This window comes from Thioalkalivibrio sp. ARh3 (assembly GCF_000377265.1).
Classification (GTDB): domain Bacteria; phylum Pseudomonadota; class Gammaproteobacteria; order Ectothiorhodospirales; family Ectothiorhodospiraceae; genus Thioalkalivibrio; species Thioalkalivibrio thiocyanoxidans.
In genome coordinates, this window is sequence record NZ_KB897947.1 from 227,492 (window position 1) to 284,672 (window position 57,181).

Below are 57,181 nucleotides of genomic sequence, written 5' to 3' on the forward strand. Positions count from 1 at the left end.
TGGCGTTCTTCGTCTACGTCGGATACTTCATCCTGCACGGCATGCACGAACAGGACGACAAGACGAAGTAACAAAGCCGAGTTTGCTGTACACCATAAAGAAACGGGCCAGGATTCTGGCCCGTTTCTGGTTGCGTGTTCGTTTCCCAGCCTCCCGGCGATTCACCGGCAATATGCCGGACAACCGCGGGTAGCTGGTCGGCATTACGAGCCGGATCCCCCGGGGGTATCCCCAAGCTCCCAGCGACGGGCGTCGGTCGGGTCGGTGGCCGGCGCAACCGCGGCTCGGCCACGAGCGGGCTCGGCCAGGGAGTTGGTGCAGGTCTGAGCACCGTGGTACAGGCGCACGACGTGCTTGGCCTCGGCGAAAAACAGCCAGCGTTCCATGCCGATGCCAATCAGGCTCGAGACCGCCGCCAGCCAGGCGATGCCCGCCGGGGCACCCGACAGGATCGACGCGAACACCAGGACCGGGGCCACAAAACCGAGCAGGAATACACCCATCTTCACGTTGTCGATGGTGTCCTTGCGCGGGTCGTAGCCAAACTCGTCGGTCAGGAAGGTGCCGGCGGTGTGGCCGGTATCCAACAGACGCACGGTCGCCCGGTTGAAGGTCGTCGCGGTATTGATCGTCGGGCCGTTCACGCGCGAGATCCAGAAATAGTAGATCCCCTTGAGCACGGCGGCGGCGACCAGCGCGACCATCGCGACACCCGCGTGCAGCGTCGTGGCATTGCCGAACACGGTGGCAATGGCCGCGAACAGCGTGGCACCGGTCGCGATGCCCAACATGATGTAGTTGGCCGGGGTCAGCGCGGTGTTCCACTGGCGGATGGTCTTCAGACAGCCGTAGATCATGCCGGTGGAGAACAGGGTGATCACCGCCAGCACGGCGGCGATCACGCCGGCCAGCGCCGGCAGCGGCCCAATGGCCGCGCCCTGCAGCAGGACGCCCAGGCCGTAGATCCCGGCGAAGGGATAGAACAGCACTGCGAACACGGCCTCGCGCGACAGCCAGGAGGTCTTGAAGCGCATGAACGACCGCCAGGCGTTTTTCTTGTTCGCCAGGTGGCCCGTCGAGAAGACCAGGCCCAGGGTGATCAGGCCCAGTGACGCCACGCCGTGCGCCAGCAGCTCGCCGTGGCTCATGGCCGGGCCGATGCCCGCGAGGTGGAAAGCCGCCAGCAGGATGAACAGGCCGTAGCCCGCACCGGAGATGACGGTAAACAGGATGACGGAAAATGCCGGATGCATATGAATTCTCCCGATCGGGCCGCGCCTAGCGCGCGACCATCTTGTTGACCCAGTCCTTCACCGAGCTGACCACGCGGTTGGCCCGCACGTCGTCGATGGGGATGGGACGGGTGATACGCGGGGGCAGATAGGTGTTGACCGGCTTGTAGCCCAGCTCCGGCATCTGCTTCACGCCGCCGCGCTCGCGCACCAGGCGGCTGACCTCGGAGTTGTCGTCGTCGAAGTCACCGAAGAACCGGGCATGGGCCGGGCAGGTGATCACGCAGGCCGGCTGGCGCTCTTCCGGCGGCAGGGCCTCGTCGTAGATGCGGTCCACGCACAACGTGCACTTCTTCATCACGCCGTCTTCGCGGTCCAGCTCGCGGGCACCGTAGGGGCAGGCCCAGGCGCAGTAGTTGCACCCCATGCACTTGTCCTGGTCGACCAGCACGATGCCGTCTTCCGGGCGCTTGTAGGAGGCGCCGGTCGGGCAGACATTCACGCAGTCGGCATGCTGGCAGTGCATGCAGGACATCGGGATGTTCACGGTCTTGTTGTTGGGGTAGTCCCCGACCTCGTAGTGGCGCACACGGTTGAACCAGACGCCGCTCGGATCCTCGCCGTACGGGCGATAGTCGGTCAGCGCACCGGTGGTGCCACTGGTGTTCCACTGCTTGCAGGCCACCGCACAGGCGTGGCAGCCCACGCAGGTGTCCATGTCGATTACGAGTCCAAGTCGCATACAACTACTCCTCAAATTTCCTCGGGCCGCCGGCCGGGGCCGGCGGCATGGCCCGGATCCGTGATGCCTAGCGGTCTTCGTCCAGCGAACCGCGGGTCAGCACGTCACGGATGGAACGATTCAGGTGCACCGGCTTGTGCGCGGCGTAGCGCAGCTGGTCCGGGGCCTCGGACATGCCGGGGGCCGGCTTGACCGTGTCGAAGTCGGGCCAGGTGCTGGCCTCTTCCGGATCGGCCGGGGTGATCTTGACCTTCAGGTCGTACCACGCGGCCTGGCCGGTGACCGGGTCGGAGTTGGTGATGTTGTCCACCGGATCGCCCTTCTTCGGCAGCAGCTCGCTGATCAGGTGGTTCATCAGGAAGCCCTTGTTGGACTCGTTCGCCTCCGGCTTCAGGCCCCAGGCGCCCTTCTGCTTGCCGATCGCGTTCCAGGTCCAGACGGTGCTCGGCTCGCAGCCCTCGATCAGCTTGACCTGCACGCGGACACGGCCGTTGTGCGATTCCATCCACACCCAGGACAGGTCCTCGATGCCCATGGACTCGGCCTTGCCGCGGTTCATGTACAGGTAGTTCTGGGCGCAGATCTGGCGCAGCCAGGCGTTCTGCGAATCCCAGGAGTGGTACATGAACATCGGGCGCTGGTTGACCGCGTAGAACGGGTACTCGTCCTCGTCGATACGGGTCTGTTCCAGCGGCTTGTGCCAGATCGGCAGCGGATCGAAGAACTGGGTCAGGCGATCCTTGTGCTCCTGCTTGGTCGGCTGCGGGCCGTCATACAGGCCCTGGCCGGCCAGCTTGAAGCGCTGCTGGGTCTCGGAGTAGAGCTCGATCGTGATCGGATCGGTCTTGCCCACCCAGCCGGCGTGTTTGGCCAGCTCCAGGTACTCCTTGTTCGCGAAGCGGTAAAACTGCTGGTTCGGCGCCAGGTGATGCACGAAGAACCCCTGGTTCTCGATGTACGCCTCCCACTGCTTCGGGTTCGGCTCGCCACGCAGGTGGCTCTTGCCATCCTTGCCGCGGTAGCCGGACAGGAAGCCGATGCCCGGCTCCTTCTCGAAGTTGACGATGAAGTCCTTGTAGTCCTCGAACTTGCGGCTACCGTCGTCGTTGGTGAACGCTGGGAACTTCAGGCGACCGGCCAGCTCGACCATGACCTCCTGCCAAGGACGCACGTCGCGATCGACCTCGAGGATCGGGTGGCGGATGGAGTCCGCTGCCGCGGCCGGCTCGGAGATCGGGCGGTCCAGCATGGAGATGGTGTCGTAGCGCTCCAGATAGGTCGTATCCGGGAGCACCAGATCGGCAAAGTTGACCGTCTCCGAGTGGAAGGCGTCCGCGACCACCAGGAACGGGATCTTGTACTCGCCGCTGTCGTCCTTCGCCCGCAGCATGTCCATCACCTCGGCGGTATTCATCGAGGAGTTCCAGGACATGTTCGCCATGAAGAAGATCAGCGTGTCGATCGGGTAGGGATCGCCGTTGACCGCGTTGGTCACCACCATGTGCATCAGGCCATGGTTGGAGATCGGGGCATCCCAGGAGAAGGCCTTGTCGATGCGCAACGGGTTGCCGTCGTCATCGATGACCAGGTCCTCCGGCGCGGTCGGGAAGCCGAGCGGCGGGCTCTTCAGCGGGGTGTTCGGCGCGCATTCCTTGGCCGGCTTGATGCCCGGCGGGACGTGCTTGGGGTACGGCGGCTTGGCCAGGTGACCACCAGGGCAGTCCACCGAGCCCAGCATGATCTGCAGCAGATGGATCGCGCGGCAGGTCTGGAAGCCGTTGGAGTGCGCGGAGATGCCGCGCATCGCGTGCATGGACACCGGACGGCCGAACACCTTGTCGTGCTTGCGGCCCCAGGAGTCGGTCCACTCGATGTCGAGCTCGATCGTCTCCTTGAACGCGACGTGGGCCATCTCCAGCGCCAGGCGCTCGGTCTGGTCGGCCGGCACGCCGGTGATCTTGGCGGTGTTTTCCGGGGCGTATTCCTCGGACAGGTAACGCTCGGCCAGCAGCGTCATCACGGTCTTGACCGGGCGGCCGTCGGGCGCGGTGTACTCGCCGAACAGCGCCGGCTTGATATCGACCTGGGTGCCGTCGACGAACGCTTCCTGCTCCAGTTCCCAGACCAGCGGGTTGCCGGCCTCGTCACGCAGGATCAGGCCATCACCCTTCTGCCCCGGGGTCTGCACCACCAGCTGGGTGGCGTTGGTGTAGCGCACCAGGAAATCCCAGTCGAACTGATCGTTCTTCAGCAGCACGTGCAGCATCGACAGCGCGAACAGGCCGTCGGTACCGGGCTTGATGCCCACCCACTCGTCGGCGATCGCCTGGTAGCCGGTGCGCACCGGGTTGATCGCAACGAACTTGCCGCCGCGGCGCTTGAGCTTCTCCAGCCCGATCTTGATCGGGTTGGAGGCATGGTCTTCCGCCACGCCCCAGAGCATGTGGTACTTGGTGCGGTCCCAGTCGGGGTCGCCGAACTCCCAGAACGCGAAACCGGTGGTGTACAGACCGCCGGTGGCCATGTTGACCGAGCAGAAGCCGCCGTGGGCCGCCCAATTGTAGGTACCGAACTGGGTCGCCCAGAGACCGGTCAGGGCCTGCATCTGGTCACGGCCGGTAAAGAACGCCAGCTTGCGCGGGTCAGTCTCGCGGATCTTCTGCAGACGCGTGGACAGCATGTCCAGGGCCTCGTCCCAGGAGATCGGCTCGAACTCGCCGGCGCCACGCTCGGTGCCGGGCTTGCGGCGCATCGGCTGGTGCAGGCGCGCCGGGGACTGCTGCTTCATGATGCCGGCGTTGCCCTTGGCACACAGCACACCCTTGTTGATCGGGTGGTGCCGGTTGCCCTGGATATAGCGGACCTTGTTGTTCTGGACCGTAACCTTGATGCCGCAGCGGCAGGCACACATGTAGCAGGTGGTGTACTTGATCTCCTGCTCGCTGTGGTTCTCGAACTCGGGTAAGGCACTCATTCAGGCGACCCCATAGATTATGGTTTGCTTATTCACGCTGGGCATATTGGCCATAAAGAAGCCTTTTGGCCAACGAAAAGTTCTTATCTATGAATAAGCAGAAATAATCTGCGAGAGAATTTATTTATTGCCGCATCGAATTTGGGGCCTTGTTGTGGCAATCGCGGAAAAGTGGTCTACGATGTGTACCATGAAACATATCGCCCCCAGCGGCAGGACGGGACACCGTATGCAACACGCCCTCAAGGACGAGAACGCCCTGGTCGACGCCTTCGGCCGCCGCATCGAATATGTCCGTCTCTCGGTTACCGACCGCTGCGACCTGCGCTGCTTCTACTGCATGCCCAAGGGCTTTCGTGACTTCGAGGAGCCGGAGCACTGGCTGAGCTTCGAGGAGATCGAGCGCGTGATGGGGGCCTTCGGGCGCCTCGGCACCCGCCGCGTGCGCCTGACCGGCGGCGAGCCGCTGGTACGCAAGAACCTCCCGGACCTGGCCGCACGCCTGAACGCCCTGCCCGGCATCGACGACATCTCGCTGTCCACCAATGCCACGCGCATGGGGCGCCATGCCCAGGAACTGAAGGATGCCGGGGTCGCCCGCATCAACGTCAGCCTCGACTCGCTCAAGCCCGAGGTCTTCAAGGAGATCACCGGCGGCAAGCTGGAGAAGGTGCTGGACGGCCTGATGGCCTCCAAGGCCGCCGGCCTGAACCCGATCAAGATCAACATGGTGGTGATGGGCGGGATCAACGAGCCGGAGGTCGAGGACATGGTCGACTTCTGCATCGAGCACGGCTTCACCCTGCGCTTCATCGAGACCATGCCGATGGGCGACACCGGCCGCGAGGCGAAAGAGGGGCACTATGTGAACCTGCAGGACGTGCGCGCCCGCCTGGAGCAGCGCTACAACCTGGTCCCCGGAGTGATGCCCGGCGGCGGCCCGGCGCGCTACATGCAGATCCCGGATACCGACGTGCGCATCGGCTTCATCACCCCGATCTCGCAGCACTTCTGCGACACCTGCAACCGCGTGCGCCTGTCGGTGGACGGCACCATCTACACCTGCCTGGGCAACGACCACAGCCTGAACCTGCGCCCCTACCTGCGTGAAGGCTGCAGCGACTCGGAACTGGAAGACCTGGTGATCCAGGCGATCAACCTGAAGCCGGAACGCCACGAGTTCTCGGAACGTCCGGAGAAGGTCATGCGCTTCATGTCCATGACCGGCGGCTGACACCGCCACAAGGCTTCCCAAAAGAAAGGCCCGTCTCGCTGGACGGGCCTTTCTTTTTTGGCATCCGCGCCGGGCACTGACGCCGCCAGGGGAAACGCTGACTAGCCGAGCAACCCGCGCAGAATGAAGAAGAACACGATGGCCAGGATCGCCCCGGCCGGCAGGGTCACGATCCAGGACATGAAGATCATGCGCACCAGGCGCAGGTCGATCGCGGCGATCCCGCGCGCCATGCCGACACCCAGGATCGCCCCCACCAGCGTATGGGTGGTGGAGATTGGCAGGCCAGTACCGGAGGCCAGTACGACGGTCGCAGCCGCCGCCGCGGTGGCCGCGTAACCGCGACTCGGGGTGAGCTGGGTGATGCCGGTGCCGACCGTCGCGATCACCTTGTGGCCATAGGTGAACAGCCCGAACACGATCCCGAAGCCGCCCAGCAGCAGGACCCACATCGGCACCACGGTCTCCGGGTCCACCTCGCCAGTCTGGATCACGTCCACCACCGCGGCCAGCGGCCCGACCGCGTTCGCGACATCGTTGGAGCCCAGCGCGAAGGCCATCGCGCAGCCGGTAACGACCATCATCACGCCGAAGACCTTCTCGACATCACTGAAGTGCGAGCCATGGGCCTGCGGGGAGGCCTCCTCGAAACGCAGGCGCCGGATCGCGAAGAGCCCGGCCGCCACCACCGCCAGGCTGATCAGCACGGCGAGGCCGTAGGCCTGCCCGCTGGTCAGGTCCAGCCCGACATGCGTCAGGCCCTTGAACATCGTGACCAGCGCGGTCACGAGGGCCGTCAGGAAGATATACAGCGGAGCCCAGCGCTTGGCGTTTTTCAGCGGGTCGACGGTATCCAGGATCAGCAGCTGGATGCTGCGAAACAGCGCGAAGGCGATCACCCCGCCGATCATCGGGGACAGCACCCAGGAGATCGCGATGGTCCCGACGCGCTCCCAGCGCACCACCTCGAACCCGAGGCCCACCACCGCAAACCCGATGATCGCGCCAATGATGGAGTGCGTGGTGGAGACGGGCCAGCCGAAATAGGAGGCGGTCAATAGCCAGGTGCCCGCCGCGGCCAGTGCCGCGAGCATCCCGTAGACGAGAAGCGAGGGGCTGTCCGCGAGCAAGGCCGAGTCCACCATCCCGCTGCGGATGGTCTGCGTGACCTCGCCGCCGGCCAGCCAGGCCCCGGCAAACACGAACACCGCGGCCACAAAGACCGCCTGGCGAATATTGAGGGCCCGCGAGCCGACCGAGGTACCCATTGCGTTGGCGACATCGTTGGCGCCGATGCCCCAGGCCATGAAGAGCCCGAAGATGACTGCAAGGCCGAGCAACAGGGTGCCGTATTCCATGCGGTCTGCGTCCGTTGGTGGCGGTGTTTACTTGGCCAGCATCAGCTGCAGGCGGCTGCCCACGCGCTGGGCCAGATCGGCCAGTTCGCCTATGGAGTCAATCACGCGGTACATGAAGATCACGTTCACCGGGGGCAACTCCGCCTCCTGGGCGAACAGGATCTCGCGCACCTCGCGCTGGGCCTCGTCGGATTCGTGCTCGATCTGGTCCAGCTCGGTCAGGATGTCGTTGACCACCTCGACCTCGTGCCCGCGAAAGCCCGCCTCGACCAGCTCGTCCAGCTCGTTGACCGCGCGCCCGGCCTGATTCACCGCATCCACACTGCGGTCCAGAAAGCGCTGCAACGGCTCCTGCATATTGGCCGGGAACTGCATCTGTCGGCCCAGCATCAGCCCTGCGATGTCCTTCGCCATATTCGCGATGCGGTCCTGGATCAGCAGGGTGTCGAGCACGTCGCGGCGCGACATCGCCAGCATCATCCCCTTGGGCAGGTGCAGGCGCAGATCCTTCTTCAGGCGGTCGGCCTCGTGCTCGAGCTTGACGATCTTCCTCTGCTGTACGCGCGCGGTGTCCCAGTCGTCCCGGGCCATCGCCTCGATGAACGGCGGGAGCTCGGCGATGCAGGCGCGCACCTTCTCCATGTGCGCCTGCAGGGGGCGCACCGGCGAACGGCCAAACAGTTCGAAGACGAAGTTCTTGGGGCTCATGGCGGCGCGAAGAATGTCACAAAGGCCTAATGTACCGCAAAACAACCCTCAATACCCTGTCACCTGCAGGCGAATCTGCGCCGCGTGCGCTACAATCGTCGCCCAGAGCTGGGGGTGCCCGTACCACATGTCGGGCTGAGAGAGTCCCCTAGGGAAACACGGACCAATGTACACGCTCGCGTTGGTGCCCCAGGTTTTCCGAGACAAGGCGCGCCGTGCAGCGGGTAGTGGTGGTTCTACCCGCAAGCGGTGCAACGCAGGATCGGGGAACCTGGGGTACCAACCCCAAGGGGCTCGGCCGCTTTTGCGCGCGCACTGCGTTGCGGCTCCCTTGTGCAGAATGACTGCACGGCAGTCACCGCGCCTTGTTCGCACGCAAAAGCGACTCGAGCGCGAGCGTGTACATTGGTCCGTGTTTCCCCGCACCTGAACCGGTTAACACCGGCGGAGGGAAGCTCGGTCAACGGTCTGCTGTACCCGGGGTCCCTGCCCCGCGATCGCCCTGCCCGCGCCCCCTTCGCCTCACGCGACAGCAGCAGAGGTCCGATCATGAGCGCCATCCCCGAGTCGTTTGCCCGCAAGACCGCCGAGGTCTCCGCAGAGGTCACCCGCCCGTTCCCGAACTCCGAGAAGCGTTACGTCGAGGGTTCGCGCGCGGACATCCGCGTGCCGTATCGCGAGGTCGCGCAGACGCCGACGATGACCTCCGGCACGCCCGAAGAAAACCCGCCGATCCCGGTCTACGACACCTCCGGGCCCTACACCGACCCCGAGGCGACCATCGACCTGCACCGCGGTCTGGCGGATCTGCGCGGTGGCTGGATCGACGAACGCGGCGACACCGAGTGGCTGGACGGCCCGAGCTCGGAGTACGGTCGTGCCCGCGCCGCCGATCCGGAACTGGCTAGCCTGCGCTTCGAGCATATCCGCCCGCCACGCCGCGCGCAGGCCGGCGCGAACGTCTCGCAGATGCACTACGCCCGCCAGGGCATCATCACCCCGGAGATGGAGTACGTCGCGATCCGCGAGAACAACCGCCTGCAGGAGCTGCGCGCCGACCCGCGCTACCGAAAGCTGCTGCGGCAGCACGCGGGCGAGTCCTTCGGCGCCTCCATCCCGGATGAAATCACCCCCGAGTTCGTGCGCGAGGAGATCGCCCGCGGCCGCGCGATCATCCCCGCCAACATCAACCACCCCGAGCTCGAGCCGATGATCATCGGCCGCAACTTCCGGGTGAAGGTGAACACCAACATCGGCAACTCCGCGGTCACCTCCTCGATCGAGGAGGAGGTGGAGAAGCTCGTGTGGTCCGCACGCTGGGGTGGCGACACCCTGATGGACCTGTCCACCGGCAAGAACATCCACGAGACCCGCGAGTGGATCCTGCGGAACTCGCCGGTGCCGATCGGCACCGTGCCGATCTACCAGGCGCTGGAGAAGGTCGACGGCAAGCCCGAGGATCTGACCTGGGAGCTGTTCCGCGACACCCTGATCGAGCAGGCCGAGCAGGGCGTGGACTACTTCACCATCCACGCCGGGGTGCGCCTGCAGTACGTGCCGCTGACCGCCGACCGGGTGACCGGCATCGTCTCCCGCGGCGGCTCGATCATGGCCAAGTGGTGCCTGGCGCATCACCAGGAGAACTTCCTCTACACCCACTTCGACGAGATCTGCGAGATCATGAAGGCGTTCGACGTCTCCTTCTCGCTGGGGGACGGCCTGCGCCCCGGCTGCCTGGCCGACGCCAACGACGCCGCCCAGTTCGGCGAGCTGGAGACCCTGGGCGAGCTGACGCAGAAGGCCTGGGCGCACGACGTGCAGGTGATGATCGAGGGCCCCGGCCACGTCCCGCTGCAGAAGGTGAAGGAGAACGTCGACAAGGAGCTGGAGGACTGCTTCGAGGCCCCGTTCTACACCCTCGGCCCGCTGGTGACCGACATCGCCCCGGCCTACGACCACATCACCTCCGGCATCGGCGCGGCCAACATCGGCTGGTACGGCACCGCGATGCTCTGCTACGTGACGCCCAAGGAACACCTGGGCCTGCCCAACAAGCAGGACGTGCGCGACGGCATCATCACCTACAAGATCGCCGCCCACGCCGCCGACCTGGCCAAGGGCTTCCCCGGCGCGCAGCTGCAGGACAACGCCTTGTCCAAGGCGCGCTTCGAGTTCCGCTGGGAGGACCAGTTCAACCTGGCGCTGGACCCGGAGCGCGCGCGCGAATTCCACGACGAGACCCTGCCGAAGGAGGCGCACAAGGTCGCCCACTTCTGTTCCATGTGCGGCCCGAACTTCTGCTCGATGAAGATCACCCAGGACGTGCGCGACTACGCCGCGGCCCAGGGCATCTCCGAACAGGAGGCGCTGGACAAGGGGCTTGAGGAGAAGGCCATCGAGTTTCGGGAGACCGGAGCGGAGATCTACCGGAAGGCTTGACGGCCAGGCAACGAGATCTGGCTGACCAGACAGGTCAGCCGGATTCGAGAGCGGATGCAAGGAAACGCTACCGAACGGCTGTTACGAGCAACCGATCACTGGCTCCAGGCAGGCGGGGCATCTACCCTTTCTGTACTGCGCCCCGCACCAACCTGTTGCCGGGAGGATTACGGCATGGCGACTACCCGCTGCTGTTGTGGCGCCAGCGCCCTTGCCGCAGTGCTGGCCGTCTGCCAGGCCGGGACGGCCGCGGCCGAGGAAGACGGGATGGCCCAGCAGTGGGCGGAGACCTCGGTCTTCGCCTATGGCGCACGCTGGACCGACACCCGCTTCGTCGAGATCCTCCGGTTCCAGACCGAGATGCAGGACTCGCACCTGGCGGCCGTCGGCCTCTCCCGTCGCCTGCACCGCTTCGGTGACCATCTGCATCTCGAAGGCGAGATCAATGTCGCCCGCCACTGGGGTCAGCAGGATCACCTCGAACTGAACGCGGCCGCCAACCTGCGCTGGACACGCTTTCCCTGGGACCACCTGGTGGACACCTCGGCTGCCTGGGGCATTGGCCCCTCGCGTGCCTTCGGCGAGCCGGTCATCGAGGATAGTCGCCCCAGCCGCACCCAAGCGTTCATGATGGCGGAAATCGCCTTCGCGCCACCGGCGTCGCGGGACAGTTCCTGGGAAGCCTTCCTGCGCATCCATCACCGTTCCGGCGTCTTTGGTGTGGTCAGCGATGCCAGCGGCTCGAATTTCATCGCCACCGGGCTGCGCTTCCACTTCGGGCCCCGGTAACGCACGACCCGGCCCTCCAGTCCTCGTCTGGTCCGACTCAACGCGGCTTGCAAGCGCTCTCGGCAGCGGGAGCGCGGCCCCGGTGTTCGCCCTGATGGCCCCACCGCGAGGCATGCTCGCATCCAGGGCCCGGCGCTCCTGTGTACGACTCTCCTTGATCAGCGTACCTCTATGCGGTTGCGGCCGTTCTTCTTGGCCGCGTACAGGGCCCGGTCGGCCCGATCAAAGGTGTCGACCATACGTTCGCCCGGACGGTATTCGGTCACGCCGAAGCTTGCCGTCCGCCGGCCTGCCGTGTCGAAGTCGAAGGCATTGATCCGGGCCTGGAGGTCGCGGGCCGCCGCTTGCGCCTGCGCGACATCGGTTTGCGGCAGCAGCACGAAGAACTCCTCGCCACCAATCCGGCCAATGGCATCCACCTTGCGCAGATTCTGGCGCAGCAGCTCGGCAAACTGTCGCAGCACCGTATCACCAGTACTGTGGCCCCAGGTATCGTTCACGGCCTTGAAGTGGTCGACGTCGATCAGGATCACCGAGAACGGCTGGCCATAGCGCTCGTTACGTGCACGCTCCTCCTCGAACAGCTGCTCGATATGTGCACGGTTCCACAGGGAGGTCAGTTCGTCGGTCTGCGCAGAGCGGGCCAGCTGACGTTGTTGCAGGAAGGTGTGCTTGTATGCCTTTTCCAGGACAAAGGCACTCAGACAGCCGAACGAGAAGGCGGCCAGCACCCAGAACAGATGCAGCTGCTGCAGGCCTGGCTCCAGGGGCGCGTATGACGCAGCCACGATCACTAGCGCGACGATGGCGGTGGCCGCGATGACGGCCTGACGCAGGGCCAGCCCGGAGATCGCAAAGGTCCACATGATGCTCAGATAAATCTCGGGAGCGAAGACCAGGAACTGGGGCGATCCCGCATTCAACCCCAGGTTGGCGGCATTCGCGACCACTGGTGCCACGGTCAACAGGGCCCACATCGGCGGCTGGAACCGCGTACGAAAACTCATGGCCGCCACGGACAGCAACAGGCCGGGCACCAGTACTGCGTGGGCCAGCAGCCGCAGACTCGACGAATCGGCAGCGACTGCCTGCTCGATGACGGCATACAGCAGATACAGTGCAGCCGTCAGAAACGCGATATAGCGGACCTGCGGAATACGTGTCGTGCGCAGCCAGCTCGTAAACGCTTGCCGTGTCTCCTCGCACTCCCCGTACAGCGGATCCGCCCGCATCCGCAGTCGCCTTGCTATATCCAAGATTGTGTTCCTTGCTGCCGGGGCCGACCGCCGCGGCGCCGGTTCGCGTACAGCGTTCCGGCGGGGAGGTGCCCCCGGTATTACTGCACGTGTTCGGCCATGCCGCCGACCCCCATCATCCCGACGCCGATGCCGAACAGCATGCCGACGACCATCAGGATCAGGTAGATCAGCAGCAGCACGCCAAAGATGGTGAAGTAGATGCGCAGCCGGCTCAGCGCATACTTGATCTCCAGCGGGTCGGCGCTGTCGAAGGCGCGCTGCGAGGCACCCGCCGCCTGCATCAGCACCACGCCGGCCCAGATCGGGATCCAGGCGATCAGGATGCCGACAATGGACAGGGCGGTGAGCACGCCCGAGATGATCAGCATCACACCGATCAGCTGCATCCAGAACTTGCCGCGAACCAGTGGCTCGATCAGCTCGCGAAGCTGCGGGTTGCCTGTCGATTCTGCTTCCATGCGGTCCTCCTGTCCGTTGGGTTGCAACGGTCTCGAGCATAGCAGGCTGACCAGCGCGCCGCGCATTGTTCGCCATCGGGGCGGAGGGCATACTCGGGCGGTACACCGCAGCTGCGCAATGGAGGCCGCATGAGCGATCAGGGACGAGACAGTGAACGCGAGCGCAGTGGCCCGCAGGGGACCATGCTGTTCCAGGGCGCGGCCTTGCCCGAGACCGAAGCCGCTGGCGAACACTCGCATACGCCGCCTGGTGGACATCCCGTGCTGGTGGGCGTGGCCGAACCCTTCCGCCAGCAACGCCTGACCCTCAAACCCGGAAAGCAGTCTGTCGGCCGACAGGGCGACAATGACATCGTGCTGCAGGAAGGCAGTGTCTCGTCGCAGCACGCCTGGCTGGTCAACGACGGCGGGGCCTGTCGGGTGGTCAACCTGCTCTCGACCAACGGCACCTGGGTCAACGACCACAAGGTCCACGAGGCCACGCTGAATGACGGCGACCATGTCCGCTTCGGGCGCGCAGAGTTCATCTTCCGGCGCCGGGACGACGGCTCGGAGGCGGTGCCCGCGCGTGGCGTGCGGCGGTCTTCGTGGCGCTGGATCGGCGTGGCGGTCGCGATCCTGGTACTCGCCGCGGTCGCTCGCATCCTGCTCGAAAGCACCTGAACGGGCCGCCCGGCGTGCAGCGGATCGGTCGCTACGACGCAGGCGAGGAAATCGGTCGCGGGGCCATGGCCGTGATCTATCGCGGCTTCGACCCGGAGATTCGCCGCGAGCTGGCGATCAAGTGCCTGCAGGATGACTACGCCCGGCGGCCCGAGTACCGCCGCCGGTTTGTGGCCGAGGCGCGCGCGGCCGGCACGCTGACCCACCCGGGGATCGTGACCATCTTCGATGTCGGCGAGTCCGATGATCGCCCGTTCATCGCGATGGAGCTGCTGGACGGGATCACGCTCGCTGCATTTGCCGAGCAGTTCCGCCCGCTGCTGCTGCGCAACGTGCTGAAGATCGCGATCCAGCTGACCGAGGCACTGGATTACGCCCATCGCAATGGCGTGGTTCATCGCGACATCAAGCCGGAGAACATCATCGTCACCAGCGCCACGGTGAACATCAAGGTGATGGACTTCGGCATTGCCCAGACCCTGAATGACCCGGCCTGGCGGGCCGACTCCGATGGCTACGTCGCCGGCTCGCCCCACTACATGGCGCCCGAGCAGGTGCAAGGCCTGCCCACCGACGCCCGTGCGGACCTCTACTCGGTGGGCGTAGTGCTGTATGAGCTGCTCACGGGCTCGACACCGTTTCGCGGGCACGAGGTCGAAGGGCTGCTGACCCGAGTCGTGCGCGACCCGGCACCGCCCTTGCGCCCCATTGTGGGGGATTGTCCGCCCGAGCTGATCGAGCTGGTCGAACGCCTGCTGGAGAAGCAGCCGGAGAAGCGCTACCAGTCAGCCGGGGAGCTGCTGGTGGACCTGCAACGCCTCGACGAAGAGCGCGTGGAACGCGAACGGGCCGGCGCCGGGAGTCGGGTCATCCCGCTGCGGTGGCGCTGGCCGGCAATCCTCGGAGCGACGGTGGCCATCACCCTGACGATCGCCGGAGCCCTGGTACAACACAAGCAGAACGAGGTCATCACGGATCTCGCCTTCGACTACGGGTCCACACTGGCGCAGATCATCGCGGTGGAGAGCGCGGAGGACCTGCTGCTGGAAGACACCATTGCCGTACAGGGGCGGCTGCAGGACATGCAGGACAATCGCGAGATCGCGCTGCTGAGCGTGGCGGATCACCGGGGACGCGTGGTGGCGAGCAGCGACGACGCCTCGCTCGGCAATTCGTTTGAGCCCCTCCCGGACGAACAGTTACTGGCTCGCCGCGGAGGGCAGGCGATCTGGTCCAGAGAGGACCCGGAGGGGCGCGAGATGATCGTGTTCGAGTCGCCGGTGCGGTTTCAGGAGATGGAGATCGGGCGGCTGCAGGTAGGGCTCTCGACCCGCTCCCTGCGGGCCGCCAATCAGACGACGTGGCTGGCCCTGACGCTGCTCGCACTGGTCACGCTGCTCGCGGTATCGCTGGGCGCCTACGTACTCGCGCGCCGCTTGCAGGCACCACTCGACACCCTGCGCGGCGCCCTGGAACAGACTGGACAGGGCCGGCTGGACACGCGCATCCGCGCCCGGCGGCGCGATGACTTCGAGCGGGTTTACGCCGCCTACAACGCGATGGCGGACTCGCTGGAGGCGCGCATGAAGCAGCGGCCGACAGCCCGACAGGACCCGTCGGCGCAATCCGACAGCGAACGCACGCTGGTACTGGAGGAGGAGACAGAACCGCCGCGCTCGGAGCGCACGCCACCCGCCTGAGCGAGCGCGGTCCGGTCTACAGGAGCTCGGTGTCGTCGTGCGAATAGGGCGGCGAGCAACTGCACAGGATGTGCAGCGGTTCTTCCCCGGTGTTGCGGATGTTGTGCGGGGTACCAGGATGGATACAGACGGTATCCCCGACCGTCACCTCGAAGGTCTCCGCCCCGAGCCGCATCTCCCCCCGTCCGCGGGTGATGTGGTAGAGCTCCTCGGTCTTCGCGTGGCGATGCAGGTGCGTGGTCGCACCCGGTTCCACGATCGCTTCGGCCAGACTCTGGGCCGCATTGCCGTGGCTGTCCGGATGCATCAGCTCGCGGATCTCGGAGCCGTCCTTGGTGTCATAGGCCGGGATGTCGGCGTAGCGCGTATGCATCGTCGGCCTCAGGCGGGCTCCGGAACTTCCTCGAGCAACAGGCTGGCCCCACCCATCGCAGCGGGCTTGGGCACGCCCATCAGCTCCAGCACGGTCGGCGCCACGTCGGCCAGACCACCACCGGTGCGCAGACGCCAGCGCTGCGAGTCGGTGATCATGCACATCACCGGGTAGATCGTGTGCTGGGTATGCGGATCGCCGGTCACCGGGTCGACGTACTCGTCGCAGTTACCGTGGTCAGCCGTCACGATCGCGGAATACCCGGCCTCCTTCGCCGCATCCAGCACACGCCCCACCTCGCGGTCGAGAGCCTCTACCGCCTGGATCAACGCCTCGCGCTTGGCCGTGTGGCCCACCATGTCGCCATTGGCAAAGTTGACCAGGATAAAGCCGTAGCGCCCGCTCTCCATCGCCTGGATGGTCTCGTCGGCCACTTCGACCGCGCTCATTTCCGGCTGCTCGTCGTAGGTATCCACGGACGGCGAGGGCACCATCACGCGCTGTTCACCAGCGTAGGGCTCCTCCTTGCCGCCATTGAAGAAGAACGTGACGTGGGCGTACTTCTCGGTCTCCGCACAGTGGAACTGCGGGATGCCGGCAGAGGCGATGGTACTCCCCAGGGTGGTCGAGGGGCGCTCCGGCGGAAAGGCGATCGGCGACAGAAAGCGCGGGTCGTATTCGGTCAGACAGATCTCTGCGACCGGGCGGAAGTCACCACGGTCGAAACCATCGAAGTCGTCCAGACCCAGCGCGGCGGTCAGCTGGCGCGGCCGATCGTTGCGGAAGTTGAACAACACACAGACCGCATCCTGGCCGAGCGGGGCCCCGCCATTGATGATCCTTGGCTTGATGAACTCGTCATCCTCGCCAGCGGCATAGGCGGCCTCGATCGCCTCGCGCGCCGAACCGGCGGGTTCACCCTCGGCAAAGGCGATTGCCCGGAAGGCCATTTCGGTGCGATTCCAGCGCTTGTCGCGATCCATCGCGTAATAGCGGCCGCAAACGGTGGCGATGGCACCACCGGCGCTCGCCAGTTCCTCTTCCAGCGGATCGAGGTAATTGAGCGCGGAGCGCGGGGGCGTATCACGACCGTCGGTGATCATGTGCACCATCGGACGCGCGCCCTCGTGCTGGCAGATCTCGACCAGCGCCCGCAGATGGCGGATATGCGAATGCACACCGCCGTCGGAGACGAGCCCGATCAGGTGGAGCGGCAGGTCATTGTTGGCGGCCGCACGCGCGGCACTGACCAGGGCATCATTCTCGTAGAAGGAGCCATCGGCGATGGAGTCGTCGATGCGCACGAGATCCTGGTTGATCACAGTACCGGCACCGAGCGTCAGGTGCCCCACCTCCGAGTTGCCCATTTGCCCATCCGGCAGGCCAACGGCACGACCACAGGCATCCAGCGTGGTGTGGGCATGTGTGGACAGGTACTCGTCGAGACGGGGGGTGTTGGCCTCGGCATAGGCATTGTTCACCTTCGAGGGGTTTACACCCACCCCGTCCATGATGAGGAGCAGAACAGGGCGGCGGGGAGTCGGACGCGGGTCGGCCATCGCGGGTTCATTTCCTGGGTCAATGGGTTATCGGGGCATTTTAGCAAGTTCCGATGCGCGTATGGACGCCACAGGGATCCCGTCACATTAATCCGCTAGCGATAACGGCCCTCGTCATAGTCCTCCTGCGACGGCCCATCCTCATCCGGGACATCGTCACTGGCTGGCTCTTGCGGCTCGCCACCCTTCGTCGTACCCGTCTCGGGAGCTTCATCGGTCGGCGCCTGCGCGGACTTGCGGGCATCCCTCTGACGCTGGAGTTCGGCCTGCTCCGCCTCGATACGGTCCAGCTCGGCGTCCATCTCGTCGTCGGTCATTGGGGTATACCCGGCGCGCGCAGAGGCCGGGGTTTCCCGGGCACCAGCACTGGAGGCTGCCGCGCCCCCCGTGGCCGCAGCCGCCGAGCCCTGGCGGTCGGGGGCGCCGGTCGCACCCTTGCCACCGCCACCGGGACCGCCGCCCGGGTCGTCGGGGCCATCGCCCGAATCGTCGCTCAAGTCGTCGGGCTCATCACCCCCCCGTTCGCGGCGCTCGCGGGCTTTCTTGCGCTCCATGATGCGCGAGAGAACGAGACCGATCTCGAACAGCAACCACATCGGCAGTGCCAGCAGTGTCTGCGAGATGATATCTGGCGGGGTGAGCACCATTCCGACCAGGAATACCCCCACGATCACGTAGGGACGCTTCTTGGCGAGCTTTTCGGGTGTTGTCGCGCCCAGCGAGACCAGCAGAATCGTCGCCACCGGCATCTCGAACGCAATCCCGAACGCGATAAACAGCATGATCACGAAGGCGAGATAGCGGGAGATATCGGTCATCACCGCTACGCCCTCGGGCGCCGTCGCCGTAAAGAAGGCGAAGATCAGCGGGAAGACCACAAAGTAGGCGAAGGCCATGCCGAGGTAAAACAGGATGGTGGATGATGCCACCAGCGGCAGGGCCAGGTTCTTCTCGTGGCTGTACAGCCCCGGAGCGACAAACGACCAGACCTGGTAGAGCAGATACGGGATGCTGATCACCACCGCCAGCAGCAGGACCAGCTTGAACGGGATCAGGAATGGCGCAGCCACATCGATCGCGATCATGCTGGTGCCTTCCGGCAGGTGCTGCATCAGCGGATCCGCCAGCCAGGTGTAGATCGGGTTGGCGAACGGGAACAGCACCAGGAACACCACCAGAATGGCGATGAACATCCTGAGGATGCGGTCACGCAGCTCGATCAGGTGCGTGAGCAGGGTTTCGGTGGCCTCCGGACTCGGTTCGACCTCCGGCTTGGTCTTGCTCATGAGTGCTTGTCGGGGGCCTGGTCGTCGTGGGTGGAATCGCCGGTCTGATCCGGGCCGGCATCCGGACGGTCTGCACCGTCATGCGGGTCACGCCCCGAGTCGGTGACCGGGGTAGCGTCCGCCTTGTCGGTCCGCCGGGGGCGAACCGCCGGCTTCTTGCGTTTCGGTCGCTCACCGTCCGCGGCACGCGCCTTGCGTTCGGCCGCCAGCGCCGGGTCATCGGTCATCAGGTTGCCGTCCATGCCCGAGCGGGTTGGTACCCGGCGTACCTCGGGCTGCTCGGGCTCGGGCTCGCCCGTCGCGTCATCGGCATCCTCCGTGCGGCGCGGACGCACAGCCGGCTTCTTCGCCTTCGTTTCCGCCGCCGTGCGCCGGTCGTCCAGGGCACGCAGGTGGTCCTGCGTCAGCCCCTTGCCCTTGGCGGGTTTCCCTTCGATATCCTCGCGCAGGTCCTTTTCGGTTTCCTCGAGGTCCTCGCGGAGATCCTTCTCGGTCTCCTCCATCGTGCCCTTGAGCTGACGGATCTCGCGTTCCTGGCTCTTGAGCATCTTGCGCAGCTCTTCGGTCTGCAGCTCCTGCTCGAAGTCCGAGCGCACGCTGTGCACGAAACGCCGGGTCTTGCCGACCCAGCGCCCGATCTCGCGCGCAAGGCCGGGCAGCCGCTCCGGCCCCACGACCAGCAGCGCGACCAGCACGATGATGATGATCTCCCAGAAACCGATGTCGAACATGCGCTAGCGCCGCCCGAGTCCGGCCATTCCGCGCACGGCGCGGATCAGGATTTCTTGTCCGACTGCGAGGTCTCGGTCTCCTGCTCCGAGCTCTTCTTCGCCTCGCCGTCGACTACACGCCCCTTGTCACCGGTCTGATCCTCGACCTCGGGGGCCTCGCCATCCTGGCCTTCCGCGTTTTCATCCTGCTTGTTCTCGCCATCCGGGTCCTTGACCGCCTGCCGGAAGTTCTTCAGTGCGGAACCGACGTCGCCGCCCATATTGCGCAGCTTCTTCGTGCCGAACAGCAGCACGACGATGAGCAGGATAATAAGAAGTTGCCAGATGCTGATGCCACCAATACCCATGGACTCTCTCCAAGATCATTCAACTTTGAGATCAAGCCTGAACGGCGTCAGGCCCATAATCAATACGCAGCGTTTTATTTATCGTTTTTATCGGAGCGCTGCCCGCTGGCCCGTCGCGCGGCCTTTTCCGCGACGCCTGACAGCCCGAAGCGCCGCGCCAGCTCGTCGAGGACGTCATCGGGGTGTCGGCCCCGGGCCGCGAGGACGACCAGGCTATGAAACCACAGGTCAGCCATCTCCGACACTAGCGCATCGCTGTCCTCGTTCTTGCCAGCGATAATCGTCTCCGCCGACTCCTCGCCCAGCTTTTTCAGCATTTCGTCGAGCCCCCGGGCATGGAGCTTCGCCACATAGGACTGCTCCGGGTCGGCCTGGCGACGCTGCTCGATCACTTCGGCCAGTTTGCTCAGGAGCTCGTCACCTGCCGGGGCCTGTGCCGCACGCCCGGCCATCAGGCGGCCACTCCGGCGTCATTGGGCCGCACGGGCACGCCCGCCGCGGCCATCGCGTCCTTGGCCTCGCCCACCGTGTGCTGCCCGAAATGGAAGATGCTCGCCGCCAGCACCGCATCGGCATGCCCCTCGGTCACGCCCTCGACCAGGTGCTGCAGCTCGCCCACGCCACCGGAGGCGATCACCGGTATGCCTACCGCGTCGCTGACCGCCCGGGTCAGCTCCAGATCGAACCCGATCCGGGTGCCATCTCGATCCATGCTGGTCAGCAGGATCTCGCCGGCCCCGAGAGACTCCATCCGCTGCGACCACTCGACGACTTCCAGACCGGTCTCCCGGCGCCCGCCGTGGGTAAATACCTCCCAGCGGGGGGGCTCGCCTTCCGCGCTGACGCGCTTGGCGTCGATCGCGACCACGATGCACTGGCTACCGACCCAGTCGGCCGCCTCGCGCACCAGTTCCGGGCGGTGCACGGCAGCAGTATTGATCGAGACCTTGTCGGCCCCGGCATTGAGCAGGCGGCGGATGTCCTCGACCGCGCGTACGCCACCGCCGACAGTCAGCGGGATGAAGACCTCGCGTGCGACAGCCTCGACCACATGCAGGATGGTGTCGCGATCGTCACTCGAGGCCGTGATGTCGAGGAAGGTGATTTCGTCCGCGCCCTGCGCGTTGTAGCGCCGCGCGATCTCGACCGGGTCGCCGGCGTCGCGGATGCCCACAAAGTTCACGCCCTTGACGACGCGGCCGGCATCGACGTCCAGGCAGGGGATGATGCGCTTGGCCAGCATCTCAGCCTCCGGAGGCCGCCTTGCGTGCCTCTTCAAGCGTAAACGCACCCTCGTACAGCGCACGCCCGACGATCGCACCGGTGATGCCCTCCTCCTCGTTCTCGGCGAGCTTGCGCAGGTCGTCCAGCGAGCTGATCCCGCCGGAGGCAATCACCGGTACACGCACGTTACTCGCAAGGCGAGCGGTGGCCTCCACATTGGGCCCCTTCATCATCCCGTCGCGGGCGATATCGGTATAGACGAAGGCCACCACTCCATCCGCCTCGAAATGCTGGGCCAGGTCGATCACATCGTGGTGCGACAGCTTCGACCAGCCATCCACCGCCAGCTTGCCGTCCTTCGCGTCCAGCCCCACGATGATGCGCCCGGGAAACTCCAGGCACAGATCATTGACGAAGTGCGGCGCGCTCACCGCCCGGGTGCCGATGATCACGAACTCCACCCCGGCGTCCAGGTAGGCCTGCACGGTATCCTCGTCGCGAACCCCGCCACCGATCTGGATCGGCAGATCGGGGAAGGCCTCGGCGATCGCGTGCACGGCCTCGGCGTTACGCGGATGGCCGGCGAAGGCGCCATCCAGGTCGACGATGTGCAGGCGCTCGGCCCCGGCATCCACCCAGCGCCGGGCCATCTCCACCGGGTCTTCGCCGAACACAGTGGAATCCTCCATCTTGCCCTGGCGCAGGCGCACGCACTTGCCTTCCTTCAGATCGATTGCGGGTATGACCAGCATCTTCGACTCCTCACACGGCCCCGGGACCCTCACCGTCCCAGCGCAGAAAGTTGTGCAACAGGCGCAGCCCGCAGGCGGCGCTCTTCTCCGGGTGGCACTGCATGGTAAACAGCGAACCCCGTGCCAGTGCCGAGGCAAAGGTCTCGCCATAATCGGTGCGCCCGGCGACATCCGCCTCGTTCTCCGGCAACACGCGATAGCTGTGTACAAAATAGAACCACGGGGTCTCGGGCAAGCCGTGCCACAAAGGATGATCGCCGGCCGGCAGGACCCGGTTCCACCCCATGTGCGGGATCTTCAGAGGGCGGCCCTCCGGGCCCTTGCGTTCCGGAAAGCGCGCGACGCGCCCCGGCAGTATGCCCAGAAGATCGACACCCCCGCTCTCCTCGCTGTGCTGCATGAGAATCTGCTGCCCCAGGCAAAGACCGAGAAACGGTCGATCCGCGGTCAGCGCGGGCAACAGACGGTCGAGTCCGCGGCTGCCGAGCGCCTGCATCGCATCACCGGCCGCCCCCTGCCCCGGAAAGACCAGGCGGTCGGCCTCGCGCAGGGTGTCGGGGTCGTCCGTCAGCAGCACGCGCTGGCCGATATCGGCCTCGTGCTCGAGCGCGCGAACCACCGAGTGCAAATTACCCATGCCGTAGTCAATGACGGCAATTGTTTCCATGGTGGAGGAATCCCTTCAGTGATTCGCGTTAGAGGCTGCCCTTGGTCGATGGAGTGATTCCCTCCGCGCGCGGGTCACCCTCGGCCGCCATGCGCAGGGCACGCCCGAAGGCCTTGAAGATGGTCTCGGCCACGTGGTGCGCGTTGTCCCCGCGAATGCTGTCGATGTGCAGCGTCATCCAGGCGTGGTTGACCAGCCCCTGGAAAAACTCGTGGAAGAGATCGACATCGAACTCGCCGATGTGCGAGCGCCGGAAATCGGCGTGCATCTCCAGCCCCGGGCGTCCGGAAAAATCGATCACCACCCGTGCCAGGGCCTCGTCCAGGGGCACGTAGGCATGGCCGTAGCGACGAATGCCCTTCTTGTCTCCCAGGGCCTTCGCCAGCGCCTGCCCGAGCGTGATGCCGACATCCTCGACCGTGTGATGCGCGTCAATGTGCAGGTCGCCCTGCGCACGCACGGACAGATCGACCATGCCATGGCGTGCTACCTGGTCAAGCATGTGATCGAGGAAAGGGACACCCGTTTCCAGTTGGCTCGTGCCCGTGCCGTCGAGATTGATTTCGACGGCGATCTGGGTCTCCAGGGTGTCGCGGCGGACGCTAGCGGTACGTTCAGTCATGATCCCGATTCAAGGCGGCAAAGTCCCAGTGTAGCAAGGCTGGCCGCGCCCCGGTACGCACGGCGAACCGCAAGCTCCGTTCACCATGCGCTGGGTAAAAAAAAGCCGGGACCCGAGGGCCCCGGCTGGACTTCAGGAAGCAGGGCTTCCTTAGCCGACTTCGACTTCGGTCGAATCGGATTCACCCTTGTTGTCCGTCCAGGAGACGGACACGGTGTCACCGGCAGACCCGTCAAACTCGCACTGCAGGAACGGGTTGCGGGAGACGGTGAAGTTCCAGTAGGCGGTAATGGCATCTTCGCCGTTACGCTTGATTTCCACGGTCTCGATGAAGTGCGGGCCACCGTCATCATCCGGGACCAGCATGTCGTGGCTCATCAGAGCGCGGACATTGATAACGCCGTTACTTTCCTGGGCGCGAACTCGAATAGACATATCTTATTCCTCCAATAGGGTTCGATCAGCGATAGGGGCGCGCGGCTTAACCGCCGCAGCCACCGACCGTGACCTTCACTTCGCGGACCGTCTTGTACCAGTTGTCGCCGGACTTCACGGCCGCCACGACATTCGAGGACTCGCCCAGACGGATACGGCCGGAGATTTTCGGCTTGGTGCCGGACGCCAGCATGTAATGGGCGGTCGCGGAGAAGTCGTTTTCTTCGGCAAAGATGGCGATCTCGCTGACATCGTCCATCGTGGTTTCGACAGAAACCGGGACCACGGCGCCGTTTTCGGCGATTTCCGGGGCGCTCAGATCGATGTCATCGCTGTCCGGGATATCGGTGGAGCCGAGCGCGGCTTCCATCGCAGCGTCCAGGCCCTCGGCCTCGAACGTGGAGGACGGCCAGGCGGCCAGCAGCTTGCTCGGAGCCAGCAGGCCAGCCCCAACAGCCACGCCGACAGTGCCGGCGGCGAGAGTGCCTTTCAGGAAGACACGACGCTTGGTGCTAATCATGGAGATCTCCTCTCATCTTTTTGGGTCAATTCCGGATTATCCGGCGGCGTTTTGGCGGTTACCCGCGCTAACGCCTGTTGCTTTGGACGGCGACCCCGGGGGTTCTATTCCGCGGGGCCGGGCTCCATCGCTGACCAGCCACAGTGGTCTTTCGCTGGTCTGGCAGGTTCATCCTCCCAAAGTTCGCTGAATCGATGATGAACGGATCACCAAGGGTTCAAAATCGGGTGAATGGCAACGGATGGACCTGAAGCCAGCGCCGTATCAATGGCACACTATCGGCCCTCATTGCAACGACACCCCGGAACGAACATGCGCTCATGCAAGGCCCAGTGGCTCCTGATTGCGGTCGTGGTCGTGCTTGGCACGATGCAGATGCTCGCCTCCTGCGGACAGAAGGGCGACCTCTACCTGCCCGATGATGACGACCCCGCCGAGGAGCGCCGCTGAATGGACTATTTCGACTACCACGGCGACACCCTGCACTGCGAAGGCGTCGCCCTCGACGGCCTCGCCGAACTGGTGGGCACGCCCGCCTACGTTTATTCCCGCGCCACGCTGGAGCGGCATTATCGCGCGTTCAGCGAGGCCCTGATCGGCACCCCGCACCAGGTCTGCTTCGCGGTGAAGGCGAACTCCGCGCTGGGGGTGCTGAACGTGCTCGCGCGCCTGGGCGCCGGCTTCGACATCGTCTCCGGGGGCGAACTGGAGCGCGTGCTGCGCGCCGGCGGCGACCCGGCCAAGATCGTGTTCTCCGGCGTCGGCAAGACCGCGGCCGAGATGCGCCGGGCGCTGCAGGTCGGCATCCACTGCTTCAACGTCGAGTCCACCCCGGAGCTGGAGCGGCTGGAGTCCGTTGCGGCCGAGCTGGGCGTGACCGCGCCGGTCTCGATCCGGGTCAATCCGGATGTCGATGCCGAGACCCATCCTTACATCGCCACCGGCCTGCGCGAGAACAAGTTCGGCGTCGCCATCGAGGAGGCGCCGGCGCTGTATGCCCGGGTGCGCGACAGCCAGCACCTGGAGGCCACCGGCGTCGATTTCCACATCGGCTCGCAGCTGACCCGGATCGACCCGTTCACCGATGCCCTGAAACGCGTGCTGGCGCTGGTCGACCAGCTGGCCGCGGACGGCATCGAACTCGAACATATCGATGTCGGCGGCGGGCTGGGCGTGCGCTACCGTGACGAGACCCCGCCGGAGCCGGACGCCTGGGCCAGCGCCCTGCGCGAAGTAATGGGCGAGCGCCCGCTGAAGGTGCTGCTGGAGCCGGGGCGCGCGATCGCGGCGAACGCCGGTGTGTTCCTGACCCGGGTGGAGTACCTGAAGCACACCGAGGCCCACGACTTCGCGATCGTCGACGGCGCGATGAACGACCTGCTCCGCCCGGCCCTGTACGGTGCCTGGCAGGAGATCGTCCCGGTTGTGCAGCGCAAGGACACCGAGCCCCGCACCTACGACATCGTCGGCCCGGTCTGCGAGACCGGCGACTTCCTCGGCCGCGAGCGCGAACTGGCGCTGGCCGCAGGCGACCTGCTGGCCGTGCGCTCGGCCGGGGCCTACGGCTATGTAATGGCGGGCAACTACAACTCGCGTCCGCGCCCACCGGAGATCATGGTCGACGGCGACCACTTCCAGATCATCAACCGCCGCGAGCAGGTCGATCACCTGATGATGCGCGAAAGCATGCTGCCCCAGGACCCGGACGACGAAAACCCGCCCGGGAGCGTGGACCCGTGATCCCGCGCCGCCCGGAACCGGAGCTGATGCTGGAGCCGGAGCAGGCCCGCGCCTATGCCGAGGCCGACTTCGCCACCCCGCACGAGGGCTTCGTGGACGCCTTCGCCGAGGCCTTCCCGGGCCCGGTCACCGGCCCCGTGCTCGACCTCGGCTGCGGTCCGGGCGATGCCTCGCTGCGCTTCGCGGCGCGCTACCCGGCCTGCGAGGTCGATGGCCTCGACGGCGCACCCGCGATGTTGGCCGCCGGTGACGTACTAATGGCCGGTCACCCGGCCGCGCCGCGCGTGCACCTGGCCGAGGGCTGCCTGCCCAAGGCGCGCGGCCCGCGCGCCCCGTATGCCACGATTATCAGCAATTCCCTGCTGCATCATCTGCATGAGCCCTCGGTACTGTGGCAGGCCATCCGCCGCGATGGGGCGCCCGGCGCAGCCGTGTTCGTCATGGACCTGCGACGGCCCGACTCGGAAGAAGCGGTCAAGGCCCTGGTCGCGCAGTACGCAGCCGAGGACCCGGACGTGCTGCGGCGCGACTTCGAACACTCCCTGCACGCGGCCTTCACGCCCGACGAGGTCCGCGAACAGCTGGCCGCCGCCGGACTCGACGGCTTCACCGTGCGCGCCACCTCGGACCGGCACATGATCATCTTCGGGCATCTACCGGAGGCCGCCTGATGCGCCTGGAATTCACCAAGATGCACGGGCTGGGCAATGACTTCGTCGTCATCGACGGCACGCGTCAGGACGTCCACCTGGACGAGGCAGCGCTGCGCCACCTGGCGGATCGCCACTTCGGCATCGGCTGCGACCAGATCCTGCTGGTGGAGCCCCCGGGCGACCCGGCGCAGGCCCTGTTCCGCTACCGCATCTTCAATGCCGATGGCTCCGAGGTGGAGCAGTGCGGCAACGGTGCGCGCTGCTTCGCCCGCTTCGTGCGCGAGCAGGGCCTGACCGAGGCCCGCGAGATCCCGGTCGAGACCCTGGGCGGGCGGATCGTGCTGCATGTCGAGGGCGACGAGCGCGTGCGGGTCAACATGGGGCGGCCAGTGTTCGCGCCCGAACAGATCCCGCTGGTCGCCGAACACGAGGCCGACGCCTACACCCTGGACGTACAGGGCCACGCGATCACGCTGGGCGCGGTGTCCATGGGTAACCCCCATGCGGTGCTGCTGGTGGACGACGTCGCAAGCGCCCCCGTGACCGAGGTCGGGCCACTGATCGAACGGCATGAGTGCTTCCCGCGCCGCGTGAATGTCGGCTTCGCCGCACTGCGCGATCGCGGCCATGTGGACCTGCGGGTCTTCGAGCGCGGGGTCGGAGAGACGCTGGCCTGCGGCAGCGGCGCGGCCGCCGCGATGGCCATCCTGCGCCGGCGCGACCTGGTCGACGACGAGGTTGAAGTCTCGCTGCCGGGCGGTACCCTTGTGCTAAGCTGGAACGCACAGGCCGAGGCCCCGGTTTGGCTAACCGGACCGGCCACCACGGTTTTCAACGGCTGGATCGATCTATGACTGGGCAATCCTCCAACGCCTCTGCTGCCAAGAAGGCCCCCAAGACGCAGGCGACGGACGACAAGAACAACCAAACGATCAACGCGGCCGACGTCGAGGCCTATCTGCGCGATCACCCGGATTTCTTCCAGGACCACCTGCCGCTGCTGGACATCCTGCGCCTGCCGCATCCGGCCGGCGGGGCGGTGTCGCTGCTGGAGCGCCAGGTAGCCCTGCTGCGCGAGAAACACCGCGCGATGGAGCAGCACATGGGCGAGCTGGTCGAACGCGCCCGTGACAACGAGCGCATGGGCCAGCACCTCCACGAACTGGCCAAGACCCTGATGCGCGCCGAGAACCTGGATGCCGTGCTGGCACTGACCCAGGACGCCCTGCGCAACGAACTGGGTGCCGAGCGCGTCAGCATCCGCCTGGCCGACCGCGAGGTGGACGACCTGCACGCCCTGGAGTCCGGCGAGCTGAGCACGTTCGACCCGCTGTTCGCGCGCGGCAAGGCCCAGTGCGGCCGTGTGCCGGGCGAGATGCTGGACGTGCTGTTCGATTCGGCCGACGGCATCGGCTCCGCGATCCTGATGCCCCTGGGCGACGAGTCCGACCGCATCGGGGTACTGGGCCTGGCCAGCGACTCCGTGGATCGCTTCCAGCCCGACATGGGCACCTACTTCGTCACCCATATCGGCGACCTGCTGGCCGAATCGATCCGCTGCCATGTCGAGCGGACGCACGCCGCCGCCTGAGGCGGCGACCGATTCCGACCCGCCACAGGATGCGGACATCGCGGCCTTTCTCGGCCACTTACGCGATGTTCGCGGCCATTCGCCGCATACCGTCAATGCCTACCGGCGCGACCTGAATCGCCTGCGCAGCCTGCACACGGGCCCGTGGGCCGACCTCAAGGCCGCGGATATGCGCCGCATCGCCGGACAGCTCGCCCGCCAGGGCCGCCACCCGCGCTCCATCCAGCGCTTCCTGTCCGCCGCCCGTGGCTTCTTCGCCTATCAGGTCGAACACCGCCGCATGCCGGCCAACCCGGCCGCCGGCCTGCGCGGACCGCGCGCGGGGCGCGCCTTGCCGCGCGATCTCGACGTCGACCAGACCCAGCAGGCCCTGACCCCGGCCGAGGACCTCGACCCGATCCTGGCCGCCCGCGACCAGGCCATGCTGGAGCTGCTGTATTCCTCCGGGCTACGCCTGTCGGAACTGACCGGGCTGGACCTGACGGATCTCGACCTCGATACCGGGCTGGTGCGGGTACTCGGCAAGGGCCGGCGCGAACGCAGCGTCCCGGTAGGACGGGTAGCCCGTGACGCGATCCGCACGTGGCTTGAGCGCCGTGGCGACTGGGCCGCGCCCGGCGAACGTGCCCTGTTCGTGACCCGGCGCGGCGCCCGCATCGGCAACCGCGCAGTGCAGCGCCGCGTGGCCGAGGCCGGCCGGCGCGCCGGGCTGGACGTCCGCCTGCATCCGCACCGGCTGCGCCATGCCTTCGCCAGCCACCTGCTGGAATCGAGCGGTGATTTGCGAGCCATTCAGGAACTTCTTGGTCACGCCAACCTTGAAACCACCCAGATCTATACCCATCTCGACTACCAGCACCTGGCACAGGTGTATGATGCCGCCCACCCGCGTGCCCGGAGAGACCGTTCGCCAGGCAAACGCTGAGTCCAGCTTTCTCCGGGCGGGGAACCAACAGCAACGACCGGGACCCAACCGCTTCCGGACCGCAAAAACCCCGGGCGTCGCCAGAGCCTGACTCCCTCGTGTTTGCGAGCAGCCCCTGGCGGCCTCGCAGAGCAACGAGGCAGGCGGCCGGCCCCGACCGCAGCACAAAGGAGAGCGCCCGTGGAACAGTTTCGCGGCACCACCATCGTCTGCGTCCGCAAGGACGGCGCCGTCACCCTCGGGGGCGACGGCCAGGTATCGCTTGGCAACACCGTGATGAAGGGCAACGCGCGCAAGGTGCGCCGTGTCTACCACGACCGCATCCTGGCCGGCTTTGCCGGCGGCACGGCCGATGCCTTCACCCTGTTCGAGCGCTTCGAGGGCATGCTGGAGAAACACTCCGGCAACCTCACCCGCTCGGCGGTCGAGCTGGCCAAGGACTGGCGCACCGACCGCGCCCTGCGCCGGCTGGAGGCCCTGCTGGCCGTGTCCGACCGCGAGAACTCCTTCGTGATCTCCGGCAACGGCGACGTGATCGAGCCGGAAAACGCGCTGATCGCGATCGGCTCCGGCGGTCCGTACGCCCAGGCCTCCGCCCAGGCCCTGCTGCAGAACACCGACCTGTCGGCCCGCGACATCGTGGAGAAGTCGCTGAACATCGCCGCCGACATCTGCGTGTACACCAACCACAACCTCACGCTGGAGAGCCTGGACGCGGAATAACGCGCCCGGCCCCACACGAACGATTCGACCAAGGCCCCTTTGCCATGACCGACATGACCCCCCGCGAGATCGTCCAGGAACTGGACCGCTACATCATCGGCCAGGACGAGGCCAAGCGCTCCGTCGCCATTGCCCTGCGCAACCGCTGGCGCCGCCGCCAGCTGCCGCCGGAGCTGCAGCCCGAGGTCACGCCGAAGAACATCCTGATGATCGGCCCGACCGGTGTCGGCAAGACCGAGATCGCCCGGCGCCTGGCCAAGCTGGCCCGCGCGCCGTTCATCAAGATCGAGGCGACCAAGTTCACCGAGGTCGGCTATGTCGGCCGCGATGTCGAATCGATCATCCGCGACCTCGCCGAGGCCGCGGTCAAGCAGCTGCGCGACGAGGCCATCAAGGAGAACCGCGTCAAGGCCGAAGACGCGGCGGAGGAGCGCATCCTCGATGCCCTGCTGCCGCGCCCGCGCAACGCCGGCTTCACCGAATCCGCGCAGGACGACTCCAACAGCGACACCCGCCAGAAGCTGCGCAAGCGCCTGCGCGAGGGCGACCTGGACGAGCGCGAGATCGACATCGAGGTGCAGCAAAACCCGCACGGCGTGGAGATCATGACCCCGCCGGGCATGGAAGAGATGGCCAGCCAGCTGCAGTCGATGTTCCAGAACATTGGCGGCCAGAAGACCCGCTCGCGCCGGCTGAAGATCGCCGAGGCACGCAAGCTGCTGATCGAGGAAGAGGCCGCGCGCCTGATCAACGAAGAAGAGCTGAAGCTGCAGGCGATCGACCGCGTCGAACAAAGCGGCATCGTCTTTCTCGACGAGATCGACAAGGTCGCCAAGGGCAGCGACAAGGGCAGCAGCGGCGAGGTCTCGCGCGAGGGCGTGCAGCGCGACCTGCTGCCGCTGATCGAGGGCACCACCGTCTCCACCAAGCTGGGCATGGTGCGCACCGACCACATCCTGTTCATCGCCTCCGGCGCCTTCCACCTGTCCAAGCCGTCCGACCTGGTGCCGGAGCTGCAAGGCCGGCTCCCGATCCGCGTCGAACTGGGCCCGCTGTCGGTGGACGCCTTCGTGCGCATCCTGACCGAGCCGACCGCCTCGCTGACCGAGCAGTACACCGAACTGATGAAGACCGAAGGCGTGGAACTGCGCTTCGAGGAAGACGGCGTGCGCCGCCTGGCCGAGATCGCCCATGACGTGAACGCGCGCACCGAGAACATCGGGGCCCGCCGCCTGCACACCGTGCTGGAACGCCTGCTGCAGGACGTCGCCTACCGCGCCCCGGACGTCGACGGCGCCGTCGTGGTCGACCGCACCTTCGTCGACGAACGCCTCGGCGACCTGGTCGAAAACGAGGACCTCTCCCGCTACATCCTTTGAAGCCCGGCCCTGCCACGCGCGACTCCGCCCCCCGCCCCCGACCGAGGTCGCGACGCGGAGTAGCCCGGCTTCAATCCGCGCCAGGGCCTCGAGCTGAGGCCCTCACACGCGGACCAGCTGCATGAGTGACTCGAAACGGTAGACGGCCGAACGCCGGCCGGCAGCCTCGCGTACCGGTTGCAGAAGGCCTTCTTCAAGTAGCACGCGGGTGAACCGAGCGGCCGTCTGCCGGGGAATCCCGGCGCTTCGCGTGAAGTGACTGTTGCGAAAGACCGGCCAGGTGAACAGATAGTCCAGGGCGAGGACGGAATACCGCGAGCCGAGCACCTCGGCAAAACGCACCTTCATCGCCTCGTAGTGATCACGGATGGAACGGGCCACGTCCGTGTTGTTTCGGGCCTGTTCGCGCACGGCGTCCAAGAAGAAACAGCACCAGCCCTCCCAGTTGCCATTGGCCGAAATCTCCCTCAGCCGGGCCACGTACTCATCCTTGTGCTCTTCGAAATAACGGCTGACATAGAAATGTGGTGCGGATATGGCGCCCCCGTGCCACAGCATTAGTGGGATCAGCATCCGCCCTACTCGGCCGTTCCCATCCTTGAACGGATGGAGGGCTTCGAACTCCGCATGCGCCACAGCGGTACGAAGCAACAAGGGCACGTCTTCGGAGGCCATGAACTCGAACAGTGCCTGCATGCCATCGAGGAGCTGTTCCGGCGTAGCGGGGACAAAGCTTGCCTCCCGGCTGCCGCGTTCGCCGACATAATTCTGCTCCGTCTTGTATTCACCGGGCGATTTGTCAGCCCCCCGCCCAAATGAGAGCAGTTGCTGGTGAATGCTCCGGAGCAGACCTTCAGAGAGGGGATATCCCTCTTCGAGCTGCGCCTGTGCCACGTTGAGGGCTCGCCGATAGAGAGCGGTTTCCACGACGTCCGAGCGGTACAGAGCGGTAGCGCCGGTGTCGTCCTCGCCCTGCTGTGCTTCCAGCTCCAGGATCTCGTCCAACGTGCTTATGGTTCCTTCCATTCGCGAGGAAATCACCGCCTCCTGACTACGCAACGGGGCCAGGAAAATTTCGCTGTTGTGGATGTTCTGCAGGGTCTGGTCGTAGCGCGCCAGCGCATCGGTTGCGGCCAGCAACGGCGACATGAGCCGGCTGAAGTCGACGTTATGTGGCGGGAAGCCGCCCGTGTGGTATCGCACGGCGCGAGTGCAGTCGATATTCATCCTGCAAGCCTAATTTGTAGTTAATGTTTGAAGACTTATTATCACCAAAGGACCTTGGCGTCAACGAATTGGCCCAAAAAGCACTTGTATCCAAGAAATCCCTTCAGATTGACAGCAAGGGAGTTTGCAAACGTTCCGTTAACATCAACCCAGGTTGTTTCCCATTCACCCGGAACTACGGGTAACAAGCAGCGCTGGCCTCAGCGCTCGTTCATGCTTTCGCGTGCGGCGCGCAACAGCGGCGCCAGGAAATACTCGATGATCCGGCGGTAGCCGGTCTTGATCTCGACGGTCGCCATCATGCCCGGGGCGATGCGGACATCCTCGCCGTGAACGTCCACGGTGTCCTTTTCCAGACGCACACGCACCACGAACACGAGGCCCTGGTGCTCATCCTGTACCGCGTCCTGCGATACGTCCGTGACCACGCCATCGATCGTGCCGTAGCGGGTGTAGGGGAAGGTCTGCAGTTTCACCTCGGCCTCTTGGCCGGCCCGTACGAACCCGATGTCCTTGTTGGGCAGGGTAGCCTCGACTTCCACCGCGCCATCCTCGGGGACCACGACCATGAGCGGACTGGCGGGCTCCACGACGCCGCCCACCGTGTACACGGCCAGTTGTTCCACCGTTCCATCCACGGGGGCGCGCAAGCGTGTCAGGTCATCCAGACGGCGGGCCTTGATCAGTTCCTGGCGCAGGGATTCGGCATCGGAGCGCGCCCGGTGCAGGGTATCCAGCGCCTCGCGACGACTCTCCGCCTGCAGGGCCTTACGCTGCTCCCGGACCTCATGCAGTGCCGCTTCGGCCTCGGCGAGACGGGCCCGCTGCGCCGTCAACTGGTGCGTCGCCTCAATGTAGTTCTGTTCCAGCTCCAGCTGTTCGTGCGCGGCGGCCATGCCCTGGTCGGACAACTGCCGCAGATCCTCGCTGCGGCGCCGGATAATCGGGATGGTGTTTTCCAGGCTGATCAGCATCGCCCGCGTGGCGGCCATCTCCTGTTCGCGGCGTGCGGTTTCCGCATTCAGTTGCTGGATGCGCGCCCGGTAGTGATGGACATGCCCGACCAGCACGCGCTCCTCGATCTGCCGGGCATCTTCCGGGACGGGGTGGTCGGTGTTCAGGAGCGGGATGCCCGCGTCGTTCTCGAGGGCCTCCAGAAAGGCCTCCGACCGGGCGGCCGCCAGACGCGCGGACCGATATTCCACACCCAGGCGTTCCAGGTCGGCGCCGGGCAAGGTCGGGTCCAATTCGACGAGAATTTCTCCCACCTGTACGCGTTGCCCGTCGCGGACGTGGATGGCATGCACGCTGGCGGTTTCGGTCGCCTGGATGGTCTGGGTGCGGCCATCGGGCACCACACGGCCCTCCGCGACCGCAACGATGTCCATCTGCCCGAGCGTGGCCCAGATCACCGTGAGTACGGCCAGCAGCACGATCACACCCATGATCACCCGCGGTAGCGGGTGGATCGGCGTTTCCTGCAGCGACATCGCCGCGGGCAGGAACTCCTGCTCGTAGGGCTGTCGCCGGGGCGGATCCATTTCCCGGCGACGGGCCCACGCACGCGCGACCACCCGCCGGTAGCGGCCGCCGATGTCACCCCAGGCCTGGCGCAGCATCCCCATGGGTCACCTCACTCGCGCTGCAGACTCAGCAGGCCGGCATAGATCCCGCCCGGCCGCTGGGCCAGTTCGTCGTGCGAACCCGATTCGACAATCTGCCCATGATCCATCGCGATGATGCGGTCGGCTCTGCGAACGGCGCTCAGGCGATGGGCAATGATGATGACCGTCCGCCCGCGGGCGATCCGCTCCATGTTCTGCTGGATGACCCGTTCCGACTCGTAGTCCAGTGCGCTGGTGGCCTCGTCGAAGATCAGGATGCGCGGGTCATTCATCAGCGCACGGGCAATCGCGATACGCTGGCGCTGTCCGCCGGAGAGGCTCGAGCCGTGCTCGCCAACCGTTGTGTCGTATCCCTCCGGTGTTTCCAGAATGAAGTCATGTGCGCCTGCCAGCCGAGCGGCGGTCATCACCTGCTCCAGCGGGGCGCCGGGGCTGGCCAGGGCGATGTTTTCGCGAATACTGCGATTGAACAGCATGTTCTCCTGCTGCACGACCCCGATCTGCCGGCGCAGCGAACTGATCTCGGCGACCGCGAGATCGGTGCCATCGACCAGAACACGCCCGCGCTCCGGGACATACATGCGGGCAATCAGCTTCGCCAGCGTGCTCTTGCCGGAACCCGAGCGGCCCACCACACCAATCACCTGGCCAGGGGGAATCTCCAGGCTCACACCGCGCAGGACCTCGGGCCCGTCGGGGCGATAGCGGAAATGCACCTGATCGAACTCGATCCTTCCCTCCAGCCGCGGCAGGCTGCTGCGGTTGGCAAAGGAGGACTCCGTGGGTGCATTGAGGATGTCGCCCAGACGCTGCATGGAAATCCCGACCTGCTGGAAGTCCGTCCACATATTGGCCAGGCGCATGATCGGCTGGGCGACCCGAGCGGCCAGCATGTTGAAGGCAATCAGCTGACCAACGGTCAGGTCTCCCTCGATCACCAGACGCGCACCCAGCCACAGCGTGCCCACGGTCACCAGTTTGCCCACCAGCGAAATCAGCTCGCGCGCGATGGTCGACAGACGGGTCGTGCGGAGGCCGGCGGATACATAGCCGGACAGCTGTTCATCCCACTTCTTGGTGGTCTGCGGCTCCACCGCCATCGACTTGAGCGTGTCGATGCCGTTGATGCTCTCGACCAGAAAGGCCTGGTTCTCCGCCCCGCGGTTGAACTTCTCGTGCAGGCGCGCCCGCAGCGGCGGCGTGATCAGCACGGAGATCAGCACGTACAGCGGCAACGAGGCGAGGACGATTAGCGTCAGCCAGCCGCTGTAAAACAGCATGACCGCGATGAAGACCACGGAGAAGAACAGATCGAGCAACAAGGTGAGCGCGTTGCCCGTCAGGAATTCGCGGATGTTCTCCAGCTCCCGCACGCGCGCCACCGAATCGCCCACGCGCCGCGACTCAAAATATCCCATGGGGAGGTTGATCAGGTGCCGGAACAGACTGGCCCCAAGCTCGACATCGATGCGACTGGCCGTGTGCGCCAGCACATAGCTGCGCAGGCCGGACAGCACCACCTCGAACACCATGACCGCCAGCAATCCGATGGCCAAGACGTCCAGTGTGGTCAGACTGCGGTGTACCAGCACCTTGTCCATCACCACCTGGAAGAACAGGGGTGTGACCAGCGCGAAGATCTGCAGGAAGAACGAGGCCAGCAGCACCTCGCCCAGCAGCTTTCGGTGCTTGACCAGCGCGGGCACAAACCAGGTGAAGTCGAACTTGCCAAGCTCGGCCGTCAGCGAGGCACGCGAGGTGAACAGGATCAGATCCCCCGTCCACAGCGCTTCCAGCCCCTCGTGCGTGATGCGTTCGGCGCGCCCACGACCGGGGTGCTGGACCAACACGTCCTGTTCCCCGGCGCGCGCCAGCACAAAGAAGCGCCCGTCCACGGCCTGCGCAATCGCTGGCAGCGGCGTGCGATCGAGGCGCGAAAGCGTGGTCCGTACCCGCTTGGCCTTCAGGCCGAGGTGCCGGGCACCGCGCAGGATGTGGTCGCCATCGAACGGCTGGCCATCCGGCGCGAACTCGTGGCGCAGCTGTGCCGGATTGGCGGCCACGCCATGATACTGCGCCAGCATCGCGAGCGCGGTCAGTCCCGTATCGATGGCCCCGTTCTCGCTGTGCGAGTCCGGGGCCGCCTTCCCTGGCGAATCCATACTGCCTCACTGTTATGCCAACGGCATCCTGCCGCTGGCATGCAAAAAGCGGCGGCCCCGAGTCGCGGGCCGCCGGATGTCCTGTGCAGAAAGTGGGGCCGGCGCGTAAGCGCCGCCCCCCACGAAGGGCTACTCGGTCACTGCCATGCGGATGCGACGACGGGCTGTAGCTGCTCCCGGTACGCCTCGGGAATACGGCTCTCGTCGGCCCTCGGCGGGTCGAATGCCGCCATGGCCTGCACCAGGTTATTCACCTCTGATGCCGTCAGGACCTCGCCACTCGACAACTCGACCTGATCCAGGGTCTCGCCCTGCGGCCCGAACCAGGAGTCGACCGTGATGCGATCCTCCGTGCCGATAACCTCCACCGACAGATCGCGGCCATCCTGCCGGAACCAGAGCTGGTCCGCCGCGATATCCTCGCCCAAGAGCAGCGTGTCCTCGCCCGGGTCGCGGGCGCGCTCCACGATGCGGTCGTGGCCATCGCCGCGTTCGAAGAAGTAGGTATCGCTCCCGGCGCCCCCGTACAGGACATTGTTGCCGCGACCGCCGTGGATGAAGTTATCGCCGCCTTCACCGCGCAGCACGTTATCACCGTCATTGCCGATCAGGATGTTGTCGAGCTCGTTGCCCCAACCGCGATAATCGCCATCCCCGGTCAGCGCGAGATTCTCGACATGATCGGGCAGGCGAAAGTGGGTCTCCGCCTTCACCGTATCCGTGCCGCCATTCTCCTGAGCGATGACCTTGGTGCCCGGATTGCTGACCACATAGGTGTTGTCCCCGTCACCGCCGTACAGGAAGTTGGCGGAGCGCCCGCCCCCGATCAGCACGTTGTTGCCGCTCACGCCATAGAGGTGGTTGGGGCGCTCGGTGCCGATGATGATGTTGTCTTCGTCGTTGCCACGCCCCACCCGGGCGTCTCCGACCAGCGTCAGGTTCTCCACGTTATCCGGCAGGGTGTAGTCGAACGGGCTGATCACCGTGTCCGTGCCCTGGTTCGGCTTCTCGATCACCACGTCCTCCTCACTGTTGAGGATGTAGGTGTTGTCACCGCGGCCGCCGGCCATCACGTTCGCGCCGGCCACACCGTTGAGGACATTGTCGCCATTGTTCCCCTGGATGTAGTTGTCCAGCTCGTTGCCGGTGCCGTCGATGTCGGCCGAGCCGGTGAGGATCAGGTCCTCGACGTTGTCGGGCAGGGCATAGGTGACCGAGGAACGGATGGTGTCGTGGCCCTCGCCGGGCTGCTCGATCACCACGTCGTCCTCGCTGTTGACCACGTAGATGTCGTCGCCCGCGCCGCCGATCATGATGTTGGCACCGGCGCGGCCATCGATGTAGTTGTCGCCCTCCACGCCGTTCAGCACGTTGTCGCCGGTATTGCCGATGATCACGTTGTCCAGCTCGTTGCCCGTGCCGTCGAGATCCTCGCCGCCCATCAGCGTCAGGTTGTCCACGTTCTCTGGCAGGGCATAGTCGATGTAGGAGTGGACGGTGTCGTTACCCTCGCCGGGTTTTTCGATCACCACGTCATCGTCGCTGCGTACCACGTAGGTATCGTCGCCCGCGCCACCGATCATGATGTTGGCGCCGCCACGACCGTCGATGTAGTTGTTGCCCTCGACCCCGTTCAGGACGTTGTCGCCGGTGTTGCCGATGAGTTCGTTGTTCAGCTCGTTGCCGGTCCCGTGAAGATCCTCGCTGCCCTGCAGGTTCAGGTTCTCCACGTTCTCCGGCAGGACGTAATCGATGTGGGACTCGACCGTGTCATTGCCTTCGCCGGGCTTCTCGATCACCACGTCATCGGCGCTGTGCACCACGTAGGTGTTGTTGCCGCGGCCGCCGATCATGGTGTTGGCACCCGCCACCCCGTCGAGCCGGTTGTTGCCGGAGTTGCCGATCAGGACATTGTCCAGCTCGTTGCCGGTGGCACTGATACCGCTGCGGCCCAGCAGCGTCAGGTTGTGCAGGTTGTCGGACAGGGTGAACGACACATGCGACTGCACCGTGTTGGTGCCATCCCCCGATTCCGCGATCACCTGATCATCCCGGTGCCGCACCACGAACAGGTTGTCGCCTTCGCCACCCACCAGCACATCCGCATCCCGGCCTCCGTGCAGCCAGTTGTCGCCGGCGCCTCCGGTCAGGGTGTTCTCGCCCTCGTTGCCGACCAGGATGGCGTTCTCCTCCCCGCCGGTCAGCTCGTCACCCTCAGTCGAGCCAAGCTGCAACGCGGACAGATCGAAGCTATGACCATCGGCGAAACGCAGGGTGTTGACGCGGTGGCGCTCGGCATCGGCACTGCCGAACCAGTTCTCGATCGTCACGCTGTCGCGGCCGTTGCTGTGCGCCAGCACCAGCGAACTGCCCTCCGCACGGATGTCCAGATCGCCGGCGCGGATCTCCGGGCCGAACTCCAGCACGCTGTGGCCCTCGGCGCCATGCATCTCGATGATGGTGTTATGACCCTGGCCCACATCGAAGCGGTAGGTGTTGTTGCCAGAGCCGCCATAGAGGATGTCGTCGCCCGAACCGGCCTGCAGCACATCGTCGCCATCACCGCCCAGCACCCAGTCGCCACCGGAGCCGGCGGTAAGCTCCGCCCCGTCGTTGCTCGCGAACACGATTTCGGACGCGGCCGAGCCTTCGCCGTCGGCGCGCACCCCGTCCCAGCCGAAGTCGGCCAGGGCCTCCAGCACGGCCGGGTCATCACCGGCCTGTGCGAGCCAGTCGCGCAGCAGACCATGGGAGTCGAAGCCCATGGGCGAGAGCTGTTCGCCCGTGGCACGCTGCAGTTCCAGAAGATCCGCCACGCCATGGGCCGGGTCGGCATCGAACTGCTGGTTCAGGGCCTCCGTGGTGCCCGCGAAGTCGATGCGGATGCCGTCTTCATCGAAGACCAGGTCCATCCCTTCCAGATAGGGCGCCAGGTGGGTCTGGCGCATCATCTGTGCATACATGGTGGTCTGCAGGATGTCGAAGGCCGCACGCAGCTCCCCCGAGGCCATGACCCTCGGGTTTGGACTGCCGTGCTGACGGAACTCCCGCCCCAGGAAGGCCTCCAGTGTGGCGACCTTGCGCCCGTCGATATGGGATCCCCGGCCCTCCGGGTCCACGTCACTGACGCCGGCCCACTCGTACAGCAGGCTCTCCATGCGGGCTTCGCGCGTCTTCACGTCGGTTTCGGCCATGAAGGCCTCAACCTCCCCGCGCAACTGTCCGCTCTCGTCCCGCACCAGCGCCTGATGCAGGTCATGCACCTCGCCATAGCCCATCAGGTCGGGCAGGGTGGCAATTTCCTCCGGCACATCCAGGCGCTCCCGCGCCTCGGTGATGGCCGTATCCTGGATGAACCACACGTCCGTCGCCTCGCCTTCGCGGCCGTCGGCCCACTCGAACCGCCCGATCTGGCGGTGCTCGTTGCCGTGCTCGTCGACGTAGCTGGAGTCCGAGTAGCCCAGATCGATGGAGCCAATGCCGACTTCGTCCAGCGTCAGGAGTTCACCCTCGTCCACTACACCGTTGCCGTTGGCGTCCTGCCACAGGCGCAGGTCGCCCCAGGCCTCGTCGCCCGGGTCAATGCGGCCGTTGCCGTTGGTGTCGTGGATCGCCAGCGCCTCGAAGCCGTTCATGGCGGTCACGCCTTCCTCGATCTCGCTGGCGTTGCCAAACAGCTCGCTTCCGGTCTCGATCTCCTCGTTCCCGGTCAGGTCCATCGCCAGCAGCGCATCCTCCGGCCCCACCCAGCCGGTGGCCTGCGCAAACCCGTCGCTGTTGTGATCGAATTGCACGCCGGCCTCCAGGCCCAGCGTAGAGATCCCGTTGCCGTCCAGGTCCAGGATGATCGGGGAGGCGTGGGACTCGCCGCGGTTGAAGAAGTCGCGCACGTCGCCAATCAAGTCACCCACCCAGAAGTCCCAAGCGGACTCCAAGATGCCGGGAAGACCCCCGGTCACCTCCAGAAAGTCCGTTAACCAGGATTGGACCGAGCCTACCCCGGAGACAAGTGCTTCACCCACCTCCGCAATTCCGTCCGCCACTCGCTCAATTCCGGCATCTACCGTGTCCGCGACCGATTCAAAGGCATCGGTCAGGGTGTCACCGGCGGATTGCGCGGCATCTTGGACCCCGCCAATCAGATCCATTGTGGCTTCGTAAATCGACGCGTCACCATCAGACTGCGTCAAAGCCACCACCGCAAAACCTGTAGCAGCCACAGTTGCCACCGCCAACACGGCCGCGCCAGCCGTAGCGCCAATAGCTACCGTTGCCCCGGCAGCTGCAGCCATACCGACCAACGCAGTCGTGTCAGCCAGAATCGAGAGGGATGTGCTATTCCGGATGTACCCCAACTCGGCGAGATCCTCTCCTGCCACATTAAGGTTATGCCGGAAAGATGCGACGGCCAGTGGGGCGCCTACAAAATTAATGGTCCTGCTCGCCACCGACGCCAACGATTGCAAACCGTCTAGGGCCGCTATTGACGCGCCAAGGGAGTCCTGGTCATCTAAATTACTCGCTGCACCCGCAAACTCCGCCGGTGATAGCTTCATTTGAAGGGCCGACTGCATCAAGTGCAGATGTTGTTCATCAAACCTACGAGCCATAACAAACATCCTTGTATTGTTATCCGTTTGAAATCTTATTAATCAATATTTCTATTGACCCACCAGACGCGCATGAGAGGAATCACCCCGAGGACGAACCACCATATAAAAAGCCACGGAAACCTTTCCTGCGACGCTTCCAAGCGTGGCTCTATTTCCTCGTAATCCACGAGAGCCTCTCCCTCGAATTCGAGATGATAAACCCTAGTTGATGGACCAAAGATGCTAATCTTCCTGTGCAGCCAGACCGTAACCGGCTCCCCAATGATCTTCTCGCCATCTTCGCCCAAAGGGATCGCCCCAAAATAGCGAACAAGATCGCCATCGCCCACGTCCATGACAATTGAACGACGAGCGCGCCCTCGGCCTTCATTAATACTCTCCACCACACCTTCTTGTCTCGTCAATCCATCCATCCCGGGGACAACATTTAGACTATCCACGTAGTCAGACACAGCAAAGAAAAGAAAAAAAAACGAGAGGATATACCAACCTCTGGAGGTTTTTCTCTGTAGCGCCCGGACCACGAAAACTTGATAGGCCCAACTGTCTTTGGTCCAACTAGCCCATCTAGAATGAGAGGTAGACTCAGGCACCCGTCTCATCGTTTCGGCCCCCAACTTTTCCCAACCTCGATGATAACCTTAGCGGTGTCTGAGCGCCCCTGAAGACGAGGAATTGCGTTACCGCATGGAAACAGGTGCTCGCTCTGGGTCGAAACTGGAGGTCAAGAACGAGACGGGAAATGATCCGTCGTGCAACTACCGTCAGCACGCGATACGGCGAGTGACCACCCTGCGGTTGGCCCCAACTGACCACGATGGTAACCGTTTGGGAGGGCTCCATGAGATGCCGATGAACAGCCCCCATGCCGACGGGATTTCGCAGAAAATTCCGCTCCCAGCGGGCGTGCCAGAATGTGCCAATCCGTGGCGAGGTCATGGCTTTTCCCTGTCCAAGAGTGATGGTTTTAGAGGCGGCCGGCTTCAGGCGACCCTGTCAAAGTTGCTGCCGAAGGTCGGCGCGTTAGCTGCAGGGCGCACCAGCGCCTGATGCAGGTCATGCACCTCGCCATAGCCCATCAGGTCGGGCAGGGTGGCAATTTCCTCCGGCACATCCAGGCGCTCCCGCGCCTCGGTGATGGCCGTATCCTGGATGAACCACACGTCCGTCGCCTCGCCTTCGCGGCCGTCGGCCCACTCGAACCGCCCGATCTGGCGGTGCTCGTTGCCGTGCTCGTCGACGTAGCTGGAGTCCGAGTAGCCCAGATCGATGGAGCCAATGCCGACTTCGTCCAGGGTCAGGAGTTCACCCTCGTCCACCACGCCGTTGCCGTTGGCGTCCTGCCACAGCCGCAAGTCGCCCCAGGCCTCGTCGCCCGGGTCGATGCGGCCATTGCCGTTGGTGTCGTGGATCGCCAGCGCTTCGAAGCCGTTCATGGCGGTGACCCCTTCCTCGATCTCGCTGGCGTTGCCAAACAGCTCGCTTCCGGTCTCGATCTCCTCGTTCCCGGTCAGATCCATCGCCAGCAGCGCATCCTCCGGCCCCACCCAGCCGGTGGCCTGCGCAAACCCGTCCCCGTTATGGTCGAACTGCACACCGGCATCAAGACCCACCGTGGAGATGCCGCTGCCATCTAGATCCAGGATGATGGGGGAGGCGTGGGACTCTCCGCGGTTGAATTTATCGATGATCTCTTCGATTGTTCCGTCGTCAAATCCGTCCCTCCAGCCTTTCTCCCATATGCCGATCAACCCACCCTCTTCCCCAAGACGCCGGGAAAATTCGTCCTTCTCGTCATCCCCGATATGCTTCTTAAGGTTTTCCTTTTCCCAGTCATACAATTTAGCTCCCCCGGCGATCTGGTTATACAAAATCCCCGTTAGAGAGGCCGCCCCAGCCCCAACCACTGAATACTTACTTAGCGCTCCGAACGCCAACCCAGACGCGCCCGTAACGGCGATACCAGCGGCACTATTAGCGACCCTATTCATGTCACCATCCCGAGCCGCCACGAAAAACTCTAGGACAAGCAATGGATACGTTCTAACCAAGCTGTGGAGTCGATCAAAAACCCTTAGCTGGCCAGACCTTTGATTCTCATTTTCAACATCAAGATTATTGTCCGACCAATGAATCAGATCTCGTATCCCGGACATCCAAGTATCAATCGCACCCCGGACAATCGAAATCGCCTGCTCGGGCGAGCTAACACCACCCGAACCACCATCTTCCGTGTCGTCAGGTGTAGTGGTAATTGGGTCTAGGACGAGCACCTCTTCCGCATTCTCGCCATCCCGAAGGATAATCGGATCATCCGATGAACCGATTACCCCTTCGGCTTCCGGATCCGACGGGTCAAGCAGACGCAGCTGATGTTCCGATTCTGGCTGATGATTCAGCTCGCTTTCCATGTCACTCATCACAACCTCCTTGTATTAGTGAATATGCGGAATCAAGGGGCTCGGGCAGCCCTTAAGAGCCTGGGGATCTCCGGAATCAGGGCAAGGTGAACCCCAATGAAAGAACCACAAAACAATGCCAATGGAACCCACGCGGCCAAAATTCCCAAACGAGCCTCAAAAAAAACACCATAATGCCTGTACGACCTGTCATTAGGACCCATAACTGGATCTGGGTCAGAAGAAAAAACAACGAAATAGACCGCGTAGTAGACAATTGGAAGCGCGACGAGGATAACCCCCTGCCTAAAGGCGCCCTCTTGGAGAAAATTTACCGCCATCCCCAGAATCGATCCACGGCGATTACAGCAGGCCACCAGCGCAGCAGTTGCGACCACCAAAAAGAAAAACACCACGAATACGTACGGCATCTGTTCGCGAAGCCCGTAGGAGCTGGTGGTAAAACCACGCGCAGCGGGAACATGCTCCCATAGCCAACCCGCTGGAGCGGCCAGCCAGAATGGAGGCGCTGCCGGGTCCATGTGATAAAGGATGTAGACGAGGATCCCTTCCGCTAGCAACGCGAGCGAAGCCATAGCGATCAAGGCGTTTCGCCAGCGTCGGGCCTCGGCCTCAGTTGGTCCCGGATACTTTGACAGGACGTCGATAAGGGATTGTCGAATACTCATGTGCGAACCCGGACGGGAAGAAGGATCATCGACGCCATGGCAATGCCCCGTGGGTGACTCATTGAGGGAGTACACCTAGTCGACGGAAGCCAATTTAGCCACGACCCGAGCCATACAAATGCACGCTTGCCGGCAGCTGCCGACAGAAGGCCCTCGTGACCCTTGCGCTTCTGATGCACACAGGAAAGGCCGCCACCTTTTCGAGAAGGTCGCTCATTCGGGAAACTCCAAGGTTTGGCCGTCGGCAAGGCGCACGGCGTATAGACGGTGTCGCTTGGGTTGTATGGAACTAAACCAGTTCTGGATGCGGATGCTGTCCTCGCGGTTTCGGTGAGCGAGGACCAGTTCGTGACCTTCGATCTCGATATCGAGGTCTTCGGCGTGGATGCCCGGAGCCACTTCGATGACGCTACGGCCGCGGTCTCCGTACATCTCGATCAGGGTGTTGTGGCCGCTGCCGACGCCGAACCGGTAGGTATTGTTGCCGGCTCCGCCGTACAGGAGGTCATCACCGGGACCGGGGTGCAGGGTGTCGTCGCCATCCCCGCCGAGCAGCCAGTCCCCACCGGGTCCGGCCTTCAGTGTTGCGCCACCCTCATGCGCCACCACGATCTCGCGCGCCGCCGTGCCCTGCCCGTCGATGCGCACCGCGTCCCAGCCCAGCGCCATTAACGCGCTCTGTAGAGTTGGGTCGCTCCCCGCCTCGAGCAGCCAGTCGCGCATCAGGCGGTAGGGGTCGAAGCCCATCGCCCGCAGGCGCTCGCCGCCAGCCCGTTCAAACTCGAACAGGTCGGTCAGCCCCCGGGCCGAGTCACGCGCGAAGGTTTCCTGCAGGTTGCTTGTTGTGTCGGAGAAGTCGAAGCCGAGACCGGATGCGTTCACGCGAAAGGCGATCGCATCGAAATAGGGCGCCAGGTGCGTCTGCCGCATGAGCTGGCTGTACATCGCCGTTTTCAGGATGTCGAAGGCCTTGTGCAGCTCAGCCGCACCGCCGGGGCGCGGGTTGGGGCTCCCCTGCTGACGGAAACCCCGCTCCAGAAAGGCCTCCAGCGTGGCCAGCTTGCGGCCATCGATGTTGGGCCCGCGGCCTTCCGGGTCGATGTCGGCGGCGCCAGCCCACTCGAACAGCAAGCCCTTCATGCGTGCACGACGAGCCTGCACGTCGAGCTCGTCGCGAAAGGCGTCGAGGTGTTCGCGCAAACGCCCGTTCTCGTCATGTTCCAGGGCTTTGCGAAGATCCGGCACGCGACCATAGCCCCGGAGGTCCGGCTCGGCTCCGACGGACTCCAGAAGGTCCCGACCAGAATGATCGCCAAAGGGCGACGAACCCGGCTGCCGTTGAGAATCCCCGGATGCAGGTTCCGGCGAGCCGTCACTCGAGGAGTCTCCCATCGAGAATGAGCGGCCCGTGGCTGCGGAGTATCCTCGCTCGAACCCGTCGGCAAACTCGACCGCAAACTGGTTCATGCCGTTGCGAACATCGGGCACGTACGCGTACCCGGCACCCAGTCCGGCCAGTCCTAGCAATACGGTAACCAGGGCCGGCTTCATGCGATCGCCTTCCGAGCGCCCCCGGCAGTAACAGCCCAGTTCACGTGCGCAGTGGTCGATTGCGAGGGGCACCGGCCGAAGCTGCAGGACCAAGAAGCTTCAGGTCGGTCGTATATGAAACATCCGAATACAACACGAGGGCCTGCCCATCGAATGCTGGCGAGGTCTCCGTAGCCGGATTCTTGTCGAAGTGTGAGCGCGCCAATCCGTGGCGAGGTCATGGACAATCCCTTTCCATGAGAAAGGCTGCGGATGCTGAATGGGCTTTGGATCCGTGTCAAGGCGCGCCCACTGAGCGCCCGGCTCGCGCAAAAGCTGCCGATGCTTCCGGTGGCTCCAGTCTCTGGCATGGCGAGGTCGGTCCCGTTGCGCCCTTGGCGAGGGTTCGGGTCAGCGAGAAGCGTCAGGCCGGGGCCTTTTGAATTCCTTCAGGATGTTCCGGCTCATCTGGAAAATGGCAGCGGAGATCTCGGGTGAGAGCCCGGCGCCATCTTCGAGGCGGGCGGGCTCGATGCCGTGCACGATGAGAGTGTCCGGGAGATCGCCCAGGGAGCGGGCGAGTTCGACGGCCTCGGCGAGGCCGATACCGTGGGAGGAGTAGCGGGCGCCTCGCGGCAGCGGCTCGCGGGCGTCCAGCCGGTGCAGGGTGCCGGGGGCAGCGCCGGTGACGATGGCATCGACGAGGATCACCGGCTCGTAGCCCTGCCACAGCTCCATCAGTTCGGCGGGTTCGCCTTGGCTCTTCGCGGTGGCGAGACCCGGGGTGCCGGCCAGCGCGTCCACCACGGCATGACCGATCCCGTCGTCACCGCGCCAGGGGTTGCCGACGCCGATGACCAACGGCCCTTTGCCGGTGATTGGCACGGCGGGAGCCGTAGCCAATGCCTTTTGCGGGCGTTCCGGGGCTATGGGAGTGTTTCGTGCCGCCTGAACAATTTCTTCGCGGCGCTCGTCGCTCAGATCCGATCGCCACTCTTCGGTCTCGGAGGCCGGCAACAGCCGTTTTTCCTGAGGGTTCTGTCCGGATGGTCGTGCCACGGGGCGCTCCCGGTCCTGGCGATGGCTAACGGGGCGCGCCCTCGCTTTTCCGGGCGGCGGTGGTCGTTTCCAGCCGCTCCGCCAGCCAGATCTTGATGATGGATTGGCGGGTGACGCCCAGTCGGCTGGCTTCTCGGTCCAGGGACTCGATCATCCAGTCCGGGAAGTCCACGTTTACCCGCCGTTGTTTGCGGAGCGGTCGTTGGGCCCCGGACAGATCCAGGGCATCGGTCATCTCTTCTCCGCTGTCAAAGCGCTCGTCAAATGTCTTCGCTTTCATACAGCGCAACCTCTTCTTTGCGCGACCTGCGTACCGAAATGATACGGACGCAGGCCTCTCGGTGAGTGACAACGGCGGTCCAGTGCCTTCTTTCAATGCGACCGATCACCAGAAAGCGGGGTTCGTCCTCCGTGCGGCCGGGGACCTCGAGCAGATCGGGGTCCCGCCAGAGGGCCTGGGCGGTCACGAAGTCGATGCCGTGTTTCTCCAGATTCGATCGGCTCTTCCGTTCGTCGAACTCGAATGAATGCACAGTGTAAAAATTATACCTTTATGCTACCAGATCGGCGGGCTTCGTTCGCGCAGAATCAAGCGTTCCGTTTTGCTCAAGGCATCACTTTCGGTCGACGGTGAGATCGAGGAAGTGGGTGGCGCAGGAGATGCAGGGGTCGTAGTTGCGGATGGCGACCTCGCAGTGGTGGCGCAGTTCGTCGTCCGGCAGGTGGAGGTGGGTCTGCACCAGTTCGCGCAGGTCGGCCTCGATGGTGGGCTGGTTGACCGAGGTGGGCGGGACGATCTTGGCGTCGGTGATGATGCCCGCGTCGTCGATGCTGTAGCGGTGGTAGCAGATGCCGCGCGGGGCCTCGGTAGCGCCGAAGCCGGTGCCGGCGCGCGGGGTGACCGGCAGCGCGGGTTCGGCCGGCGCGGCCCGGTAGCCGTCGACCAGGCGCAGGGCCTCCTCGAAGGCGAGCACGATCTCGACCATGCGCACCTGGATGCTGCGAAACGGGTTGCGGCAGGCCGCGCCCAGCCCGGCGCGCTCGGCCAGCTCGGCGGCGCGCGGGGTGAGGCGTTCGCGGTTCAGCGCGAAGCGCGCCAGCGGGCCCATGAACACCGGTTCGCCACTGTCGGAGCGGTGGCTGTGCAAGGCGTTGGAGTGGGCGACGTGCTCCTCGGTGAAGACGTCGTCGTAGTCGCGGATGGCGGCGTCCAGACCGCTGCCGGAGCCGAGGCGGCCGTGGGTGATCGGGTATTCGTCCGGGTGCACCAGCGACACGAACTCGTAGTCGCGCTCCAGGTTCGGGTAGTCGAGGGTGGCGAGGAATTCGGCCACCTCGCAGGACGCCTCCAGGCCCCAGGCCAGGTCCTCGCGCAGGCCGGCGACCTCGGCAGGCGTCGGCGTGCGGTAGAAGCCGCCGACGCGCAGGTTGACCGGGTGGATCTCGCGCCCGCCCAGCAGGCGCAGGATGGCGTTGCCGATCTTCTTGATGCGCAGGCCGTTGCGCACCATTTCGGGGTGGTCCTTGGCGGCGGTGACCGCGTCGGGATAGCCGAGGAAGTCCGGCAGGTGGAGCATGAACACGTGCAGGGCGTGGCTCTCGATCCATTCGCCGCAGTAGGCCAGCCGGCGCAGGTCCTGCAGCACGCCGTCCACGGTCACGCCGCAGATGTCCTCCATCGCCAGCGAGGCGCCCAGCTGGTAGGCGATCGGGCAGATGCCGCAGATGCGCGCGGTGATGTCCGGGGCCTCGCGGAAGTCGCGCCCGCGCAGGAAGCCCTCGAAGAAGCGCGGGGCCTCGAAGATCGACAGCTTCACCTCCTCCACGCGGTCGCCCTCGGTGCGCACGTACATGGCGCCCTCGCCCTCCACGCGGGCGAGGTAGTCGACTTCGATGGTGCGGGTCTCGCTCATGGTCCGTTTCCTGATTCTTCGCGCTCGCTCTCCTCGCGGAAGGCGTCGGCGCCGGCATTGAAGGTGCGGTAGAAGCGCACGCGGGTGGCGCGCTCCATGCCGAGGGCCTCCAGCTGCCCGGACAGGCCGGGCGCGTTGGGCGTCTCCTTGGGGCCGAAGCAGCCGTAGCAGCCGCGGTGACAGCCGGGGCACAGCGCGCCGCAACCGGCGTGGGTGACCGGGCCGAGGCACGGCGTGCCGTGGGCGACCATCACGCAGACCTGCCCCGCCCGCTTGCACTCCTCGCAGACGCTGGCGCTGGAGACCTGCGGGCGGCGGCCGTAGAGGAACGCGCTGATGACCTCCAGCAGCTGGTACTTGTCGATCGGGCAGCCGCGCAGTTCGAAGTCCACCGGCACGTGCTGGCTGATCGCATCCGAGGTGGCCAGGGTCTCGATGTATTCCGGGTAGGCGTAGACCTGGCGGGTAAATTCCTCGACGTCCGCGAAATTGCGCAGGGCCTGGATGCCGCCGGTGGTGGCGCAGGCGCCGATGGTCACCAGGAACTTCGAGGCTCGGCGGATCTCGCGGATCTCCTTGGCCGCCTCCGGCGTGGTGATCGAGCCCTCCACCAGCGTCAGGTCCCAGGGCCCGTCGATGCGAGTGCGCGTGGCCTCGGGAAAGTGCGCGAGCTGAATCCGGTCGGTCACCGCCAGCAGCTCGTCCTCGCAGTCGAGCAGCGAGAGTTGGCAGCCATCGCAGGAGGCGAACTTGAATACGGCAAGGGTCGGACGTTCGGCACTCATAGTTCCCGTATCCGGAAGGCCGGTTCCATCACCGGGTAGGGGAAGACCGGGCCGTCGCGGCAGACGAACTGCGCCCCGATCTGGCAGTGCCCGCAAAAGCCCACCGCGCAGCGCATGTTGCGCTCCATGGAGACGTAGATGTCCTCCGGCTTCAGGCCGCGGCGCTCCAGCGAGGCGGCGGCGAAGCGCATCATCACCTCCGGGCCGCAGACCATCGCGACCGTGTTGCGCCGGTCGAAGCCGCCGCGGTCGACGAGCTGGGTGACCACGCCGACATCGCCGCGCCACGCGGCGGTGCCGCGATCCACGGTAATGCGCAGATCGAGATCATTGCGCGCGGCCCAGGCATCCAGCTCGTCGCGGAAGATCATGTCGCCGGGCGAGCGCGCGCCGTAACAGATCACCACATGGCCGAAGTCGTCGCGCCGTTCCAGCGCCGCATGGATCACCGGCCGCAGAGGGGCCAGACCGATGCCGCCGGCGACCAGCACCAGGTCGCGGCCTAGGGCCTGCTCCACCGGCCAGGCGGTACCGAACGGGCCGCGCAGGCCGACCACCGCGCCGGGTCCCAGATCCTGCATCGTGCGGGTCACGCTGCCCACCGCGCGGGTGGTGTGCACGATGCCGCCATCAGCGGTGATCGCGGACACCGAGATCGGCACCTCGCCCACGCCGAACAGGTAGAGCATGTTGAACTGCCCGGGCGCCGGCGGCGGCTCCGGCTCCACCCCCGGCTCGGGGTACAGCGTCCAGCTGAACACCTCGTTGCTGGCGACGTCCGGCCGCACGGAACGGATGCGCCAGGGCTGCGGGGCCATCGCCTGCTCCGGCAGGGCGCTGTCGGCGCGGGGCTGCAGGGTCTCAGGTGCCATGCCCGGGCCCTCCGTGGCTGTAGATGTCCAGCGCCTGCAACCGCGCGGCCTGCAGCCGCTGCACGATCAGCGCGGAAAAATGTTTCATCAGCATGTAGCCGAACGCCGGGTCGGCCTCCATGTGCCCCCGCAGCACGCCGGCATCGAAGCGCAGGGTATGCAGCTCGGACAGGGCACGAGCGTCGTAACTGGCGCGATACGGCGGCAGCAGCCATGACCAGCCGAGGATGTCGCCGGGCCCCAGGGTCTGGAAGGTCACGCAGCCTTCGCGCAGCGGGCTCTCCAGCGCGACCTGGCCCTCGCGGATCAGCCAGAAGGTCTCCGCCGGCTCGTGGTCGCGCATCAGCCGCGTGTCCGTCGGGTAGCTGAGCTTCGCGGCGCAGGCCGCCAGCAGGCGCCGGTGTTCCGGCTCCATGTCGGCGAAAAACGGCTGGTCTTCGAGGATCGCCTGCAGCTCGTTCATGCCCGGCCCTCCGGGTCGCGGCGTACCGCCGTGACCTCCTCGGTGATGTCGATCCCCACCGGGCACCAGGTGATGCAGCGCCCGCAGCCGACACAGCCGGAGGTGCCGAACTGATCGTGCCAGGTCGCGAGCTTGTGGGTGATCCACTGGCGGTAGCGCGCGGCCACCGAGTCGCGGTGGGCGCCACCGACCAGGTGCGAGTGTTCCTGGTTGAAACAGGAATCCCAGCGCCGCACGCGCTCGGTGCGCTGGCCCTCCAGATCGGGAACCTCCTCGACCTGCGAGCAAAAACAGGTGGGGCAGACCAGCGTGCAGTTGGAGCAGGACAGGCAGCGCTCGGCCGTCTCTTCCCAGCGCGGGTGCTCGAAGGCCCGGTTCAGCACCTCGCGGGCGTCGCCGGGCATCTGCCGGCCCATCTTTTCCGGGGCCTCGGCCCATACCCGTTCGGCCGCGGCCTGCTCGGCGTCCGTGGCCGGGCGCGGCTCCAGCCGCTCGAACATCGCGCGCCCCGCCTCGCTCCCGGCCTCGACGACCAGAAAGTGCTGCCCGCCGTCGACCACCTCGGTCAGGGCCAGGTCGTAGCCCTCCTGCGCACGGGGCCCGGTATCCATCGAGGCACAGAAGCAGGTGCCGCCGGGCTCCGCGCAGTGGGCCGCGACCATGAACACGTCCCGACGCCGCGCCGCATAGCCGCGATCCTGCACCGCCTGTCCCAGGAACACCCGGTCCTGCACGGCGATCGCCGCCAGCTCGCAGGCGCGCATGCCGATGAACGCGCGCGGCGGGACCGCTTCGCCCGGCTCGGTCACGAAGCCGCCGTCCGGCTGACGGGTCAGCCGGAACAGGGTCTCCTCGGGTGGGAACAGGTACTTCTTCCAGGAGTGCGGCCCGACCACATAGCCGAACAGGGCCGCGTCGTCACGCGCGCGCAGGCGGTAGTGGCCGGGGGCGTGCTCGTCGGTCCAGCCCGCCGGCAGGTCGTCGAGACCGTGCACGCGATCGTAGACGATCGCCCCGTCGCGCCGCGTCGGACCCACCACCTCGTAGCCGTCGCCGGCCAGCAGGCGGATCAGCGTGTCCACGGCTTGCGGTGCGATCACTTCCACAAACGACTCCTGCGCCTCGGGCGAGCCGCGCGGTACGGCCAAGCGCCCACACGCACCCATAGTGCGGCAAGAGCGAGGCGCGATCCAGCGACACCCCTGGCTGGTAATAGCCAGAATACCTGCCACACTCCGTAGAGGGCCGTGTGCGGCCCTGGAGACCCGTTTGTCCGGGGGAAGCGATGGCGGTTATGGATGCGTCGGCGAGGCGCAATATCTTCGTGGTCGGTCTGGACGACTTTCATCTGGCCCAGCTTCGGACCTTGCCCGGGGCGGAGGGCTATGCCTTCCATGCGCTTTTCACGCGCGAGGAGGTCAAGCCCTGCGCCCGGTTTCCGGTGCGCCGGATACTCATCGAGGGTCGCGAACGGCTGGCGCAGTTTCCCGGCACGGTGGATGCCGTGGTCGGGTTCTGGGACTTCCCGGTCAGCACCATCCTGCCCCTCCTGCGCCTAGCCAGGGACCTGCCGGGGCCGACCTTGGAAAGCGTGCTGAAGTGCGAGCACAAGTACTGGAGTCGGCTGGAACAGGCCCGCGTGGTGCCCGAAAACATCCCGGCCTTCTGCGCGGTCAACCCGTTTTCGAGCGATCCGCTGCGCGAGGTCACCCTGGATTTTCCGTTCTGGATCAAACCGGTGAAGTCGGTGCTCTCCTATCTCGGTTTTCGTATCGACGATGCGGAGGACTTCCGGCGTGCCATGCAGCGGATCCGCCGGGAGATCGATCGCTTTGGCGAACCCTTCAACCATGTGCTGGGGCACGCGACGTTGCCGCCGGAGGTAGCCGGAATCGACGGCAACCACTGCATTGTCGAGGCCCTGATATCGGAGGGGCGTCAGTGCACCCTGGAGGGGTATGCCTGGCAGGGCGAGGTGCGGATCTATGGTGCGGTCGACTCGCTGCGCGAGGGTGCGGCCGGCTCGTCGTTCTCGCGCTACCAGTATCCGTCGACCTTGCCGGAGGGCGTGCAGGCGCGCATGGGCGAGATCGCGGACCGCGTGATCCGCCAGGTGGGTTATGACTGCGCCCCGTTCAACATGGAGTTCTACTGGGACGAGGCCACGGACCGGATCTGGCTGCTGGAGATCAATACCCGGATCTCCAAGTCCCACGCCCCGCTGTTCCGGATGGTCGATGGCTGCTACCACCACCAGGTGATGATCGAGCTCGGGCTGGGCCACGAGCCCGCCATGCCGCATCGCCAGGGGGAATTCGCATGTGCGGCCAAGTTCATGGTTCGCCGGTATCAGGATGCGCGGGTCGTGCGGGTTCCGACGGCATCCGAGATCGCGGCCGTCGAGGCCGAGTTCCCGGGACTGGTCATTCAGATCGAGGTCGAGGAGGGCATGCTGCTGTCGGAGCTGTGCTATCAGGACAGCTATTCCTACGAGGTGGCGACACTGTTTCTGGGGGCTGCGAACCACACCGACCTGGAACGAACCTACGCGCGCGTCATGGAGCGACTGCCCATGGCATTCGAGCCCGTCACGCCCCACCGCAAGGAGAACGTGCCGACGTGAGAACAGTCACCGACCTTCCCTGCCCCGTGGCAGTCGAGGAATACATCCCGATCCCGCTGCCCGACGGTACGCAGCTGGCCGCCCGACTGTGGCGCCCAGAGGGCGCCGAACAGCGGCCCGTCCCCGCAATCCTGGAATACATCCCGTACCGCCGGCGCGACTCTACCCGCCTGCGCGACGACGCGATCCACCACTACTTCGCCGGTCACGGCTACGCCTGTCTGCGGGTGGACCTGCGCGGCTCGGGCGACTCCGAGGGGGTGCTGGAGGACGAATACCTGCAGCAGGAGCTCGACGACGGCGTGGAGGTCCTGCGCTGGATGGGCGAGCAGCCCTGGTGCAATGGCAGCGTCGGCATGATCGGCATCTCCTGGGGCGGCTTCAACGGCCTGCAGATCGCGGCATTGCAACCGCCGGAGCTGAAGGCGGTGGTCAGCGTCTGTTCCACCGATGACCGCTACGCCGACGATGTCCATCACATGGGTGGCTGCCTGCTGGGCGACAATCTGTCCTGGGCCTCGACCATGTTCGCCTACAACTCCCTGCCCCCCGATCCGGAGATCGTGGGCGAGCGCTGGCGCGAGATGTGGTTCCAGCGGCTGGAGGGCAGCGGGCTGTGGCTGGAGAAGTGGCTGCGCCACCAGCGCCGCGACGACTACTGGAAGCACGGCTCGATCTGCGAGGACTGGTCCGCCGTGCAGACCCCGGTGATGGCCGTCAGCGGCTGGGCCGACGGTTACTCCAACGCGGTGTTCCGCCTGCTGGCCGGGCTGCAGGTGCCACGCCAGGGGCTGGTCGGGCCGTGGAGCCACAAGTACCCGCACCAGGGCGTGCCCGGCCCGGCGATCGGCTTTCTGCAGGAGTGCCTGCGCTGGTGGGATCACTGGCTGAAGGGAGTCGACAACGGGATCATGGACAAGCCGATGCTGCGCGCCTGGATGCAGGACAGCATGCCACCCACCACACATTACCCGGAGCGGCCCGGGCGCTGGATCGGGGAACCGGAATGGCCGTCGCCACATATGGAGGAGCAGGCCCTTCCCCTGGCCTGGCCAGGACGCCTGGCCGGCGCCGAGGAGTCGGTCCCGGAGCGGGAGATGTCGCTGCAGTCGCCGCTCAGCGTCGGGCTGTTCGCCGGCAAGTGGTGCTCGTATGCCGCGACACCCGACCTGCCGCACGACCAGCGCGAGGAGGACGGCGGCGCGCTGGTGTTCACCAGTGCGCCGCTCGACGCACCACTGGAGATCCTCGGCGCGGCCTGCGTGGAACTGCGGCTGCGCGTGAACCGCCCGGTGGCGATGGTCGCGGTGCGCCTGTCGGATGTCGCCGAGGACGACAAGGCGACCCGGGTCACCTACGGCCTGCTGAATCTCACCCACCGCGACAGCTCGGAGGACCCGCAGCCGCTGGAGCCGGGGCGGCACTACGACGTGCGCGTGAAGCTGAACGACGTGGCGCAGACCTTTCCCGCCGGGCACCGTCTGCGCCTGTCGGTCTCCACGTCGTATTTCCCGCTCGCCTGGCCGCCGCCGGAGCCGGTGTGCCTGCATATCACCACCGGCGCGAGCCGGCTGTGCCTGCCGCGCCGGCCACCGCGGGAGGAGGACGCGGGCATCCGCTTCGACGAGGCCGAGGGCAGCCCGCCGTCCACCGCCAGCGACCAGCTGACCACGCCGCGCCACACCTGGCGGGTAATCCGCGACCTGGAGGAAGACCGCTCCACGCTGGAGGTGATCAACGACAGCGGTACAGTGCACCTGGAGGCGCTGGACCTGGAGATGCAGCGCCGCACGCTGGAGTGGTACAGCTACCTGGGCGACGACTTCAACTCCGCGCGCGGGGAAACCCTCTGGGAACGCGGTTTCCGCCGCGGCGACTGGGAGGTTAGAACGGTCACCCGCACGCTCCTCACCTCGACCCCAACCGAGTTCGAGATCCATGCCCAGCTGGATGCGTACGAGGGCGAACGCCGGGTCTTTGCCCGCAACTGGGATCTACGGATACCCCGCGATCTCGTCTGAGGCAGGCGCAGGACTGGCCCGTTCCGGGCTGGTTCCTGCGTTATGCTGCCCCTGCAAAGACCGGTGCCCGCGCTAAGCGCGCGCGCAAGCAAGACACCCGGGACGCCCTGCGCAGGCCGAGCATGTACCCGGACAATCCCAGGACGAGAGAGACCGATATGCGGGTTACCCTGTTCAGTGTCCAGCAGCATGATCGCGAATACCTGGAACCGGCGCTGGTGGCCGCCGGGATGGTGCCGGGGGTGCACGCCGAGCGCCTGACCGCTGAGACGGTGCATCTGGCCCGGGGCGCGGACGCGGTCTGCGTGTTCACCAACGACGACCTGCACCGCCGCGTGATCGACGGGCTGGCGGACCAGGGGATTCATGTGGTCGCGCTGCGCTGTTCCGGGTACGACAACCTGGATGTGGCGCGGGCCCGCGAACGCGGCGTGCGCGTGGGGCGGGTTCCAGCCTACTCCCCGAACGCGATCGCGGAGCATGCCGTCGCCCTCTTGATGACCCTGAACCGCCGGGTGCACCGGGCCTGGGAGCGGACCCGGCGCGGCGATTTTCGCCTCGACCACCTGACGGGCTTCGATCTCGTCGGACGGACCGTGGGCATCGTCGGCACCGGACGGATCGGACAGGCCTTCGCCCGGATCATGCTCGGCTTTGGCTGTCGCGTGATTGCGCATGACCCGTACCCGAACGCGGAGCTGCAGGCCGCGGGGGTGGAGTATCTGGGCCTGGATACGCTGCTGGCCGAGTCCTCGGTGGTCAGCCTGAGCTGCCCGATGACCCCGGAGAACCGGCATATGATCAATGCCGATACCCTGGCGCGGATGCCGCGCGGGGCCTTTCTGATCAACACCGCGCGCGGGGCGCTGGTGGATACCAATGCCGCCGAGGTCGCGCTGGACTCGGGTCAGCTGGGGGGACTCGCGCTGGATGTCTACGAGGCCGAGGCGGGACTGTTCTTCCACGACTGGTCGCTGTCCGGCCTGCCGGACCGGCGCCTGGCGCGGCTGATGCAGCGCGACGATGTGCTGGTCACCGGCCACCAGGCCTTCCTGACCCGCGAGGCCCTGGCCAACATCGCCGACACCACCGTCGCCAACCTGACCACCCTGCACCAGGACCCGGACGCGCAACCCGAGGGCCGCGTCGTCTGATTCGACTTCCCCGGGAAGTGCGAACCCCGAGGAAGTCGAGTTCCATGCCTTTCTAGAACAAGGCGCTCTCGGCCTCCTGATAGGCGATATTCGCGTTGCGTGGCGCCAGGTCGTCGAAGTCGGCCAGGTCCTGCCACGGCGAAGCATCGAAGGCTCCGATGGCCGACTGCATGTCAGTGCCCATGTCCGCCGCCTCAATCATGTGGTCCCACAGCGCGCGCAGGTAGTCGTGGGTCGGGTGGTCGAAGGTCGACAGTGCGCCCGGCTCCCCGTGGCCCGGGATGAATTTCGCATCCGCGTATTCGTCCTGCAGGAGTTCGTAGGCCTCCAGCCAGCCCTCCATGCTGCCGTCGGACAGGATGGCCAGCAGGCGGCCCCCGTAGAGCACGTCGCCGGCAAATACGACATTGTCGGGCTCGACCACCGCGATCAGGCTGCCGTGGGTGTGGGCACTGCCCACATGGCGAACGCCCAGGGTGACACCGCCCAGATCCAGTTCCTCGCGATCCTCGACCATCACGTTCGGTGGTTCGGGGTGCTCGGTGGAGCCTTCCGGCCGATCCAGCGCGTTCTCGAGCTGCATGGCGAACATCGAGGCGTTGCCCTGCATGCGATCGACGGCCTCGGGCGCGGCCAGGATGTCGGCGCCGGCCTCGCGAAAGACGTCATTGCCCATGAAGCGGTGCGGCTGCGAGTTGGTGTTGATCACGTAGCGCACCGGCTTGTCGGTCGTCGCGCGGATATGCTCCAGCATCTCTTTGGCCATCTCCGGGGTATGGCCGGAATCGATCACGGCCACGGCGTCTTCGCCGACCACGTAACCCAGGTTCATGCGAAAGCCCTGGTTTTCGGTGTCCGGCCCGCCGTATGGCCCGACCCACGCATGGGCATGTTCCGAGACCGCCTCGGGTTCCGGCAGGATGGGCGCCTCCTTGGCCGCGAGCAGCGGGCTTAGAGCCAAAG

52 protein-coding genes and 1 pseudogene (2 of these 53 cut by a window edge) are annotated in these 57,181 nt (G+C 65.6%); 17 read left to right on the plus strand and 36 right to left on the minus strand.

Annotated features, from left to right (window positions below):
- A protein-coding gene (locus tag C995_RS14290) for a hypothetical protein (RefSeq protein ID WP_018860922.1) crosses the window boundary here: on the plus strand, positions 1-71 show its 3' portion. The gene continues 67 nt to the left of window position 1, outside the view; 71 of the gene's 138 nt are visible here — the last part of the coding sequence; its start codon lies off the left edge, out of view; its stop codon occupies positions 69-71.
- A 132-nt stretch (positions 72-203) separates the two neighbouring features.
- Here C995_RS14290 and C995_RS0101075 read toward each other — a convergent pair whose 3' ends face one another.
- The 3 genes from C995_RS0101075 to C995_RS0101085 form a co-directional block, all read right to left on the minus strand.
- Entirely contained in the window at positions 204-1,253 is a 1,050-nt protein-coding gene (locus C995_RS0101075) for a DmsC/YnfH family molybdoenzyme membrane anchor subunit (RefSeq protein WP_018863165.1), read from the minus strand.
- Between the two features lie 25 nt (positions 1,254-1,278).
- Positions 1,279-1,974 carry a 4Fe-4S dicluster domain-containing protein gene (locus C995_RS0101080; protein ID WP_018863166.1) on the minus strand — a complete coding sequence of 232 codons (696 nt, stop codon included), beginning with the start codon at positions 1,972-1,974 and terminating at the stop codon, positions 1,279-1,281.
- Positions 1,975-2,041: 67 nt separating this feature from the next.
- Positions 2,042-4,948 (minus strand): molybdopterin oxidoreductase family protein, encoded by a 2,907-nt coding sequence (locus C995_RS0101085; RefSeq protein WP_018863167.1) that lies wholly within the window; start codon positions 4,946-4,948, stop codon positions 2,042-2,044.
- A 229-nt stretch (positions 4,949-5,177) separates the two neighbouring features.
- On the opposite strand from C995_RS0101085, the gene moaA reads away from it, so the two are divergent.
- Positions 5,178-6,182 carry a GTP 3',8-cyclase MoaA gene (gene moaA / locus C995_RS0101090; protein ID WP_018863168.1) on the plus strand — a complete coding sequence of 335 codons (1,005 nt, stop codon included), beginning with the start codon at positions 5,178-5,180 and terminating at the stop codon, positions 6,180-6,182.
- Between the two features lie 101 nt (positions 6,183-6,283).
- On the opposite strand, the gene C995_RS0101095 is transcribed toward moaA, so the two are convergent.
- The gene (locus C995_RS0101095) at positions 6,284-7,540 is read right to left on the minus strand and encodes an inorganic phosphate transporter (RefSeq protein ID WP_018863169.1); all 1,257 of its coding nucleotides are present in this window, start codon (positions 7,538-7,540) and stop codon (positions 6,284-6,286) included.
- A gap of 27 nt (positions 7,541-7,567) precedes the next feature.
- Positions 7,568-8,248 (minus strand): TIGR00153 family protein, encoded by a 681-nt coding sequence (locus C995_RS0101100; RefSeq protein WP_018863170.1) that lies wholly within the window; start codon positions 8,246-8,248, stop codon positions 7,568-7,570.
- 549 nt (positions 8,249-8,797) lie between these two features.
- On the opposite strand from C995_RS0101100, the gene thiC reads away from it, so the two are divergent.
- Together thiC and C995_RS0101110 are read left to right on the plus strand one after the other, a co-directional pair.
- Entirely contained in the window at positions 8,798-10,687 is a 1,890-nt protein-coding gene (gene thiC / locus C995_RS0101105; protein ID WP_018863171.1) for a phosphomethylpyrimidine synthase ThiC, read from the plus strand.
- A 174-nt stretch (positions 10,688-10,861) separates the two neighbouring features.
- Complete coding sequence (locus tag C995_RS0101110) at positions 10,862-11,476, plus strand: hypothetical protein (RefSeq protein ID WP_018863172.1); 615 nt, start codon at positions 10,862-10,864, stop codon at positions 11,474-11,476.
- Between the two features lie 158 nt (positions 11,477-11,634).
- On the opposite strand, the gene C995_RS0101115 is transcribed toward C995_RS0101110, so the two are convergent.
- Both C995_RS0101115 and C995_RS0101120 read right to left on the minus strand, forming a co-directional pair.
- Positions 11,635-12,708, minus strand: coding sequence for a diguanylate cyclase (locus tag C995_RS0101115; protein WP_018863173.1), 1,074 nt, complete (start codon positions 12,706-12,708; stop codon positions 11,635-11,637).
- A 104-nt stretch (positions 12,709-12,812) separates the two neighbouring features.
- The gene (locus C995_RS0101120) at positions 12,813-13,193 is read right to left on the minus strand and encodes a DUF5362 family protein (RefSeq protein WP_018863174.1); all 381 of its coding nucleotides are present in this window, start codon (positions 13,191-13,193) and stop codon (positions 12,813-12,815) included.
- A 129-nt stretch (positions 13,194-13,322) separates the two neighbouring features.
- On the opposite strand from C995_RS0101120, the gene C995_RS0101125 reads away from it, so the two are divergent.
- Together C995_RS0101125 and C995_RS0101130 are read left to right on the plus strand one after the other, a co-directional pair.
- Positions 13,323-13,856 (plus strand): FHA domain-containing protein, encoded by a 534-nt coding sequence (locus tag C995_RS0101125; RefSeq protein WP_018863175.1) that lies wholly within the window; start codon positions 13,323-13,325, stop codon positions 13,854-13,856.
- A gap of 14 nt (positions 13,857-13,870) precedes the next feature.
- Positions 13,871-15,556, plus strand: coding sequence for a serine/threonine-protein kinase (locus C995_RS0101130; protein ID WP_018863176.1), 1,686 nt, complete (start codon positions 13,871-13,873; stop codon positions 15,554-15,556).
- Positions 15,557-15,572: 16 nt separating this feature from the next.
- On the opposite strand, the gene C995_RS0101135 is transcribed toward C995_RS0101130, so the two are convergent.
- From C995_RS0101135 to soxY, 12 genes are all read right to left on the minus strand, one after another.
- The gene (locus C995_RS0101135; RefSeq protein ID WP_018863177.1) at positions 15,573-15,929 is read right to left on the minus strand and encodes a cupin domain-containing protein; all 357 of its coding nucleotides are present in this window, start codon (positions 15,927-15,929) and stop codon (positions 15,573-15,575) included.
- A gap of 8 nt (positions 15,930-15,937) precedes the next feature.
- Positions 15,938-17,488 (minus strand): 2,3-bisphosphoglycerate-independent phosphoglycerate mutase, encoded by a 1,551-nt coding sequence (gpmI, locus tag C995_RS0101140; RefSeq protein ID WP_018863178.1) that lies wholly within the window; start codon positions 17,486-17,488, stop codon positions 15,938-15,940.
- A gap of 95 nt (positions 17,489-17,583) precedes the next feature.
- Positions 17,584-18,774, minus strand: a complete 1,191-nt coding sequence (gene tatC, locus C995_RS0101145; RefSeq protein WP_018863179.1) for a twin-arginine translocase subunit TatC — start codon at positions 18,772-18,774, stop codon at positions 17,584-17,586.
- Complete coding sequence (tatB, locus tag C995_RS0101150; RefSeq protein ID WP_018863180.1) at positions 18,771-19,505, minus strand: Sec-independent protein translocase protein TatB; 735 nt, start codon at positions 19,503-19,505, stop codon at positions 18,771-18,773. The genes tatC and tatB overlap by 4 nt, the downstream gene beginning before the upstream one ends.
- Before the next feature lie 44 nt (positions 19,506-19,549).
- Complete coding sequence (gene tatA, locus C995_RS0101155; protein WP_018863181.1) at positions 19,550-19,852, minus strand: twin-arginine translocase TatA/TatE family subunit; 303 nt, start codon at positions 19,850-19,852, stop codon at positions 19,550-19,552.
- Between the two features lie 74 nt (positions 19,853-19,926).
- Positions 19,927-20,304 carry a phosphoribosyl-ATP diphosphatase gene (locus tag C995_RS0101160; protein WP_018863182.1) on the minus strand — a complete coding sequence of 126 codons (378 nt, stop codon included), beginning with the start codon at positions 20,302-20,304 and terminating at the stop codon, positions 19,927-19,929.
- A complete protein-coding gene (gene hisF / locus C995_RS0101165; RefSeq protein WP_018863183.1) occupies positions 20,304-21,095 on the minus strand; it encodes an imidazole glycerol phosphate synthase subunit HisF in 792 nt (263 codons plus the stop codon). The genes C995_RS0101160 and hisF overlap by 1 nt, the downstream gene beginning before the upstream one ends.
- A 1-nt stretch (position 21,096) precedes the next feature.
- Positions 21,097-21,828 (minus strand): 1-(5-phosphoribosyl)-5-[(5-phosphoribosylamino)methylideneamino]imidazole-4-carboxamide isomerase, encoded by a 732-nt coding sequence (hisA, locus tag C995_RS0101170; RefSeq protein ID WP_018863184.1) that lies wholly within the window; start codon positions 21,826-21,828, stop codon positions 21,097-21,099.
- Between the two features lie 10 nt (positions 21,829-21,838).
- Complete coding sequence (gene hisH / locus C995_RS0101175) at positions 21,839-22,495, minus strand: imidazole glycerol phosphate synthase subunit HisH (RefSeq protein WP_018863185.1); 657 nt, start codon at positions 22,493-22,495, stop codon at positions 21,839-21,841.
- A 28-nt stretch (positions 22,496-22,523) separates the two neighbouring features.
- Entirely contained in the window at positions 22,524-23,117 is a 594-nt protein-coding gene (gene hisB, locus C995_RS0101180) for an imidazoleglycerol-phosphate dehydratase HisB (protein WP_018863186.1), read from the minus strand.
- A gap of 150 nt (positions 23,118-23,267) precedes the next feature.
- Positions 23,268-23,552, minus strand: coding sequence for a thiosulfate oxidation carrier complex protein SoxZ (gene soxZ / locus C995_RS13510; RefSeq protein ID WP_038080512.1), 285 nt, complete (start codon positions 23,550-23,552; stop codon positions 23,268-23,270).
- 46 nt (positions 23,553-23,598) lie between these two features.
- Positions 23,599-24,072: a thiosulfate oxidation carrier protein SoxY gene (gene soxY / locus C995_RS0101190; protein WP_018863188.1), complete on the minus strand. Its 474-nt coding sequence runs from the start codon at positions 24,070-24,072 to the stop codon at positions 23,599-23,601.
- A gap of 312 nt (positions 24,073-24,384) precedes the next feature.
- On the opposite strand from soxY, the gene C995_RS13760 reads away from it, so the two are divergent.
- The 8 genes from C995_RS13760 (at position 24,385) to hslU (ending at position 31,083) form a co-directional block, all read left to right on the plus strand.
- The gene (locus tag C995_RS13760) at positions 24,385-24,522 is read left to right on the plus strand and encodes a lipoprotein (RefSeq protein ID WP_017926463.1); all 138 of its coding nucleotides are present in this window, start codon (positions 24,385-24,387) and stop codon (positions 24,520-24,522) included.
- Positions 24,523-25,812 carry a diaminopimelate decarboxylase gene (lysA, locus tag C995_RS0101200; RefSeq protein ID WP_018863189.1) on the plus strand — a complete coding sequence of 430 codons (1,290 nt, stop codon included), beginning with the start codon at positions 24,523-24,525 and terminating at the stop codon, positions 25,810-25,812.
- The gene (locus C995_RS0101205; RefSeq protein ID WP_018863190.1) at positions 25,809-26,483 is read left to right on the plus strand and encodes a trans-aconitate 2-methyltransferase; all 675 of its coding nucleotides are present in this window, start codon (positions 25,809-25,811) and stop codon (positions 26,481-26,483) included. Before lysA ends, C995_RS0101205 begins: the two co-directional genes overlap by 4 nt.
- The gene (gene dapF / locus C995_RS0101210) at positions 26,483-27,319 is read left to right on the plus strand and encodes a diaminopimelate epimerase (protein ID WP_018863191.1); all 837 of its coding nucleotides are present in this window, start codon (positions 26,483-26,485) and stop codon (positions 27,317-27,319) included. The genes C995_RS0101205 and dapF overlap by 1 nt, the downstream gene beginning before the upstream one ends.
- Positions 27,316-28,056: a DUF484 family protein gene (locus tag C995_RS0101215; protein WP_018863192.1), complete on the plus strand. Its 741-nt coding sequence runs from the start codon at positions 27,316-27,318 to the stop codon at positions 28,054-28,056. Before dapF ends, C995_RS0101215 begins: the two co-directional genes overlap by 4 nt.
- Entirely contained in the window at positions 28,028-28,981 is a 954-nt protein-coding gene (gene xerC / locus C995_RS0101220) for a tyrosine recombinase XerC (protein ID WP_018863193.1), read from the plus strand. Before C995_RS0101215 ends, xerC begins: the two co-directional genes overlap by 29 nt.
- 180 nt (positions 28,982-29,161) lie before the next feature.
- A complete protein-coding gene (gene hslV, locus C995_RS0101225; RefSeq protein ID WP_018139854.1) occupies positions 29,162-29,704 on the plus strand; it encodes an ATP-dependent protease subunit HslV in 543 nt (180 codons plus the stop codon).
- Positions 29,705-29,748: 44 nt separating this feature from the next.
- Positions 29,749-31,083, plus strand: coding sequence for an ATP-dependent protease ATPase subunit HslU (gene hslU, locus C995_RS0101230; RefSeq protein WP_018863194.1), 1,335 nt, complete (start codon positions 29,749-29,751; stop codon positions 31,081-31,083).
- Positions 31,084-31,185: 102 nt separating this feature from the next.
- Here the strand turns inward: hslU and C995_RS0101235 are convergent, their stop codons facing one another.
- From C995_RS0101235 to C995_RS0101310, 16 genes and pseudogenes are all read right to left on the minus strand, one after another.
- Positions 31,186-32,310 carry a Fic family protein gene (locus C995_RS0101235; protein WP_018863195.1) on the minus strand — a complete coding sequence of 375 codons (1,125 nt, stop codon included), beginning with the start codon at positions 32,308-32,310 and terminating at the stop codon, positions 31,186-31,188.
- Positions 32,311-32,510: 200 nt separating this feature from the next.
- Complete coding sequence (locus tag C995_RS0101240) at positions 32,511-33,935, minus strand: HlyD family type I secretion periplasmic adaptor subunit (RefSeq protein ID WP_018863196.1); 1,425 nt, start codon at positions 33,933-33,935, stop codon at positions 32,511-32,513.
- Positions 33,936-33,943: 8 nt separating this feature from the next.
- Entirely contained in the window at positions 33,944-36,097 is a 2,154-nt protein-coding gene (locus tag C995_RS0101245) for a type I secretion system permease/ATPase (RefSeq protein ID WP_018863197.1), read from the minus strand.
- Positions 36,098-36,234: 137 nt separating this feature from the next.
- Complete coding sequence (locus tag C995_RS0101250; protein WP_018863198.1) at positions 36,235-40,245, minus strand: calcium-binding protein; 4,011 nt, start codon at positions 40,243-40,245, stop codon at positions 36,235-36,237.
- A gap of 500 nt (positions 40,246-40,745) precedes the next feature.
- Entirely contained in the window at positions 40,746-41,093 is a 348-nt protein-coding gene (locus tag C995_RS0101255; protein WP_231362395.1) for a hypothetical protein, read from the minus strand.
- Between the two features lie 651 nt (positions 41,094-41,744).
- Positions 41,745-42,452: pseudogene (locus C995_RS0101260) on the minus strand (hypothetical protein); the annotation flags it as partial.
- Positions 42,453-43,162: 710 nt separating this feature from the next.
- A complete protein-coding gene (locus tag C995_RS0101265) occupies positions 43,163-43,798 on the minus strand; it encodes a hypothetical protein (RefSeq protein WP_026278872.1) in 636 nt (211 codons plus the stop codon).
- A 213-nt stretch (positions 43,799-44,011) separates the two neighbouring features.
- On the minus strand, positions 44,012-45,349 hold the full coding sequence (locus tag C995_RS0101270; RefSeq protein WP_018863202.1) for a calcium-binding protein: 1,338 nt from the start codon (positions 45,347-45,349) through the stop codon (positions 44,012-44,014).
- A gap of 390 nt (positions 45,350-45,739) precedes the next feature.
- Positions 45,740-46,213 carry a hydrogenase maturation protease gene (locus C995_RS0101275; protein ID WP_026278873.1) on the minus strand — a complete coding sequence of 158 codons (474 nt, stop codon included), beginning with the start codon at positions 46,211-46,213 and terminating at the stop codon, positions 45,740-45,742.
- Between the two features lie 199 nt (positions 46,214-46,412).
- On the minus strand, positions 46,413-46,622 hold the full coding sequence (gene brnA, locus C995_RS0101280) for a type II toxin-antitoxin system BrnA family antitoxin (protein WP_018863204.1): 210 nt from the start codon (positions 46,620-46,622) through the stop codon (positions 46,413-46,415).
- 25 nt (positions 46,623-46,647) lie between these two features.
- Positions 46,648-46,920 (minus strand): BrnT family toxin, encoded by a 273-nt coding sequence (locus C995_RS0101285; RefSeq protein WP_018863205.1) that lies wholly within the window; start codon positions 46,918-46,920, stop codon positions 46,648-46,650.
- A gap of 81 nt (positions 46,921-47,001) precedes the next feature.
- Positions 47,002-48,300, minus strand: coding sequence for a Ni/Fe hydrogenase subunit alpha (locus tag C995_RS0101290; RefSeq protein ID WP_018863206.1), 1,299 nt, complete (start codon positions 48,298-48,300; stop codon positions 47,002-47,004).
- Complete coding sequence (locus C995_RS0101295; protein ID WP_018863207.1) at positions 48,297-49,085, minus strand: oxidoreductase; 789 nt, start codon at positions 49,083-49,085, stop codon at positions 48,297-48,299. The genes C995_RS0101290 and C995_RS0101295 overlap by 4 nt, the downstream gene beginning before the upstream one ends.
- Entirely contained in the window at positions 49,082-49,957 is an 876-nt protein-coding gene (locus tag C995_RS0101300; RefSeq protein ID WP_018863208.1) for an FAD/NAD(P)-binding protein, read from the minus strand. The genes C995_RS0101295 and C995_RS0101300 overlap by 4 nt, the downstream gene beginning before the upstream one ends.
- Positions 49,947-50,420 (minus strand): Crp/Fnr family transcriptional regulator, encoded by a 474-nt coding sequence (locus C995_RS0101305; protein ID WP_018863209.1) that lies wholly within the window; start codon positions 50,418-50,420, stop codon positions 49,947-49,949. The genes C995_RS0101300 and C995_RS0101305 overlap by 11 nt, the downstream gene beginning before the upstream one ends.
- The gene (locus C995_RS0101310; RefSeq protein WP_026278875.1) at positions 50,417-51,526 is read right to left on the minus strand and encodes a 4Fe-4S dicluster domain-containing protein; all 1,110 of its coding nucleotides are present in this window, start codon (positions 51,524-51,526) and stop codon (positions 50,417-50,419) included. The genes C995_RS0101305 and C995_RS0101310 overlap by 4 nt, the downstream gene beginning before the upstream one ends.
- Positions 51,527-51,714: 188 nt before the next feature.
- Here C995_RS0101310 and C995_RS0101315 point away from each other — a divergent pair, with 188 nt between their 5' ends.
- The 3 genes from C995_RS0101315 (at position 51,715) to C995_RS0101325 (ending at position 56,218) form a co-directional block, all read left to right on the plus strand.
- Positions 51,715-53,043 carry an acetyl-CoA carboxylase biotin carboxylase subunit family protein gene (locus tag C995_RS0101315; RefSeq protein ID WP_018863211.1) on the plus strand — a complete coding sequence of 443 codons (1,329 nt, stop codon included), beginning with the start codon at positions 51,715-51,717 and terminating at the stop codon, positions 53,041-53,043.
- Positions 53,044-53,069: 26 nt separating this feature from the next.
- Positions 53,070-55,064 carry a CocE/NonD family hydrolase gene (locus C995_RS0101320; RefSeq protein WP_018863212.1) on the plus strand — a complete coding sequence of 665 codons (1,995 nt, stop codon included), beginning with the start codon at positions 53,070-53,072 and terminating at the stop codon, positions 55,062-55,064.
- Between the two features lie 158 nt (positions 55,065-55,222).
- Entirely contained in the window at positions 55,223-56,218 is a 996-nt protein-coding gene (locus C995_RS0101325) for a 2-hydroxyacid dehydrogenase (RefSeq protein ID WP_018863213.1), read from the plus strand.
- A gap of 52 nt (positions 56,219-56,270) precedes the next feature.
- On the opposite strand, the gene C995_RS0101330 is transcribed toward C995_RS0101325, so the two are convergent.
- Positions 56,271-57,181, minus strand: the 3' portion of a protein-coding gene (locus C995_RS0101330; RefSeq protein WP_018863214.1) for an MBL fold metallo-hydrolase. The gene runs 49 nt beyond the window's last position; the window shows 911 of its 960 coding nt (coding positions 50-960); its start codon lies beyond the right edge, outside the window — the gene reads right to left on this strand; the stop codon is at positions 56,271-56,273.

What these genes read in the sequence shown, in the direction of transcription:
- C995_RS0101305 (WP_018863209.1), bottom strand. Translation starts at nt 50,420, where the DNA reads ATGAACGAGCTGCAGGCGATCCTCGAAGACCAGCCGTTTTTCGCCGAC.
- C995_RS0101095 (WP_018863169.1), bottom strand. Translation starts at nt 7,540, where the DNA reads ATGGAATACGGCACCCTGTTGCTCGGCCTTGCAGTCATCTTCGGGCTC.
- xerC (WP_018863193.1), top strand. Translation starts at nt 28,028, where the DNA reads ATGTCGAGCGGACGCACGCCGCCGCCTGAGGCGGCGACCGATTCCGAC.
- C995_RS0101325 (WP_018863213.1), top strand. Translation starts at nt 55,223, where the DNA reads ATGCGGGTTACCCTGTTCAGTGTCCAGCAGCATGATCGCGAATACCTG.
- thiC (WP_018863171.1), top strand. Translation starts at nt 8,798, where the DNA reads ATGAGCGCCATCCCCGAGTCGTTTGCCCGCAAGACCGCCGAGGTCTCC.
- C995_RS0101215 (WP_018863192.1), top strand. Translation starts at nt 27,316, where the DNA reads ATGACTGGGCAATCCTCCAACGCCTCTGCTGCCAAGAAGGCCCCCAAG.
- C995_RS0101110 (WP_018863172.1), top strand. Translation starts at nt 10,862, where the DNA reads ATGGCGACTACCCGCTGCTGTTGTGGCGCCAGCGCCCTTGCCGCAGTG.
- hslU (WP_018863194.1), top strand. Translation starts at nt 29,749, where the DNA reads ATGACCGACATGACCCCCCGCGAGATCGTCCAGGAACTGGACCGCTAC.
- C995_RS0101075 (WP_018863165.1), bottom strand. Translation starts at nt 1,253, where the DNA reads ATGCATCCGGCATTTTCCGTCATCCTGTTTACCGTCATCTCCGGTGCG.
- tatB (WP_018863180.1), bottom strand. Translation starts at nt 19,505, where the DNA reads ATGTTCGACATCGGTTTCTGGGAGATCATCATCATCGTGCTGGTCGCG.
- tatA (WP_018863181.1), bottom strand. Translation starts at nt 19,852, where the DNA reads ATGGGTATTGGTGGCATCAGCATCTGGCAACTTCTTATTATCCTGCTC.
- C995_RS0101160 (WP_018863182.1), bottom strand. Translation starts at nt 20,304, where the DNA reads ATGGCCGGGCGTGCGGCACAGGCCCCGGCAGGTGACGAGCTCCTGAGC.
- C995_RS0101300 (WP_018863208.1), bottom strand. Translation starts at nt 49,957, where the DNA reads ATGGCACCTGAGACCCTGCAGCCCCGCGCCGACAGCGCCCTGCCGGAG.
- hisA (WP_018863184.1), bottom strand. Translation starts at nt 21,828, where the DNA reads ATGCTGGTCATACCCGCAATCGATCTGAAGGAAGGCAAGTGCGTGCGC.
- C995_RS0101245 (WP_018863197.1), bottom strand. Translation starts at nt 36,097, where the DNA reads ATGGATTCGCCAGGGAAGGCGGCCCCGGACTCGCACAGCGAGAACGGG.
- C995_RS0101240 (WP_018863196.1), bottom strand. Translation starts at nt 33,935, where the DNA reads ATGGGGATGCTGCGCCAGGCCTGGGGTGACATCGGCGGCCGCTACCGG.
- C995_RS0101270 (WP_018863202.1), bottom strand. Translation starts at nt 45,349, where the DNA reads ATGAAGCCGGCCCTGGTTACCGTATTGCTAGGACTGGCCGGACTGGGT.
- C995_RS0101115 (WP_018863173.1), bottom strand. Translation starts at nt 12,708, where the DNA reads ATGCGGGCGGATCCGCTGTACGGGGAGTGCGAGGAGACACGGCAAGCG.
- C995_RS0101315 (WP_018863211.1), top strand. Translation starts at nt 51,715, where the DNA reads ATGGATGCGTCGGCGAGGCGCAATATCTTCGTGGTCGGTCTGGACGAC.
- tatC (WP_018863179.1), bottom strand. Translation starts at nt 18,774, where the DNA reads ATGAGCAAGACCAAGCCGGAGGTCGAACCGAGTCCGGAGGCCACCGAA.
- gpmI (WP_018863178.1), bottom strand. Translation starts at nt 17,488, where the DNA reads ATGGCCGACCCGCGTCCGACTCCCCGCCGCCCTGTTCTGCTCCTCATC.
- C995_RS0101100 (WP_018863170.1), bottom strand. Translation starts at nt 8,248, where the DNA reads ATGAGCCCCAAGAACTTCGTCTTCGAACTGTTTGGCCGTTCGCCGGTG.
- soxY (WP_018863188.1), bottom strand. Translation starts at nt 24,072, where the DNA reads ATGATTAGCACCAAGCGTCGTGTCTTCCTGAAAGGCACTCTCGCCGCC.
- C995_RS0101295 (WP_018863207.1), bottom strand. Translation starts at nt 49,085, where the DNA reads ATGAGTGCCGAACGTCCGACCCTTGCCGTATTCAAGTTCGCCTCCTGC.
- C995_RS0101250 (WP_018863198.1), bottom strand. Translation starts at nt 40,245, where the DNA reads ATGGATCTGATTGGCGGGGTCCAAGATGCCGCGCAATCCGCCGGTGAC.
- C995_RS0101080 (WP_018863166.1), bottom strand. Translation starts at nt 1,974, where the DNA reads ATGCGACTTGGACTCGTAATCGACATGGACACCTGCGTGGGCTGCCAC.
- C995_RS0101085 (WP_018863167.1), bottom strand. Translation starts at nt 4,948, where the DNA reads ATGAGTGCCTTACCCGAGTTCGAGAACCACAGCGAGCAGGAGATCAAG.
- C995_RS13760 (WP_017926463.1), top strand. Translation starts at nt 24,385, where the DNA reads ATGCGCTCATGCAAGGCCCAGTGGCTCCTGATTGCGGTCGTGGTCGTG.
- C995_RS0101235 (WP_018863195.1), bottom strand. Translation starts at nt 32,310, where the DNA reads ATGAATATCGACTGCACTCGCGCCGTGCGATACCACACGGGCGGCTTC.
- hisH (WP_018863185.1), bottom strand. Translation starts at nt 22,495, where the DNA reads ATGGAAACAATTGCCGTCATTGACTACGGCATGGGTAATTTGCACTCG.
- dapF (WP_018863191.1), top strand. Translation starts at nt 26,483, where the DNA reads ATGCGCCTGGAATTCACCAAGATGCACGGGCTGGGCAATGACTTCGTC.
- C995_RS0101125 (WP_018863175.1), top strand. Translation starts at nt 13,323, where the DNA reads ATGAGCGATCAGGGACGAGACAGTGAACGCGAGCGCAGTGGCCCGCAG.
- lysA (WP_018863189.1), top strand. Translation starts at nt 24,523, where the DNA reads ATGGACTATTTCGACTACCACGGCGACACCCTGCACTGCGAAGGCGTC.
- moaA (WP_018863168.1), top strand. Translation starts at nt 5,178, where the DNA reads ATGCAACACGCCCTCAAGGACGAGAACGCCCTGGTCGACGCCTTCGGC.
- C995_RS0101135 (WP_018863177.1), bottom strand. Translation starts at nt 15,929, where the DNA reads ATGCATACGCGCTACGCCGACATCCCGGCCTATGACACCAAGGACGGC.
- soxZ (WP_038080512.1), bottom strand. Translation starts at nt 23,552, where the DNA reads ATGTCTATTCGAGTTCGCGCCCAGGAAAGTAACGGCGTTATCAATGTC.
- hisB (WP_018863186.1), bottom strand. Translation starts at nt 23,117, where the DNA reads ATGACTGAACGTACCGCTAGCGTCCGCCGCGACACCCTGGAGACCCAG.
- brnA (WP_018863204.1), bottom strand. Translation starts at nt 46,622, where the DNA reads ATGACCGATGCCCTGGATCTGTCCGGGGCCCAACGACCGCTCCGCAAA.
- C995_RS0101120 (WP_018863174.1), bottom strand. Translation starts at nt 13,193, where the DNA reads ATGGAAGCAGAATCGACAGGCAACCCGCAGCTTCGCGAGCTGATCGAG.
- hisF (WP_018863183.1), bottom strand. Translation starts at nt 21,095, where the DNA reads ATGCTGGCCAAGCGCATCATCCCCTGCCTGGACGTCGATGCCGGCCGC.
- C995_RS0101290 (WP_018863206.1), bottom strand. Translation starts at nt 48,300, where the DNA reads ATGAGCGAGACCCGCACCATCGAAGTCGACTACCTCGCCCGCGTGGAG.
- C995_RS0101265 (WP_026278872.1), bottom strand. Translation starts at nt 43,798, where the DNA reads ATGAGTATTCGACAATCCCTTATCGACGTCCTGTCAAAGTATCCGGGA.